Genomic DNA, 50,800 nt, shown 5'->3' on the forward strand with positions numbered 1-50,800 from the left:
GAGCAGCACCCAGATGCCGACAAGCTGCGCGTATGCCAGGTCAGTAACGGCGCGGAGACCTTCCAGGTGGTTTGCGGTGCACCTAACGTGCGTCCAGGCTTGAAGATCCCATTCGCGATGATTGGCGCCGAGCTGCCGGGCGACTTCAAGATCAAGAAAGCCAAGCTGCGTGGCGTTGAGTCCAACGGCATGCTGTGTTCCCAAGCCGAACTGCAGATTGGTGAAGGCAGTGATGGTCTGATGGAGCTGCCGGCCGATGCTCCGGTGGGGGAGGACGTTCGCGTCTATCTGAACCTGGACGATGCCAGTATTGAGGTCGATCTGACTCCAAACCGTGGTGACTGCCTGTCGCTTGCCGGTCTGGCCCGTGAGGTCGGTGCGCTCTATGCCGCTAAAGTGCAGCGCCCTGAAGTAAAAGTGGTTGCCGCAGTGCACGACGAAGTACGCCCTGTGGAAGTGCTTGCTCCGACGGCCTGCCCGCGCTATCTGGGTCGGGTTATTCGCAATGTCGATTTGTCCAAGCCGACCCCTCTGTGGATGGTTGAACGCTTGCGTCGCGCCGACGTGCGCAGTATCGATGCGGCGGTGGACATCACCAACTATGTGATGCTCGAACTGGGCCAGCCGCTGCATGCTTTCGATCTCGCCGAAATCAACGGCGGTATTCGAGTGCGCATGGCCGAAGAGGGCGAGAAACTGGTACTGCTCGACGGCCAGGAAGTTACCCTGCGTAGCGATACCCTAGTGATTGCTGACCACACCCGTGCTCTGGCAATCGCTGGCGTTATGGGCGGTGAGCACAGTGGCGTTACCGCAAACACCCGCGATGTGTTTTTGGAAAGCGCTTTCTTCGACCAGATTTCGGTTGCTGGCAAAGCCCGTTCCTATGGCCTGCATACCGATGCTTCTCATCGCTATGAGCGTGGTGTGGACTGGCAGTTGGCTCGCGAGGCCATGGAGCGTGCAACTGGCTTGTTGCTGGAGATCACTGGCGGCGAAGCTGGTCCGATCATCGAAGCTGTCAGCGAGCAGCACTTGCCATCTGTTGCACCTGTGACGCTACGCGCTGAGCGCATCACCCAGATGCTGGGCATGGAAATCGACGGTCCTGAGGTCGAGCGTCTGCTCACCGCGTTGGGCTTGACAGTCACTGCCGATGGCGCAGGCCAATGGCGCGTTGAAGTGCCAAGCCACCGTTTCGATATCAGCCTTGAAGTCGACTTGATCGAAGAGTTGGCGCGTCTCTACGGCTACAACCGTTTGCCGGTTCGTTATCCGCAAGCTCGCCTGGCTCCTCAGGCTAAGGCGGAAGCGCAAGGTGATCTGCCTGCCCTGCGGCGTCTGCTGGTAGCCCGTGGTTATCAGGAAGCAATCACTTACAGCTTCATCGATCCGAAATTGTTTGAGCAGTTCAATCCAGGTGTTGAACCGCTGCTATTGGCCAACCCGATTTCGGCTGACATGGCGGCCATGCGCTCTTCTTTGTGGCCTGGCCTGGTCAAGGCACTTCAGCACAACCTGAACCGTCAGCAAGATCGCGTCCGCATGTTTGAAAGCGGCTTGCGCTTTATCGGTCAACTGGAAGGCTTGAAGCAGCAGCCAATGTTGGCCGGCGTCGTTTGCGGCAGTCGCTTGCCTGAAGGTTGGGCGCAAGGTCGCGACGGTGTCGACTTCTTTGACGTCAAGGCAGATGTCGAGGCAGTGCTGGGCCTTGCTGGCGCACTGGATGAATTCACTTTTGCTCCGGGCAAGCATCCTGCGCTGCATCCTGGCCAGACTGCACGTATCGAGCGTGATGGTCGTGAGGTCGGTTATCTGGGGGCTATTCACCCGGAACTGGCAAAAAACCTCGGCCTGGATCGTCCGGTTTACGTGTTTGAGCTGGTTCTGGGCGAGGTGGCTCAAGGTCGTCTTCCTAAGTTCCACGAGCTTTCGCGTTTCCCAGAAGTACGCCGTGACCTGGCATTGCTGGCGGATCGTGACGTGGCGGCGAGCGCAGTACTGGACGTAATTCGTGAAAATGCAGGCGAATGGCTGACAGACCTCAGGCTCTTTGACGTCTATCAGGGTAAAGGCATTGATCCGCATAGAAAAAGCCTTGCCGTCGGCTTGACCTGGCAGCATCCATCGCGCACTCTTAATGACGATGAGGTGAACTCCACGACACAAAACATCCTCACCTCGCTCGAACAAAGGTTGAACGCCACGTTAAGGAAGTGACGTATGGGGGCTCTGACGAAAGCTGAAATGGCCGAACGTCTCTACGAAGAGCTAGGCCTGAATAAACGCGAGGCCAAGGAATTGGTCGAGCTTTTCTTTGAAGAAATCAGGCACGCTCTCGAAGATAACGAACAGGTCAAATTGTCCGGTTTCGGTAACTTCGACCTTCGGGATAAACGCCAGCGTCCTGGCCGCAACCCGAAAACGGGTGAAGAAATCCCGATCACGGCTCGCCGTGTGGTCACCTTTCGTCCAGGGCAGAAGTTGAAGGCCCGAGTTGAGGCTTATGCTGGAACCAAGTCATAACGACGAGCTCCCGGTCATCCCGGGTAAGCGCTACTTCACCATCGGTGAAGTCAGCGAGCTCTGTGCGGTAAAACCGCATGTGCTGCGTTATTGGGAGCAAGAGTTTCCTCAACTCAACCCCGTCAAACGCCGCGGAAATCGCCGGTATTATCAGCGCCAGGACGTGTTGATGATCCGGCAGATCCGCGCGTTGCTTTATGATCAGGGGTTTACCATCGGTGGAGCGCGCTTGCGCCTTTCCGGTGATGAGGCCAAAGACGACACCACCCAATACAAGCAACTGATCCGTCAGATGATCTCTGAGCTTGAAGATGTGCTTGTGGTGCTCAAGAAGTAATTCATCGTATTAAATACTTCCACTTTTCAAAAGCTTGCGGTATATTCCTCAACGTTTCCTGAGAAGTGAAACAGGTTTCACGCCTAGTCGGGGCGTAGCGCAGTCCGGTAGCGCACTAGCATGGGGTGCTAGGGGTCGAGTGTTCGAATCACTCCGTCCCGACCATATTTTTTGATGAAAATCAGACACTTAAGCCGATCATCTAGATCGGCTTTTTTGTGTCTGCGCAAAACCCGCGCAAAACTTGCGCAAAACTAACCGGTAATTTCGCTGATATTTAGGTCTGGAATTGCTTCTGACCAGACAATTTCGGCGTGGTCTTTCTGGTAGTTTTTGGTCATGGTCTCGCTGGCGTGGCCGGCGATCTTCTGACCGTCCTTTCCGGCTTTCTGATACAGGTGCAGCGACAGCGCCCGCACTTCATGGAAGCCCGGCATTTCCCCCTCTTTCCATCCCTTGTAGCAACCCGCCGCTTCCCGGGCTTCTTTGAAGACTCGCGTCAAATATCGTTCTTCGACCTGCGTCCAGTGGTCCTTCGTCTGCGCCTGCTTCTGCTTCTTGCGGTCTGGCCGGCGATGGATCAGGTAAGGCGAGACGATGTCATCCCGGCACTGGCTGATCACGGCCTGTAGTTCTTCGGTCACCTTGAACCGGATCCATGCCGCATCACTGGCCTTGGCCGTCTTCTGCTGCACCACATACAGAAACCCTTCCCGAACCCCATCGAATCGCATGTTGAGGATGTCGGTGCGGCGCTGCGCCGTGATCAAGGCTAGGTCGATTGCGTTCTGCAGCCAGGCCGGCGACTTCTCCCGGATGGCTTTCAGGCCTTCAACGGTGTGCCGCTTGCGTTGTTTCTTCTCGATTCGGTTGATTGTGCTGGCTGCTGGGTTGTCCGGGCACAGGCCTTTAGCAGCTGCGTGGTTGAAGATGTCGATCAGCAGTGCGCGGCACTGGTTTGCAGTCCGAGGCGTGAGGGAGTCCAGCATCTCCGCGATCATTCGGATCGTGATCTCGTCGAGGGCCTGGCCTTCGAAGTGCTTTCGAAAGCGGCGAAAGTGGACGGCATAAAGGCCCAGGGTGCCCTTGGCTAGCTCGCGTGGCGGCAGGACATCGCGCTCATAGATATCGAGGAAGCCGGCGAAAGATTCAGATGCGTTGCCCATTACCGTGCCCACCAGATCGGCTCCGCGCATGAACTCCAGGTTCAACTGCTTCGCGGCGTCGATGGCTTTTAGGCGATCGGATCCGAACGGGAAGAACTTCCCGTCGGCCGGCCTCCGGTAGCGATATGTCCCGCGCCGCGCATCGAAGTACAGATTCTGCGGAAGGCTCTTGTTCGCAGTTTTGCGCGGCCTTGGTGCCATCATGCAGCTCCTTTCAATACCATCGCGACGAGATCGTTACCGGCTGACTTGGTGAATGCAGCCCAGTCAACGTACCAGAGCTTGCCTATCTGCTCGCCGGGCACCTTGCCGTTGCGGATGTAGTTTCGGATTGCCTGGGGGCATGGTGGAGTGCCGTTTTTACCCCAGTGTCTGCGCTGAAATTCGCTTATTTTTATCAACTCTCGGTTCATTGGTTACACCCGGTTGATAGGCGATTGGAGTACCGCACGGGAAAGGCTTCTCCCTCCCACCGGCCAGGCTTTCCGCGTATCGCGCCATATTGCTCGAAGCGTCGAGGATTCTTGCTAGCGAACAGCTTCTCGCATGCCTCAAGCAGGGCTGTCTCATCCTCTATCGCCATCAACTCCTGGCCAGCAATCGATCCAACTTGAATCCATCCCGACTTGGCGCGTCCGTAGTTCTCCGTCTTGAATAGGCGGTAGCGATTCCGGTGTCCGGTATTGGGGGATGAGGTTTCAGAGTTCAGGTAGAAGGCGACACCCTTACCTCGCACCCGCAGGAGTGTTCTAGCCATTCTGGTGCTCTCCCTGCTCCGCGGTAGCTTTCAGTTTGAGGCTGATACCGCATGCTGCAGCCAGGGAGGTGAGCTCACCGACGGTTGTTGATGCTTCCTGTAGCGCTTGGCCGAAGCGAATCAGGCGAGCGCCAAGACTGGCGAATTCATTTCCATGAGAGGGGGTTGTAGTAACGGGCATGCTTTTCTCCAGGCAAGCTGAGGGCCTGCCGCGTTGTTGGCTTCGCAAAACTGGATGGGGGTAAACCAGCTCGCGGCTGGCGTTTAGCTAAATTAGCATAAAGTAATGTTTATGCAATGCATTTTGCTAAATTTCAAATTGCTAATTTTTGAGTAAGGCAGGGCAGGGCTTGCTAATCGTAGCGGCGAAGTAATGGTGCTAGATTCTGTATCAGGGGAGTTCTGACTGGCGCTATGAATAGATTTTGGGTCTGAGGGAAGCCTGCGTCTTGATAGGTGGAGTTTTCGTGCTGATCCTCCAGCGCTTCGGAAGTGTTATTGAATGACAAAGAAACAGCCAGCGGATGCCAAGACTGTGACTGCCGCTGATATCGAGCGGTCTATCCAGGCCCTCAACAAAATGGCTGAACGGTTTTGGGGGGATGGTAGGGAGGTCGAAGCAAAAGCCCTCCTAGACGCGCTAGATGGATTAAACAGGGCCTTAGATAGAATCAGAATCGGTGAAAGTCGCAGGGGTAGGACGCTTCATTGAGAAACGTGGCTGTGCTTGGTTAAAGGTACGGCGGCTGATCCCCATCTCTGAACGGAATCATCCGCCTCTATTAGGATTTACAATCACTATCGCGCATCATCTAAAAAGGAATTGAGATGACTGACATTCACGCTGAATTCGAGCAGAGCAAGTACTTCCATCGCTCCAGGATAGATAGACGCTCAGCTGACGCTCTCGTTGGTTTAGCGGCAGGCCTAGCCGCTGACGGCGTTGTGTCTACTGCTGAGGGCCTATTCCTCAAGGACTGGCTTGAAACGAATCTCGCTCACATTGATGATCCAGTCATCAACCTGCTGTATTCGCGGCTCTCTAACATGCTCTTGGATGGGGTGCTAGACCCAGAGGAGTCTATTGAACTTATCGGCTTGCTGCAGAGCTTTTCGGGCCTGAGTGCCGAAAAGCCAAAGGCTAGCGATCAAACCTTCAGCACGCCCAACGACCTTCCCTTCAATCGTCCAGAACCAGATCTCACTTGGGACGGCAGATTGTTCGTTTTCACTGGAATCATGGCCTACGGACCTCGAAAAGACTGTCAGGCCTTAGTAGAAGAGCGTGGCGGCATCATCGGTGGAGCGGTGAGTAAAAAAATTCACTACCTAGTGGTTGGCAGCATTGGAAATGACCAGTGGCGCCACAGTTCCTACGGGACAAAAATAATGAAGGCGGTGGAGTTGAGAGAGGCTGGAACACCTATCGCCATCATCGGTGAGCAGCAATGGCAGCGCGCACTTTTTGGCTGAGTTGATGAGGTAGGGCTAATTCCTGATGGAGTTTCTAGAGTTCTTGGGAAATCTTTGCAGCTCACTCTGCAATTACCAACCCTATCAAAAACCTCGTCGCGTCTTCACGCGTGGGTTCGTCGCTTTCTGCGTGATGGTTGTGGTGATTGAGCTGATGACACTAAGCCATTTCTATGGACAGCCAGGTTGGTGCTTGGGGTTGTGCAGGGAAATACTGCAAGGACCCTCACCCTGAGCAAGTAGAACCATTAGCCTCACCACTACCTGAAAGACGGAGGCGCCGCTCAAGTGGTAAGGCGTCGACCTAGTGAAGTTCCTGATGCGGTTCTCTGAGGTCGGCCAGGAAGACGAGGCCAAAGAACTGCTTAATCGCGACAGGGCTCCAAACGGCGAAAACAAGTGGTCAGAAGGAGCGCTCCAGAAGAGATGAGAATGGACGACTTTGATTGGGAATGGCAGCGTCTGAGCGCTGAATCGGACTTCAAGGATCTAGAGGGCGATGCATTTGAAACGCGGTTTCAGTCGATCGCGAAGTCACTCTGGAAAGACGACTTCACGCCGACCATTCCAATGGGACGTCGCGGCGACCTAAAATGCGACGGGTTTCGGAGCTCTACAGGTACTGTCTACCAATGTTATGGCCCCCGATATGGCCAAGCCAGCGTCGATGAGGCATTGAAAAAGATCGATGAAGATTTCCGAGGGGCGAAAGCACATTGGGGGAGCCAGCTTGGCGAATGGAAGTTTGTGGTAAATCTGTATCGCGACAAGCTGCCCTCAGAATTGGTGCGGAAGATCGAGCAGCTTGCCGAAGAGCTTGAAGTTCCGGCCGGTGCGATTACTCGGTCGGACATTTTGGATTTGATCAAAAGCGTATCGGCCGAGGAGCGAATACGGTTATATGGCCGCGCACCGCGTGCCACCGACATGGTAAGAATCACCTATGCGAACCTTGGCCGCGCCCTGTCTCTGATTCGACGCGCAATCGCCACGGATCCGAACGAACCAGTACCACTCTCCGCTGATCTTGCGACCAAAGTGACGTTTAATGCATTGTCCAGCTCGACGCGCCATTTCCTTTCGATCGGACAGACCGGCGTTGCAAAGGTTGAAGAATACCTGCGTGAACAGCCCGACCCAGAGGAGCCGGAACGCATGGCCCAAGGCTTCAAAGCGCGTTACACTGAATGCGCTATAACCGGCCTTGAGCCCGACCATATATTCAGGGAAATGGTGATTTTCGCAGGAGGCGGCACGGGCGAGGCGGAGCGCGACACAGCGGCTTTGGCAATCGTGACCCGGTTTTTCGTTACGTGTCAGATATTTGAGATTCCAGTTGTGAGTGTTACGCGGTGATTCTTCCGACGAAAAATATTAGTCCAAATCGTGCGCTACTCACGCTGGCGGGTAAAGTTTTTGACCGCTTGGGCTCCCCGCGTACCGTCTCGGGTGCGTGGGATGAGTTTCGTAAGCAGCAAGAGGACAGCCCAGTTTCCTACGCTTTTTTCATTCTAGCGATTGATCTCCTATTCCTGATGAAGCTTGTGTCCCTCGACGACAATGGCCTGATTAGTCGTCGCGTGGGAGGCTAATGATGCTGCACAATCTGAAAGCAGACTATGCGAGCTTCAAAGCGCTAAACTTCAAACCAGGCCTCAACATCATTCTTGCGACACGCGCCGATGGCGATGAGCAGGATAGGAGAATTGGCAGCGAGCGAAGGAGTCGCAACGGCGCCGGCAAATCGAGCATCATTGATCTGATTCACTTCCTCCTCGGCGGTAAGCCCGAGGGCGCGCTTACCGCCCCCACTCTAGCCGAGTGGAACTTTACTCTTAACCTTGATGTTGGATCTGAGCGGTTGGAGGCGACACGCAGCGTCGCCAACGCCAAGCAGGTATTTCTCCGATCTGCGCAGTTCGGTGAATACCGTATTCAAAACACGCAGTGGTGCAAACAGCTCGGCGAGGAATGGTTCGCTCTTCAGGAGAAGCGCGGCAATGGCGATGTCACATACCGCCAACTCATTAGCTATTTCGCCCGACGCAGACGTGACGGTGGTCTCGATAGTCCTTCCAGAACCTTCCGAAATCAGCCCGTTGCATCATCCGAAACCTCACTCGCACACCTTTTTGGCCTTGATGCGGAGTTGGTGCGCTGCCTGCACCAGGCAAAGGCGGCACTCAAGCAAACTAAAGAGACACAAAAAGCGTTAGCCGCACTGGACAAAACTGCGGCGGAAGGGAGCAAGCGCGCTGACCTTGAGGCGCAAATCGAGGCACAAATCGCCTCGGTGAAGTTAGGCCGCGATCGTTTGGCCGAGCGCATCGAAGCCTTCAACGTCCTCCCTGCTTTTCGCGAGCTAGAGTTCGAGTTAGCAACTCTTAATCAGCATTTTCGTGAGCTGTCTGACGGTGATGTGATTGATTTGGAAGCGATCGATGTAAACTTTCGCACCTTGAAGGCGGAGGTATTTACAGAATCGCCAGATATTGCACGGCTTTTCGACGAGGCGAGAATAATCTTTCCTGATTTGGTGACTGGTCGGTATGAAGAGGTGCAACGCTTCCACGAACAGTTAGTCGAGAACCGGCAGTCCCACCTGCAAAGCGAAATCGCAGCGGCGCAGCAGCGAATTGCCAACCGCAAGCCTTTGCGCGAGCAGATAGAAGCACGGCGACGTGATATCACACGATCACTGCGTGCGAGCGGCCCTGCTGACGAATTACTTCGGCTCCGCGATGAGCTCTCCGGGCGCGAATCAGAACTCAAGCAGTTGGAGGGTCGTCTACAGGAAGCTCGCAAGCTCGAAGAGCGCGCCGAGCAGCTTGAGCGCGAGGTAGAGGAGGCTGTTCGCGCGTTACGCCAGGACCGCCGCGAGCGATCTGCAATAGTAGATATGGCAAGCCGGACATTCTCAGAAATCTCTGAGCGCCTGTACGAGACGCCGGGTCAGCTGGCCATTTCCGCTACCGAGAACGGTTTGCGTTTCCTACCACAGACCCCTGCCGACGGCAGCGCCGGCGTGATGAGCATGGAGATTTTCTGTTTCGATCTCACCTTAGCAACACTGGCCCAAAGTCGCGGTGAAGGCCCAGGCTTTATCATTCACGACAGTCATCTTTTCGAACCTGTCGACGGTCGACAGTTCGCGCGAGCCCTCCAGATAGCCGCCGACTTTTCCGCACGAACAGGCATCCAATACATAGCGCTCCTCAACTCAGATGAGATCGTTCGGGCAGAGCGCGAGGGGGGCGTCAGCTTTGCGGAATATGTTCTTGAAACTGAGCTTTCAGATACTCCAGATGGCGGCCTTTTCGGAACTCGCTTCGACTAGAATTATTAGGTGTGACGCCACTCAACCTCTCTGATTGCTTAGCTGCTGCAACCTGATTAGCCCGGCCCCATGCCGGGCTTCTTATATCTGTAAGGCTCCCTTCACGGTGTTACGATTACCGACCTTAATTGCCTAAACCTATTTCCAGTGCCCACCACCATCCGCGCCAACGAACTCGACCTATGCGTCTCCATGTCTGACTTTGTCACATGGTTAGAGGACGAGTGCATACCCAATCCTAATCTGGCAGCGGCCTTTAAGGCTATGGGGGTCACCCTCAATATCACCGAGCTCTACGACACCTATTTCGACGACACACCCGTTGGCGCTGGCGACGTGCACATTTATCCATCCGCTGAGAATAAAAGCTTCCTGGTCATCGATCTGTATCGAGAGCTAACCGATCAGCTTGATATCGTTACCGCCTCATTGAAAATTGAGGCAGAGCTACTCACATTAGTTCTGCCGCATCTGAGGCGTTTTTTTGATGCCGCCGAATGTCAGGTTGCATTTAGGCAATCCAGCCATTCACAACAGCTACGTTCACTGATCGATGAAGGCAGGTACCCGGTCCTGATAGATGAGAGTGGATATCGGCAGCAGCTAATTGCCCATATTTAAAGTCTCTTACCCCCTGGCCTGAATTCGATCCACCGCCACTGAGCGGGCTTTTTACTCTAGGTTGAGGGGAGAGCGGCAACCAGCTCCTCAAGGGAGATAATGTCTGTCTCCAGGTAGGAAGATCCGGCGTATGTCATAGCTAGCTGTTCGCCTCCAACCTCTACTATGTCGACAAGCCCGAACAGGGAGAGCAGCTCGAGTCCTTCGACCTTACCTATCTCTGGTTCTTCAGAGTCATCCTCATCAGTGAACTGAGCAGCGAGGTGCTGTGCCTCCTTATGGGCCTCGAGCAGTTCTATTGCTGTGGGCGCCCAGTGCTTGGAGTGATCACAATAGGTGATGGTGTTTGGATGTCCTGAGCTCATGAGGTAGTAGGCGTATTTCCCAACGAGTGCTTTGCGGTCTGGGTGTTCTGGGCCGCGGCGAATAATCCAGGCTCCATTTGGTCCTCTGGCGCTGATATGAGGGATCAAGATCAGCTGGCGGACCCACGGCGAATAGTCGAAGAAGTCGATGGGGAGGGCTGGGCGGCCTAGATGTACCTCAGAGCTACCGCATCTAAACTTCGAATGGTAGCTATCTGCAGAGGACCATGACCCGGCTGGCTCCTGTTCTCTCATCAGTTTGATAATCGCCGGGATCAGATCCTGAGACTTGCGCCCCATCATCGGAGCGCAGCGTTTGAAATACGCTTCATCCTCTGCAGCGGCGTCGCTTGGAAGTGGGGCAAGCATCTGCTTCCCGATCTCTACAAACTCCCACTCCCAAAGTCCGTTACGCTGCATATCGACCGCGTCGTGATACTCATCATAGTAGGTCCGTAGTTGTTCATCCCGCAGCGGGATAGCGTCCGTTTCGCGAGCAGTTCTGCCGGCATGGAGATCTGGCGTGATTGCATCGATCGCTGTTTTCCAATCGCATCCTGGGCCTGACCAGATCAGAACCTCTTCTGGGAAGGCTACGCCTGATGCGTTCTCGTCCGGATTGCCAGGGTAGTAGCGCACAAGCGAAGGGGAGCCAAAGAAGGCTCTAGCCCACACCCGGGTTGAGGGCAAGGCACCTTCGCTTCGCAACCCTATTACCAGATCCAAATCTCCGCACTTCATCGCGCCGCGGGCGTAGGACCCAACGGCCCAGATCGATTTGATTTCTGTCTCGCAAGTAAATTCGCTATAGATGTCTTTATGCGTGATGGTGCGGATGGAGTGCTCATCAAGCCTCTGGCAGATCCGGATCAGCTTTTTGGTGAACGACTCACGGGGATGACGCTTTTCGAGTGCGGCCATGCTCTCATCTCTGCAGGGCGGGGCGAGGAGAACGACCGTATCATTCCGGACGTTTGTAACACCATTAGCAATGGGTACGGGGAGATAGTTTTCAGGCCGCATAAAAAAGCCCGGTCCTATAGCCGGGCTTTCTCAAGCTTCTTCTGTCACCGATTTAGGCACATTCAGGTGCACGTTGAACCTGCTGAGCAATTTCAGCACCATGGTCAATTTCTGCTTTTCGCAGGTCATAGGCGGACTGAAGATTCGCCCAGAACTGTGGGCTCGTATCAAAACAAGCAGCTAAGCGTAGAGCTACGTCTGCACTGATATTGCGACGGCCACGTACAATGTCATTGACTGTAGGCGCAGATACATTCAACAGCTTCGCAAGAGCTGCTGGAGAAAGGTCCATGGGATGGAGATATTCTTCCCTGAGAATTTCGCCCGGATGTACAGGGCGCATACCATTAATAAACACGATTTCACCTCAGTGGTAGTCTACAATCGCAACGCTTTCTGGCCCATACGCACCCCAGATGAAGCAAATTCTGAACTGGTCATTAATTCGGATGCTGTGTTGACCCTGTCGGTTCCCTTGTAGCGCTTCCAGCCGATTGCCAGGCGGCGATTTCAGATCCTGAATGCTTGTTGCTGCATCGAGCATGGTCAGCTTTCTTTGTGCGACCGAAAGGATTCCCACCCATCTCCGGGAGGACCCTGTCTTGTAGAGACTTTCTGTCTCGCCGCAGCCAAAGCTAATGATCATTATTAACGCTTAACGTTATTCGTTAAGGGGAGTGTAGTGCCATCCAAAGCCGAATAGGGCTATTCCGATGAGTGGTTGACGTTGGCGTAGCCACCCAGCTCGCTAATTTCGGCCTTCTTCGATCCCTCGCCCTCCAGGCTACATTGGCGATGGTGAAGGGACGCCCTTATCCCCTTGCATCGAGGGTATGTAGAGCATCCATAGAATTTCCTACCGGCGTAGCGTCCCTTCCTAGCAGTCCTTTCAACGACGCTACTTCCACAAAGCGGGCAGAGTCCGAGTTGAACCCATTCTGATGCCGTTGGTTTGGTAGGAAGTGGAGCTTGCGCGGCCTCACGTTTTTTACGATCTCGAGTTTCAGACCCCCCCTTGAAGAAGGAATAAATAGCAACTCCGGCGCCGAAGATCAGTAAAAGTACAATTCCGCCGGCGCCTCGACCACCTCGGCCCCCACGTCCTCCGCGACCGCCACCTCCGCGACCACCCCTCGCAAGCGTTGGGGGCGTGATTGCCAATACAGCGAGAGTCAGCAGTGCCCTGCGGGTCATATCCTTTTTACTCATGATGGCGTCCTGCCTTCGCAGATCTTTTTCGCGACTCTATCAACCTAACGTGCCCAGCTCAACGCAGCATCCTGATTGTGTTTTTGGGGCGCGCAGCTTTTGACTATTACCTTTTGCTAACTGGCGATAGACTTAGTGCTATTGCTGGTTGGGTAGACAGCTCCAGCTCTGTGCGCATGGAAATGGACGGGCTTAGCAATCGCTCGTCAGTCTGATCCGTTTAGACGGATATGGGGGGTGGATGAGTGTAGTAAAGAATTATTTGGCTGGTAAGAAAGCAGGATATATCTCATTAAAGGATTTGATAGTTGGTGTTTCAGAGTCTAATGACTGTAGCTATAGTGAGGCTGCCCTAGCTATTGCCTCTGTCATTGCAGAACACCGGATTACCACATATAAAATGGAAGCGTTTTCTGCTAAGGATCTATTCCAGTTGGCCGATGCGGTATTGGTCGAGGCTAGCGGAAATAATAATTTTAATGTGCCTATAAAATCTGGGTTAACGGATAAGTTTGCAGATGATATTCCATTCTGATTACAATAATCTCTTTCTTAAAGAAGGGGATATTATTCCGAAACTAAAAAAACTGGGTTTTGCCCTGCCCGAGAGTTGGTGCGGAATAGGAGACGCTGTGCCTCGTTGGTACAAACCCTATATGGGTAGGCGAATGTTTTCTGCTGCAGAGGTGGTAAGAATTCTATGTGGGATAGACCCAGCATATAATGGTCCTCTTGATGAGTCAGATGACCTTGAATACGATCGGTACATGGCGTTATTCATTGATTCTGTAAAACATGGAGAGCTTGTTGGTAAGGTCGACGATACTCCCGAAAAAGCCTACCTATGGGAGGTCTCACATGATGATGTCAGGTCATGGTGTAAGATAAATTCACTAGACTGGCCTTTTCGTAAAGCGAAGGAAGTTGAGCAAGCCGATTTATTAAATGCTACTGAGGAGCTCGAGCGAGTAGTTGAGCTTCAAGGGTTTCTTAACAGTGATCTTAGGGAAGAAATACAGGCTCGTCTTGAGGCGGAAACGAGAGCTGAACAAGCTGAAGCTGAGCTTGATGAGTGTCGACGCGAGTTGGCTGTAGCACTGGCTACACAAGGCATGGTTGGTTCAACAGTAACAGAGAAGGGCGATGGCAAAGGCTTGACCTTCCCCTATGCCACTAAGCAGCTGGAAGCCATGCGTGATGCTGCTCTGGCTCATTGGGCGGATCATGATAGATCCAAGCCGGCCCCCTATGGCATTCAAAAGACGGTAGCAACATTCCTGGCTGCTCGTACTGGAGAGAACGCTAGAAAGCTTGCCGAGTTAGCCGCGGCCATCAAGCCAGATGATCTTCCTAAAACCTAACCAACAAGCTGACATAGTGTCATGTCAGTATGTCAGGTCTGTCTGACAGCAGCCCTTGAGCCTCATTCTGTTTCCAGTCCCAATCAATGGCAGGAAACAGATATGTCCGAATTGAAAGATCAAGTTCTATTAGAACCAGCCAACATCATCATTCGTATGCCTGAGGTCGAGAAGATTACAGGCCTAGCGCGTTCAACGATTTACAAGCGCTTGAAAGCCGATCCAACATTCCCACGGCCTGTTCCTCTAAGTAACGCCAATACTCGCGGCTCGCCTGTTGGATTTGTTTTGGCTGAGGTCCAAGAGTGGGTGGGGCAGCGTATGACAATGAGGGGGGCATCTAGTGCACACAGGGACTTTGAGAGTATCTGATAGGAATGGAGTTATTCCTTTGGATAGCGCTTCCGAGGCTTGGGGCCCTTTGGGCCAGCAGTAAATCCAACCATTTGATCAAGCTCTCCAAGTGCTTGGAATGCTCGCCTCAGTGCTTCGCCGATTTTCTCATTGGCTTGGCTCCCATCCTTCATTAGATGAGTCTCATGAGGCCCCATGAGTGCATCTTTGTTGATGCTGGTCGTCATCCGCATTGGAGGGGGGGAGGTGTCGTCATTAATCTCGCCGTCTTGGCTGATGCTCACCTCAACAGAAAGCCCTTTTTGCCGACCCATTTCAATCAATGTGTCAACGAGCTCACCCATACCCATTGGTTCGGTGTGGTGTGATGAGAAGCTTTCTTCCAGGCGGGAAATAATCTCAGAGTGCAACGAGCGAGAGCCTTGTCTGGCGCTCTCATCCAGTCGCTGACGGAGCTCGCTCGGCATGCGTATGGGATAGGGTGATATCGCGTGTCGATCGTTCATGACAGACCTGAATTTTGTATTAAGGGCAGTATGCGAAATGAATCAAAAAGACTCAATGAGTCAACTTGACTCTTTTTTGTTGTGAGTTAATATGAGTCCACAAACGGTAAGGAGCAAGAAATGAAAGATGTGCACAAGGTTGCCCCGTTCAGCTTGAGAATTGATGAACAGCTTAAGACAAAGGTAAGAGAGGTTGCGGTAGCTCATCGTCGAAGCCTGAACGCAGAGCTTGGACTTTTGATTGAGGAGGGTTTCAAGTGGCGGGAAATTCAAAGCAAGCAGGCAATAGCCTGAAACGAAGAAGTCCCGACGAGGTGAGAGTCGTCAGGACTTCAGGAAACGAGATCAACTTCGAGGAAGAAATCGTCATGGATAAGCATACCGAAGAAACCGAAAAACTCAATGCTGACGCTTGCAAGGCACCAGTGACCAGCGAGGCGTCATTCACTCGCTGCAATGTTGAACGCCAGGACTTGTTCGCTGTACGTCCAGGCATTCCAGTTGTGGATGCTCTGAATCAGGCGTCATGCATACTCTATAGCGTGAACGCAGTACTGAATGAGGCTGGCATGGAAACACTGGTGATTTCTCCTAGTCAGGCATGGTTACTCTATAGCGCAGTGGAGTCTGCTAAGGCTGCGATTGATTCTGTCCAAGCAGGCCTGGAGAAATCGCGATGAATACTACCTCCAGTCAATATGGTCAGATTGCCGTCGTTCCGCATTTTCAGATTCAACAAAGTGCACCACCCGCCGCCATGTCTTCTCGCGAGATCGCAGACCTAGTTGGCTCTCGTCACGATGACGTGAAACGCTCCATTGATCGCCTTGTTTCTCGAGGGGTGGTTGTCCAACCGCCAATGGCGGATGAACAGGCAGCAGACTCTATTGGGCGGCTGCGTGCTACTCAGGTCTACCAAATCTGTAAGCGTGATACCTACATCATCGTCGCCCAGCTCTGCCCTGAGTTCACGGCCCGCTTAGTCGACCGCTGGCAGGAGTTGGAGGAGCAGGTAGCCAAGCCAACCTTCGACTACGCCGCGGCACTCAGCGATCCTCGAACCCTCCTGGCGCTGCTCACTGAAAACGTGACGAAGGTTGTCGCGCTCGAGGCTGACAACACCGAGCTGACCAAAGAGAACCATCTGCTGGAAGTGAAGGTGGAGCAGGACGCGCCGAAGGTGGCCTTCCACGACATGGTTGTGGTGTCACACAAGACGTACAACGCTGCCCAGGCCGCGAAGATCATTGGCACTGGCCGCACTCGATTGCTGCAGTTCATGCGGCAGAAGGGCTGGGTGACCAGGACGAATGAGCCGTACCAAGCGAAGATCGAGGCCGGGTTGCTCGATGTGAAGCTGGGTACCTTCGATCATCCGACTCAGGGCACCGTCCCAACGTGTTCGACGCTGATCACCGGCAAGGGGCTGACCAAGCTGCAGGCCATGTGGCAGAGCAGGGAAGCGGACTTGCTGGAGTAACGTAGTAGGGAAGAGAGCATGGCCTAAGTGCCGGGCTCTTTGCTTTGTCCCAACGCTGTGTGGTTTAGGGCAGGGCTAAATGTTAGTTTTTGGAAAACGGATTTCGAGTTCCCAATGACCCCTGAAGAAATAGAGTCAGAAGAAGCGGCTTTTCAGTTCGCCATTGCGCACCGTCGTCCTCTCGCAAAGAAAATTGTCGATACCGATGTTTTTATCCCTGAGCGTGCTCCGCTCACTGTCTTTATGGCGGGCTCACCTGGAGCAGGGAAAACAGAGGTTTCCAAGGCAATGGTGGAGGCTCTGGAGAAGGGGCGCCAGGAGGTTGGGGGGCGTCGAGTACTCCGAATTGATCCTGACGATTTCCGGGAGCTTATTCCGGGGTACTCAGGCGGAAACTCTTATCTTTTCCAGCGAGCTGTGACAAAGATCCTCGAAAAGGTCTTGGACAGGGCTTTTGAAAAGCGTGTTTCGTTCATCCTTGATGGGACGATGTCGAACCTTGATGTCGCTAAGCGAAATATTGATAGGGTTCTGAAGGGGAATAGGGCTGCCCAGATCATGTACGTCTATCAGCGTCCAGAACTCGCCTGGGAGTTTGTGAAGGCACGAGAAATAACCGAGGGAAGAAATATTCCCATGGAAAAATTTGCTCAACAGTACTTGGCGGTGCGAAGGAATATTGTTGAACTGAGGCGGTCCTATGGGCAGGATCTGCATATAGATTTGCTTGTAAAAAACACGGATTGCTCCGAGGAGTTCTATGAGGAAGGGGTAACAGTGGAGCAGATTGACGCCCTAATACCCGAGACCTATGATTACCAGCAGCTCGTTGAGCTACTGACTGAGGCTGATCGTCATGCGTAAAACTGACTCCGAAGACTCCAGCCTGTTGGCGGATTTCTTCAGTAACGCCTCCTATGAAACCAAGCGTGAGGTTTTCAGGGAGGTGCTTCACAAGGCAAGCGCCTCTCAGCGTGAGGTGGTTGAGCATGCAGCAAAAATCAAATGCTCACTGCCCAGCGAAGGTTCTGGCAGGAACAAAAAGCCAGATGCCTAATTTTTGAGTAACCAGTAGAAGCCCAGCCCGCCCGCTGGGCTTTTTCGTTTCTCCTCATCCAGTAGAGCTGAAAAGCGAGGTGGGAAATGAAAAAGCGCGATCTGTTTGCTGAGCTGATGCAAGGCGTAAACGAGATGTGTGAGTACCGTAAGGGGAAAAGCACTCTTCGTCAGTACGAGATGGAGAGGGCAGCCAGTGTTCGCCAGGTAGATCAGGACCAGTCCGGACGCACTGAAGAATTGGGAGCAGTCGAATGCCCAGACAGCATTGCTGATTAAGCTGGTCCAGCGTTTCCCTGATATGGTCGAGCGCCTTAACACTGTTTGAAGCGTTGACTACCCCCATAAGCCCGGCTAAGCGCCGGGCTTTTTGCATCTGGCTTAAGGCTTTTCGGCGTTGGCCTTCTCGAGCAGGCCAGCGATTCCTTCAAGCAGTACTAGGTCGGACTCATTGAGCTTTCCCTTGGCCGCGGCTCTGGCCAGCTTTTCGATCACAGCTATCGCCCTGGGCGAGGCGGACTGCTGTAGGGCTTTGTAAGCAGGGGATGGCTGGTCTCGAACTTCGTGGCGTGTGAACTCGCCCTCGATGAAGTTCGAGCCATAGCCTCCTGGGTTGACGAGGACACCGGGGGCGAGGCCGATCTTCTGCTCGAGGTTGAGCGCAGCTTTCTCTCCGAGTCCCCGATGCCCATTGAGAATCTGGGACAGATAGGACGCGTCCAGATCGTGCTGATCGGCAAAGTCTTTCTGGCTGAGTGGGCCGATCACGCGCCGCAGCGCTTCGACCCGAAGAGTTTTCATATCCATAGACGAATAGTGTCCCTGCGTTAGCAAACAGTAAATTATAAATTGCTATTGCTATGAGAATTAGCAAAGAGTAATCTTTGAGTCCTTAGGAGGATGACCATGACGCTAATCGAATTTATGCGCTCCCTGGACGCCGTTTCGCTGGATGCCTTGGCTAAGCGTTGCGATACCAGCGTGGGCCAGCTCAAGCAGGTTGCTTACAACGTACGTCGAGCCAACCCAGCTCTCGCTATCAAGCTTGAACGCGAGTCGGGGAGGGCGGTGACCTGTGAGGAGCTTAGACCTGATGTTGACTGGGCATATTTGCGGAACTCCTTGGCTGAGGCCAAGCAGTCAGCTGCCTGAAGTGGTCGGCAATAGCTCTGAAACTCAATCTTTAAACTTGATTAAAAGTCTTCCTGCGGTTGTGAGCCCATTGTGCTCACCAAGCGAAAGCGCTGCCACGACAACCACGAAGAGGTTTCCCGAATGGAACAGGTACATCGCGCAATTCATGAGGCAGTGCTGGAAGCGGGGCCAAAGCAGTTGGCTCATTTGATGGGTATGAGCCACACCGCGTTGCTCAATCGCAGTAACCCGAACGATGACTCGCACCGGCTGAATCTGGAGCAGTTCCTACAGATTTTGGTGCACAGCAAGAACCCTGAGCCGCTGCAGCTTCTGGCAGGTGCTCTGGGCTATGTCCTTGTTCCTCAGCAGAGGCCTGAAGGGCTCAGCTTGATTCAGGCGCTGGTGCACTTGGCTGCTGAGTCAGGTGATGTCTCTCGTGCTGTCCACGACGCTCTGGCGGATGGTCGTGTAACGCAAATCGAGAAGGCTGGCATCCAGAAAGAAATCGGCCATGTGCGGCAGAGCTTGCTGGTACTGGAGGAGTCGGTGAAGGCGGCTTGAGCAAGCCGAGTGCAGTCTTAAACGGGGCTGATACTCAACTGATTCAGCCAATCAGCGAGCATGAAGTTCCTCACATGGAACAGGCTGTCAGGGCATGACTTGCATTTTTTCAAACGGGTGGATGATGAGATTTGCCCGGCTCAGAAAGCAACAAACCCGGCGGGAACCGGGCTCATTAAATCGTCCTGTGCAACCAGGACAACACATCTCACAGAGGCTCTTATCATGGCACACGTAATCCGCAGTGAACAAGTTAAGCAACTGCTGGTAGTGAATTTCCCATCAATTCGTTCTCGTGACGATCTCAGCTTTACATCGCGTGATGGACAGGGGCGCATGATCAATTGGCCCAGGAATAACCCTGGTGTTGCCGCTGATTGGAAGAAGGGAATGCGCTTCTTTGAGTCAGAGATAGCCGCACTAGCAGCATTTGATGAGGCGGAGGCCTTCGATGCAATTTGGTGCGCGATCCAGGGGATGAGTGGGCGCTGCACCTGCTTGGAAATTGGGTTCATCGAGTCTGTTGCAAGAGCAGCAGTCTTGGGGCTTCGGGCAATGCGTGCTGGAGAAGCTCGCTTTGAGCCTGCTGAGCAGGAGAAATACCAATGAATTCTTTGCCTGGAAAAGCTACCGAGGTAGCTGCCCCACAATCCCAACTACTGAAGAGTTCTCCGTTTTATTTGGTCGAGGTGTTTGATGGTCGTGGTGTCTACGGTTTCGGTTTTGGACTGACAGACCAGCAGGTAGCACGGGATCTTCTTGAAACCTTCGGTAGGGACCTGCTTGGCCGTGTCACGAAGATGTTTACTCTGGCTGAGCCTCCATCGGAGGTGCAGGGGGAAGAGGGCTTTTTAAGGTTTGCAGCACAGACCCAGCGAATCAAATTGCTGATGAAGCAATGTGCTGACCAACCCTCTCCAGGTCGAGCCTTTCTGGTCGCGTTTGTTCAGCAGCATCGATCGACTATGCCGCTCAGCCACATTGCGTCCATGTTGGAGCACGCCAAGTACGAGCCTGACTTTGATGAGTTCACTTTTATCCCTCTTCATCAGTCGGCGATCGGGAGGGCTTACGCATGAGTAGCGAGCTCGACTCAAAGGCGGTTTTGCCAGGTGCGACGGTTATCGACGAAGCCTACATGGGCCAGTTCACCAACGATCAGTTGGCCTACAAGGCCTGGATCGGCACGGACTTAGTGCAAGAGATTCTGTGGAGCGAGGAGGAGGGTGCAGAGGACTGCATACAAGACGCCAAGTTCGAAGCCTCCCACGCCTGCATGGCTCTCCGCGTTACCGGTATGGACGCTGACATCCTCCGCCAAGCTGTGCAGCAGCGGCAGTTGGAGATGTTGGTTCTGTGCCCCGTAGTTGATCGGTTTCCGGCAGGGGAGACCGTGCAATGAACACTCGTCTCCAAACGCAAACCGCAGAAAAAGGTCCGGTGTCGGTGATCGCTGGCCCCTGGCCTAGCTACGCGTCGTTCAGATCCCTCCCAGAGCGAGAGCGCTGGGTACTGTATGGCAGCGCCAAAGCGTACCGTGAGGCGTTGGAAGACCAAGGCCTGATCATGGCAGAGGGTTACGACGATTTCGTCCGTCGCGTGACCAGGGAGCTTGAGCTATGAGCATGGAGTTAATGGTCAAGGCCATGAAGACCAAAGTGGGCAATCCACTGCGGAAGCTGGTTCTGATCAAGCTGGCTGATAACGCAAGCGATCAGGGCGAGTGCTGGCCGTCGTACCAGCACATTGCCGACCAGTGTGAGATCGGTCGGTCAACCGTGAAGCTGCACATTCGCGAGCTGGAAAAAGCAGGTCTTCTCCGCCGAGAGTATCGTCGGAAAGGCGAGTTGAACCAGTCGAACGTCTTCCACTTGTCGCTTGATGGTGGGGCAGCATCTGCCCTATGGGGCGGGGCAGGAGATAACCCACCTGGGGCAGGAGATAACCCAGGGGGTGGGGCAGGAGCTGCCCCCAGAACCAGTCACTCTTATGAACCAGTCAAGGAACCTAAAATCTTGCGTGCATCGGAAGCAGAATTGGCTGAAGCCTTCGAAGTGTTCTGGAAGCTGTACCCGAAGAAGAAAGGCCGCCAGGAAGCCGCCAGAGCCTGGGCAAAGTTGAAGCCGAGCGAAGAGCTACGTCAGACCCTGATCACCGCTCTTGGTCAACAGCGTGTTTCCGAGGATTGGATCAAGGACCGAGGTCGCTACATTCCGAACGCTTCGACCTGGCTGAACGGTGAGCGCTGGACTGATGAGCTGTTGCCGGCCTCTGGCGGCAATCCATCCGCGTTCAACAACCTGCCCAACCACACCCCTGACATGTATCCGGAGGTGCCGAATGGCCAAGCTAATTTCTAATTTTTGTCGGCAGCCTCGAGTTCGTTTCTTTGATATCGAATGCCCGATCCATGGCTCGGTGAATAGTTCTGAGACGGAGCAGTTCGATGGTTCTGTGCTTGCTCGGGGGTGCAAGCACTGTCACTGGGAGGCCCTGCATACAGCGCCAAAATCGAGTGCGGCGTATACCCAGGCGAGCAGTAGGAAGAAGGCTGAAGACCTCAATAGGTTACTCGTAGGGGCTGGTATTGCACCACGGTTCCAAGGGTGCACATTCGACAGTTACAGGACCGCTGCAGGGGACGCTGGTATGGCCAAGGCCCTCAATGCATGCAAGGACTACGTTGCTCGGTTTTCCGATAACTACGCCGCCGGTCGATCGCTCGTCCTTTCCGGAAACGTTGGCAACGGAAAAACCCATCTTGCTTGTGCGTTGGTTCAGGCCGTTATTCGTGAGCATGGCGCCCAGGCTGTGATTACCACGGCAGCTGAGATCATTCGTGTTTTCAAAGGGGCGATGGATCGAGGTGCCGAGTATTCAGATCGCGATGTTCTCAGCGAGCTATCGGGTTTCGACTTGCTCGTGATTGATGAGCTTGGAGCCCAAAGCGGTAGTGCTTACGAACTGGGCGTTTTGCATGAGGTTATCGATCGCCGTTATCAGTATGTTTTGCCAACGGTGGTGGTGTCGAATCTGGCTACTGCAGATCTTGCTCGTTACATCGGAGATCGGGCGCTGGATCGCCTTCGCCAAGCTGGCGGCCAGGCAGTCGGGTTTACCTGGGCATCAGCGCGAGGTGCTGTATGACACGAGAACTGTTTAGCGATGAGGCAGAGCACGCTCTGTTGGGCGCCATGTTGTTGGACTCCGACTTATTCGACTCCATCACCGCCCAAGTGCAGGTGTCGGACTTCCATGACCCTGAGAATGCTGCGCTGTTTCAGACCATGATCGGCTGTCACGCGGCAGGCTGTCCCGTTGACCCTGTAACGCTGCATGACTTCTCCGAGTACTTACCAAGCGGCACCCGCACCATGGCCTATGCGGGCGAGCTGGCGCGTAACACACCAAGCACTGCTAACTGGAAGGCCTACGCCAAGGTCGTGACAGAACGCGCCGTTCTGCGCCGCCTGGTTGAGGCTGCTGACGCAGTGCGCGAGCTAGCAACCGAGAACCGACCGGTCGCCGAGATCATCGCCAACGCCCAGCAGGCAATGGCGGATCTGCGAGACCTGCAAACCGGTGAACCGGACTACAAACGCATGGATGAGGTAGTGACGCGCAACATCGACATAATCGACTCCAAGTTCAACGGCGCGCTGCAATCTGGTTTGTCGACCGGGCTGGTGGATCTGGACAAGCTGATCCGCGGCCTACGGAAAAAGACAGTCACCATCGTGGCCGGGCTTCCGGGGAGTGGTAAAACCACGCTCGGCCTGCAAATTGCCCAGCACATCGCGTGCAGTGGCTCCGGCGTCGGTATGGTTTTCTCGTTGGAAATGCCGGAGGAAGAACTGGGCAACCGTGCGCTCGCTTCAATTGGCGGCATCGACCTGAGAAAACTTGATGACGGTCAGTTGCAGGATGATGACTGGCCACGACTGACTTCGGCCGTGAGCAAAATCCTCGATAAGCCTCTGTTCGTTTGCGACAAATCTGGACTGACCGTGGCGCGCATCCGCAGTATCGCCCGCCAGGTGCAGCGCGCCCAAGGTCTCGACGTGGTCGTGATCGATTACATCGGCCTGATCGGCTCCGAGGGCAAGTCGTTCAATCGGAGCTCGGAGCTCGGCAAGATATCCACCGGAATCGTGAACATCGCCAAGGAGCTGGAGGTGCCTGTGATCCTGCTGGCGCAACTCAACCGCGACTCAACGAAGCGCCCAGGTAAGAAGCCCATCGCTTCCGACCTTCGCGACTCAGGTCAAATCGAGGCGGACGCCCACTGCATCATCCTCGTCCATCGCGACAACGACTCGGAGGAGGGTCAGAACGGTGTTACCGAACTGATCATGCCTAAGTGCAGACATGCGCCGGTAGGATCTTGCCTAGTTCAGCAGCAGGGTCAGTTCGCCCGTTTCGTCAACTTCACCGGTAACCGCGGACCATCGAACGAGGAGGTTGAGATGGGTCGTGGATTTGTCAGTAAGTACAAGTCCTCAAACCAGTCTCGGAGTGCTGAACGATGAGCAATGTAACGGCGGCACTACCGCGTAAGAGCCTGAGCTCAGTCGAGTGTAAGTTCCTGAAGGTCGGTAATCGGATGCTGCTGGAACAAAATAATGGCCGGATCGCTTCAGCGGCATTGATGGATATCGTGGTCGATTGGCACGGAACCCGGGCGAACATCGGTTTTGAGGCGTTCGCCAAGAACTGGATCACCGAGGGCAACGCCAAGAACAATCAAGCCAACAAGCTACTGCGAGAGCTGTTCGGCTTTGATCAAGGTCCGACTCCGCGGAGGGCTGCATGAAGAAGCGAACGTATATCGACAAGCCCCTGGGGGACACTGAGTACATGCTCGAACAATGGGGCTGGTGGCGAATGGATGGAATGGGTGTGCCGCGCTACACGTCGTCGTTGTATGCCCTGATGAGGGACAATGTGCCGTCGGAGGGGGGCGTGAAACAGTACGTGATCACCGACGACTTGGCTCTGGCCGTAGATGGTGCTGTTGGCAAGCTGAGCAAGCGTGACGAGCAGATGGGAGGATTTATCTGGCTGTACTACGGCGCAAAGTGGCCCGCACTCCGGGTCGGTCGTGAGAACGGGATGAGTGAGGCGAAGGCGAGGGAGGTTATCAAGGCCGGCGTAGCCTGGATTGATTGCGCGTTGGAGCAATTCCGAGATGCTGCGTAAAAAGTTCTTTCCTCGCGGATAAACACCTGCTTTCATGGCAGCGTGTTTAGCTTTTCAAGCGCGACACCACAGAGAAAGCCCGGCCTAATCCGCTGGGCTTTTCGCGTTCAGGGCTGCTGGTCTCTTTGAGCTTGCATGTGATGCTGCTATCGTGCGCGCCTTACTGAAGCAGCGTCTTAGAGGGATCTTATGCAGTCGTTTTTGTTGAAGACATTTGGCGGCCTTACCCCCAGCTACTACATCCGCCAGCTTATTTTTGGCTCGTTGTTTGCGATTCTGATTTTGTCGGTCGCCGCCAATAGCCCGACGGGCCTGATGGGCAAGCCTGGGCTGATTGTCATGGCGATTGTCTGCACGTTGCTTTACCCATACTCACGTTTCGTCTATGAGAGCGTCGTGGGCTTCGTGATGGGCGAAAACGTGTTCTTCGTTAATGCCGTCCTGATGCTGATGGTGAAAGGATTTACGATGGCGATGTGCTGGTCGTTTGCGATTTTCATTGCGCCAGTTGGTCTTGCCTACCTTTACTGGCATAACAGCAGGCAGGCTTCCTGAGTTTCGAAGCCTGGCCACTGTGCTGGGCTTTTTTATGGGGTGTTAATCGATGGAATCGGTTGAAGTTGCGACTGCTGTTCTCGGCTGGGGAGACATCTTAAAGATTGTCTTGGCAAGCGGTGTGGTCGCTACAGTAATTGGCTGGTTCAAGGACTGGTTATTCAAAAGTCGGGAGCGGGCTCGTGACGCGAAGTTTGCAGCGATAGGGGTTATCGCCAAGCTTGACCTTTACGTTATTCAGTCGCGACAAAGCGTAAGGGACTATAACGAGGTTACTGCGGGGTTGGACCCGCAAACCCACTATCAAGACTGGCCGCGCTGTGTGTATCCAGATCTTGATATCGCTGAGGATGAGTTGAAGCAGTTAGGTGCGGAATACAGTAGCGATTTGGCATGGTTGGCGACCGAAAAGGCTTTGGCGAGCGAACATCTTTACTCGATTTACGACGCTTCTTGGGACCCTACGGAAGTGCATGCACATAAAGCAGAAGTCGTCGGATACTTTGGGTATGAGGTTTACCTCTTGGCTTCTAAGCTGAGGGCGGCTTTCGGTCTTCCACCTTTTGGGCTCCGATGGGGCATTGAAGACGATTTCCAAGACTTGCTTCGGTCTTGGGAGGAGACTAAGAAAGAGGTTGCCAAGCGTTCTTGGCCACGACCTACGAAGGAAAAGTAAATTCGTATAGTCGTAGCTGCTTCTAAATTTAAACCTCGGCGTTTGCCGGGGTTTTTTGTTTTTCGGCTTCTCCACACCCAAGGCTTTGAACTGGGAATTTAGTGAGCGCCGACCTTTATAGTCATGCCCAGGGAGTCGAGCGCATGGAGTTTCTGTACCGCCTGCTCGACAGGCTGGATACCTGGTTTACCGCGGGACTGGTTGGTGCGTTCGCCGCGAGCTGGTGGCACCGCGACGACCTGGTGGACCGAAAGGCCTGGGCCGTCTTCATCTTCTCGGGTGCTGTCTGCGCCCATTACCTGACCGGACTGGTGAGCGCTTACCTGGGAGTGGTCGAGCCTCGTAGCGTTGCCGGTATCGGTTTCTTGCTCGGCACCTTCGGCGGCTCGTTGATCGCTGCCATCACCCGGGCAATTAAAGCTGCTGACCTTTGGGCGTTCATTCGTTCGAAGTTCGGGGGAGGTGGCACATGATCCTGGAACACGTTGCAACGTGGTCGGCTGGACTGATTGCGCTATGGGCAACCTGGTGCTGCTTGAGCGGGAAGGTTCGCGACGGGGTACTGGGGAAGTTGATCTACGCGACTATCGCGCTGAGCGGCTACGCGCTCCTAATGCGCAACGACAGGCTGATCATGTCCCAGTCGGTGGCGGAGGCGACCTTGTACGCCTCCCTGGCCCTGGCGGGCGTTCGGCACGTCTTCATGGTCACGTACTGGCAGCGGGTGAAGGTCTGGCTGTGCCGGGCGCTGAACTGCGAGCACTGTCTGCGCTGCGACAAGGCGCCTGATGGGGTTGAGCGGCGTCGTTCACGTTAGCTGATGACGCCCTCAAATGGACCTTCCCATGGTCAGCCTCGGGTGCGTACCCACTCATCCGCTACGTCGCCCATCGTCACTGGCTCGCCGCTTTTGATCCATGCCATGAAGGCACGATTGAATTTGAATGCGTCACCGCACTCTCCAGCCAGGAACTGTCGCACCTTTTGCGTATTCCGATAGTTCTTGTCCAGCGGTGTGCTACGGGTAATCGGCCCTGCGTGCCAGTCGAAGATCATTTCCTTTTCCTTGGATGGCGGCATAAGTCGCGAGCTTACCAGCGCCCGCACCACAAATCACGGATGCGCCATTTTGTGGCGCGGACATCACGAGAGGTAACTTCCATGGACAACCAGCACAAGAAGATCACCGGCTACCGCGATCTCACCCAGAGCGAGATTGATGGGATGAACTCGATCAAGGCCCTGGAGGCCGATGCCGGCGAGCTGTTCAAGCAGATCGGTCAGATTGAAGGCGTGGACCCGCGACTGCTGGCCCTGGCCAAGACCAGCCTGCAGCAAGGCTTCATGTGGTTCGTTCGCTCGATCGCCAAGCCCGCCGATCCATTCAGCTGATGAGTAATGTTACTCGGCTGCGCCACGCGCTGCCGCTGAGCCAGGACATCAACAAGGCGCTGACCGATCTGGATAGCGCGATCGCCAAGGCCATCGACGCGGCCAAGGCTGCCGGCCTGCCGCAGGGTCTGATCGTCGCAGAGCTGCACGGGCACGCTCACGCACAAACTCACCAGATGGTGTGCCAATGACAGTCAAAGTTCTGGAGTTCAAGCGCGAGGATTGGCGTGACGCGGCAAAGACGCTCCGAAAGATTGCTGATGACCTAGATGCTGGTGAACATCCTGAGTGCGTCGTGGGCGCCTTGACACTGATCGGAGCCAAGGGAAAGGTCACCGTGTTCGGCCTTGGGCCTAAATGCGACGACCTGCAGTGCTTGGGTGCTATGCGTCTTGGTGAGCAGAAGCTGATAGAGGTTTTGATAGATCAGGAATGACTGGTTACGGATTTAGGCGCTCCAGCTCTTCTGCTCTGGCAATTGCCTCGGGCTCAGTCTCAAAGTCGTCTCCGGTGTAATCCCCGGTTCTGCTGTCGACGATGTGATAGTTAATACCTACGAACGCAGGCACGAAGTCGGTATCTTCGACAACAAAGCCAGAGACCAGCTTTTTCTCTTGCGGTGGAACTACCTGAAACCTTTTGGCATTTAGTTTTGAGCAGATCGCATCGGCTTCTTCTTTGCTCTCATGTATGCCGTACTTATTTGAGTTGCCTTGATCTTTGCTGTCGAAGATCCGGTATCGAGTACCGCCGGCTTCAAGGCTGATACCGCTTAGGACTTTGAATCTCGGTTCCATGGTGATTGCCTTTTGAGAGTCGGTCCTCACAGATACAGGCAACGAGCCACTATTTCAAGCTCAGGGTGATCCATGGATAGGCCATACCCGCCATCTTCAATACTTGAGCTGTCTGATCTTTCCGACTTCGGTGTTCGTCTGGCTCCAGCCCCTGAAGTGTGGGAGTGGATCCAAACCGAGATCCTCGCCGACACCGGCAGCATCCACAACGAAGACCATACCCACCTACTGGATGCAGACATCCGGGTCATGTGGGCATCGTCGAGCTTCGAGAAGCAGGGGAGGACAGTCCTTGGCCAGGCTGAACAGGTCGCGTTCCGCGCCGGAGGTTGGCAGAAGGCCCGGATGGAGCAACAGATGCGTGATTGGTTCGGCGATGTCCCGGCCTTCATCATCACTCTGGCTGCTGACTACTGCGCTGAGTGTTCCGACGCGGACTTCTGCGCCCTGATCGAACACGAGCTCTACCACATTGCTCAGGCGAACGATAAGTACGGTCAGCCAGCATTCACCCAGGAAGGCGCGCCCAAACTGAAGCTACGCGGCCATGACGTCGAGGAGTTCGTCGGTGTGGTCCGCCGCTACGGTGCGAGCCCTGATGTTCAGGCCCTGGTAGACGCTGCAAACAATCCTGCCGAGGTGGGGAAATTGAACATATCGAGGGCCTGCGGAACCTGTCTGCTCAAGTCGGCCTGATTCTTGACAGGCTCTAGACGGATGAAAATTTATGGCAGCCCTGAAAAATGAGGTGAAGAGCTTCATCGTTCAGGCGTTGGCGTGCTTTGACACCCCGTCCCAGGTGGTGGAAGCCGTCAAGAATGAATACGGGCTTGTGGTGACCCGCCAGCAGGTGGAAACGCACGATCCAACCAAGGCCGCGGGGAAGGGGCTTGCCGTGAAGTGGGTGACCCTATTTCACGACACCCGCAAGCGATTCCGCGAAGAGACAGCGGATATCCCAATCGCCAACCGCGCGTTTCGCCTCCGCGGCCTGGCCCGGATGGCCGAGAAGGCCGAGAACATGCGCAACCTGGCATTGACCGCCCAGCTTTACGAGCAGGCCGCCAAGGAGTGCGGCGATATGTACGTCAACCGGGCCCGCAAGGAAGAGCCGGACGACGAGCCGCAGATCCCGACCCGCATCCAGGTCGATGTGGTGGATGCGAGGAAACCGAATGCCGAGCCTTAACATTCCCCAGGCTCAGTTCCTCACGCTGCCCCACAAGTTCCGCGCCTTCGTTGCCGGCTTCGGGTCGGGTAAGACCTGGGTAGGCTGCTCCGCGCTGAGCAAGCACTTCATGGAATGGCCCGGCGTCAACGCTGGCTACTTCGCGCCAACCTATCCGCAGATCCGGGACATCTTCTATCCGACCATGGATGAGGTTGCCTACGACTGGGGGCTGAAGACCAAGATCAACCAGGCGAACCATGAGGTTCACATCTACAGCGGCCGGCAATGCCGCGGCACAGTGATCTGCCGGTCGATGGAGAAGCCGCAGACCATCGTCGGCTTCAAGATTGGCCACGCCCTGGTGGATGAGTTGGACGTGCTGACGTCGATCAAGGCGCAGCAGGCCTGGCGCAAGATCATTGCCCGGATGCGCTACAACCTGCCGGGCCTGAAGAATGGGGTAGACGTCACCACGACGCCTGAGGGCTTCAAGTTCGTCTTCCAGCAGTTCGTGAAGCAACTGCGTGACAAGCCGGCGCTCAAGGAGATGTATGGCCTGGTCCAGGCCAGCACCTTCGACAACGAGCTGAACCTGCCCGACGACTACATCCCGTCGCTGATGGAGTCATACCCCGAGCAACTGATCAGGGCCTACCTGAACGGCCAGTTCGTCAACCTGACGTCCGGATCGATCTACCACGCCTACGACCGGAAGCTGAACCAGTGCTTCGACACGGTCCAAGCAGGCGAGCCTCTGTTTATCGGGATGGACTTCAACGTCGGCAAGATGGCAGCGATTACCCACGTCAAGCGCGACCAGGGGCTGCCCAGGGCAGTCGATGAGCTAATCGATGGCTACGACACGCCAGACATGATCCGCCGCATCAAGGAGCGCTACTGGCAGCACGACGGCAACGACTTCAAGAAGACGTGCGAGATCAGGATCTATCCGGACGCTTCGGGTGACTCGCGCAAGTCGGTCAACGCCAGCATGACGGACATCGCCATGCTCAAGCAGGCCGGCTTCTCGGTCATCGCGCCTGCGGCCAACCCGCCAGTAAAGGACCGGATCAACGCCATGAACGCCATGTTCTGCAATGCCCAGGGCGAGAGGCGTTACCTGGTGAACCCGTTTACCTGCCCAACCTACGCCGACGGCCTGGAGCAGCAGGTATGGGCGCCCAATGGCGAGCCCGACAAGTCACAAGGAAACGACCACGCCAACGATGGCGGCGGTTACTTCATCCACCGCGAGTACCCGATCATCAAACCGGTCACCGCTATCAAAATGGGATACGCCCGATGAGCAACGACGTCTCCTTCAAGCGGGCGGACTACATCGAGGCCCTGGGCCGATGGGCAACAGTGCGTGATGTGTGTGCCGGCCAGCACAGGGTTGTCGACCGGCTGCCGTACATCAACGCACACGACAAGTCGCCGGAGAACCAAGACCGGAACCGTGCCTACCGCGAGCGTGCAGTGTTCAAGAACGCCACCGGGCACACCCGAAACGGGTTGCTGGGGCTGGCGTTTCATAAAGACCCGACACTGGTGGTATCGAAGAAGCTGGAGTACCTGCAGGACAACGCCAACGGCTCCGGCGTGAGCATCTACCAGCACTCCCAGGGTACGCTTGAGAAGGTGCTGGAGGCTGGTCGGCATGGTCTCTATGTCGACTATCACCAGGACGACGGCATCGGTGGCCACTCGGTGATCCTGTCCTACTGCGCTGAAGACATCATCAACTGGCGCACCGGGATGGTGAATGGCCACAGTGTGTTGACCCTGGTGGTGCTGCGAGAGGCGCCGGAGGAGGAAGACGGCTTCGGCTTCAAGGTGATTGAGCAGTATCGAGAGCTGGCATTGGAGTCTGATGGCTTCGTCTGTCGGGTCTGGCGTCGATCAGGCCCGAAAGGCGGCGGTCCGCTGGCCATCGTTGAAGAGTTCAGGCCTGAAGGCGGAGCCGGGCGCCTCAAAGAGATCCCGTTCACTTTCGTCGGCGCGCAGAACAACGACCCGAGCATTGATGAGTCGCCGCTCTACGACATCGCCATGATCAATCTGGGCCACTACCGAAACAGTGCCGACTATGAAGACAGCGTCTTCTGGTGCGGCCAGGCCCAGCCGTGGATCTCCGGCTTGGATGAGCAGTGGCGCGACTGGATGGAGAAGAACGGCGTCTATGTCGGCTCCAGGGCGCCGATGATGCTGCCTGCTGGTGGTTCCTTCGGGTACGCGCAGCCCCAGCCCAACACGCTGGTCAAGGAGGCCATGGCCGACAAGAACCAGATGATGATCGAGCTGGGCGCTCGCATGGTCGTTGCGTCTCTATCGTCCAAGACGGCAACCGAGGCCCGCGGCGATCAGTCTGCGTCGACTTCGGTCCTTGCCGGGTGTGTGGCCAACGTCAGCGAGGCCTACACCAGGGCGCTCATGTGGTGCTGCGCGTACATGGGCATCACTGACAAGAAGGTCGCCTACCAGGTCAATCAAGAGTTCGTGGAGCTGACAGCAGATCCGCAGATGATCACCGCGCTCGTCGGGCTCTGGCAGAACGGCGGATTCGCGAAGGCTGACCTGCGGGCCTACTTGCGCAAGCTGGGGCTGATCGCTCCTGAACGCACGGACCAGCAGATCGATGGCGAGCTGCAGGAACAGGGCGACGGCTTGGGCCTGGACGACGAGGACGAACTAAATGGCGGCAAACCAAGCAATCCTTGATGCCACGATTCGACACGCGGTCTTTCTCGAGAAGCTGAAGGCGGGAGAGGTGAGCAAGTTTGCTCCCTTCCTCAAGGAGATTGATCGCTCGATCCGGGATCGGCTCACCCGGTCGGACCTGACCGAGTACAACGTCAAGCGCCTGGAAGCGCTGCTGAAGGAGGTCGATAGCCTGCTGCTGGGCATCTTCGACCGCTACAGCACTCAACTGAACCTCGACCTGGTGGACATCGCCAACTATGAGGCTGAGTTCGAAGCCGCCAGCCTTGCCCGGTCGGCGCCGGTTGGCGTATCGCTGGATGTGGCGGCGCCCACGGTTGCCGCTGTTCGCACGGCAGTCCTGACAAACCCGCTCAGCGTGCGCGGCACCGGTGGCGGGAAGCTGCTTAAGTCCTTCATCAAGGGCTGGACCACTGCCGAGCGCGAGCGCGTCACAGGCACGATCCGGCAGGGCTTCTTCGAGGGGCAGACGAACTTTCAGATCATCCGCAACATCCGCGGTACCAAGGCGGCCGGCTACAAGGACGGCATCCTGGCCACAACCAGCCGCAATGCCAGCACTGTAGTTCACACCGCAATTCAGCATGTGTCGTCCCAGGCGCGCATGGAGGTGGCCAAGGCCAACACGGACATCGTGGCCGAGGTTGAGATGGTCGCCACGCTGGACAGCAAGACTAGCCAGACCTGCCGATCGATGGATAAGCGACGGTTTCCGGTCGACTCCGGGCCCCGGCCACCGTTCCACCCGAACTGCCGGACGACCTTTGTGCTCATCACCAAGCTCAGTGCGGTTTTCGCCAAGGATGCTACCCGGGCCTCTGTCGGTGATGGCGGGCCCCAGCAGGTCAGTGCAAGCCTGGACTACTACCAGTGGCTTCAGCAGCAGCCTGCGGCGTTTCAGGACGTGGCAATCGGTCCTGTTCGGGGCAAGTTGTTCCGGGAGGGCGGATTGACCGTGGAGCGGTTCGCAGAGCTGCAGCTGGATCGCAACTTTGCGCCATTGACATTGGCTCAGATGAAGGCACTTGAACCACTTGCGTTCGAACTAGCGGGGATCTGAGCTAGGATGCTCGCACTTATCAAGGAGCGATCATGGACCCAGCTATTCAGGTGAAAATCGAAGAAGCGTTGAAGGGGTTGTTCTCAGCGGTGTCGCAGCTCCAAGAGGCTTACCCGGGCAAGCCTTTCACTCCTGATGGCCGACTTGTTGGCGACATTGGTGAGGTTGTTGCCAGTCTGGCCTACGCCTTGACGCTGAATGAAGGTCTGACCAAACATCACGATGCAATTACTGATGATGGTCGGAATGTTCAGATCAAAACCACCTTCGGCACCAGTCTTACATTTCCTGTGCATCACGTACCTGACTACTACCTCGGCATTCGCATGAATCGAGATGGCACTTTCGAGGAGATCTACAACGGACCAGGCCATCTGATTCAGGCACAGCTGTCAGGACGAAAGCCCACGAAAACCGGGCTGCACTGTGGCCTGATGGGGATGCTCAAGCGCATCAACCAGTTAGTTCCAGACTCTGAGCGAATACCCAAACGTTAAACGCTGAACAAAGCCCGGCCATGAGCCGGGTTTTTTTATGCCTGCAAAGCGGGCAACACATACCCAAGGGGTGCATCAACGTGGCAGAAGAAAACGAAATCGACCTGGAAAACCCGGCAGTCAAGGCCGCTATCGCGACTGCTGTTGAGGCATCCGTTTCCGGGTTGAAAACCAAGAACTCCGAGCTGCTGGGCAAGCTGAAGGAAACCACCGGCAAGCTGACCCAGTTCGAAACTCAGTTCGAAGGCATCGACATCGACGCCGTCAAAGGACTGCTGAGTCGTGCCGGCCAGGATGAAGAAACCAAGTTGCTGACTGAAGGCAAGGTGGACGAAGTATTCAACCGCCGCACCGAGCGCCTGCGTGGCGACTACGACAGGCAACTGAAGACTGTCACCGCGCGCGCCGAGAAGGCCGAGGCCTTCGCTGCCAAATTCCAGGGCAAGGTCCTGGGTGATTCGGTACGCGGCGCAGCGCTGAAGGCCGGCGCACTCCCTGAAGCAACCGACGACATCATTCTGCGCGCCAAAGGCGTGTTCACCCTGAACGAAGAGGGCGAAGCCGTTGCCGTTGATGAATCTGGCGAGATCATCCTCGGTAAGGACGGCAAGACCCCTCTGACACCGCTCGAATGGGCGGAGTCTCTGCGCGAAAGCGCACCTCATCTGTGGCCAAGGGCCTCAGGCACACAAGCCCCGGGCGGGGGTAGCGGCCAGGCTGCATTCAAGCGCTCCGAAATGACCGCCGAGCAGAAGCGCGACTACCAGCGCAAGCACGGCCAAACCGCGTACCTCGCATTGCCCAAGTAAGGGGATTCATCCATGCCAACCACTGTTAACAGCGACCTGATCATCTACAACGATGAGGCGCAGACCGCATACCTGGAGCGTGTCCAGGACAACCTGGACGTGTTCAACGCATCCTCCAATGGTGCGATCGTCCTCGACAACGAGCTGATCGAGGGCGACTTCCGTAAGCGTGCCTTCTACAAGATCGGCGGCTCGCTGGAACACCGCGACGTCAACTCCACCGGCAAGGTGACCGCCAAGAAGATCGGTGCCGGCGAGGCTGTTGGCGTCAAGGCTCCGTGGAAGTACGGCCCGTACCAGACCACCGAAGAGGCGTTCAAGCGTCGCGGCCGTCCGGTGGACGAGTTCTCCCAGATCATCGGCGCCGATGTGGCGGATGCGACCTTGGAAGGCTTCATCCAGTACGCCACCGCTGCGCTGCGGGCCTCGATTGGCTCCAACGCCGGCATGGTGGTCACCGCCAACATCGAAACCGACGGCAAAAAGACCCTGACCCGCGGCATGCGCAAGTTCGGCGACAAGTTCGGCCGCATTGCCTTGTGGGTCATGCACTCCAGCGCCTACTTCGACATCGTCGACGAGGCCATCACCAACAAGATCTACGAAGAAGCCGGTGTTGTGATCTACGGCGGCCTGCCAGGCACCCTCGGCAAGCCGGTACTGGTAACTGACACCGCGCCTGCGGACGTGATCTTCGGCCTGCTGCCGAATGCTGTGGTCATCACCGAGTCTCAGGCCCCGGGTTTTCGCTCGTACCCTGTAAACGATGAAGAGAACCTGGGCATCGGCTACCGCGCCGAGGGAACCGTGAACATCGATGTTCTGGGCTACAGCTGGAAGGAGTCCGCTGGTGGCGCCAACCCAACCCTGGCCGCTGTAGGCTCGGCAGCCAACTGGGTCAAGCACGCGGACAGTAACAAGGTCACCGCCGGCGTGATGATCACGCTGACCCCTACGCCACCGGCTGGTGGTTGATACCTGCCCCTGGAAGCGGTCAGCAATGGCCGCTACGGAGATTTCTATGGAACTGATTTACACGAACCAGCTTGAAGGCTTCGATCCGGACAAGCGGTACCGCACTGCAAGCCTGTTTCGCGGCATCGAGCGCGATGCGACGGCGGTGGTGGTCGTTGGCGACTACCCGGACATTGTCGCTGCCTATGAGGCCGCAGGTGTTGACGTGTCGGTCGAAGAGGCCCCAGCCGCACCTCTCCCGAGTGCTAAGGTGCCTGCATCTGATGAGCTGGCAGACGAAGTTGCAAAGCTGCGAGCTGAAAATGGCGCGGTCATTCTCCTGCTTGATGGTCTGGATGCTGGCGAAATCCAGCAACCCGGGTTTGGCGAGCTGGCGACCCGCCTGTTTGAGGCGCTGGGCATCATCCATGCCTCAGTCGGTGAGCTGACAACTGAGCGTGATGGCTTGCTCCTGACTGTCGACGCACTGCGCGGCGAGGTCGAAGCTCTGAAGAGGGCTGTACCTGAGCCGCCGGCTAACGAGGCTGGCGAAATCGCGGCGCTCAAGGTCAAGCTTGACGCAGCGAACGTGCAGTACCGGGCCAACGCCTCGAAGGAATCGCTTGAAAAGCTCATCGCCGAGCTGCCCAAGGCCTGATACTGCTGGCTGCCGGTGACCTGGCAGCCAATCCTCCACCCATTCCAGCGAGTTGACGCATGACACTCATCATCGAGGACGGCACCGGGAAGCCTGACGCCGAAAGCTACGCATCTGCCGAGGATCTGGCCATGTACGCCGTGAAGTTCGGTGTGACCATCCCCGCTGAGATGCCTGCCCAGGAAGCCTTGCTTCGCCGCGCGGCTCTGGCAATGGATGGCATGACCTGGAAGGGGCGCAAGACCAGCAGTGAACAGGCCCTGGCCTGGCCGCGTCGGGAGGTGCTGCTGGATCAGGAGATCAAGCCTAGCAACTACCTGCCGGCGCGGATCCAATACGGCCAGATGGCCCTGGCTGCGGAGATCCATCAGGACGACATTGACCCGATCGAGAAGCGTAAAGGCGCGGTAACCCTGGAGCGTGTTGAGGGTGCGGTAACCCGCGAGTACGCCACCATCCCGAACACCAGCGGCCGACTGCTGCCGGCGGCGCCGGATCGGCCGAGCGCCACGCAGTTTGCTGACTATTTGCTCAAACGTGGCCTATTCGCAGTTCGAGCGTAATGTTAGGTTTGCCACTTCAACACAGAGGACGCTAGGCATGACAGGGATTGAAGAGCAGCAGCATAACGATGATGAATGGTTTAAGGAGGAGCGGCTGGCATGGGACCAATATGCGGCTGCCTTTGTCGCAGGTACAGCGAGTGACTGGAGCGGTGAAAGGCAGGCAGAGTTCGTTGCGCGGTTTTCTGCGGACTTTGCAGACAAGATGATTGAAGAACGACGGAAACGCTTCGAATAATAAAAGGCCCAGCCATCGCGCTGGGCTTTTCACATCTGGAGCCACCATGGCCTTCTACGACGAAATGGCCGTGATGGCTCTGGAGATGATCACAGAGTTCGGCCAGCCCGTAACTATCCGCGACATCAAGCCCGGCGAGTACGATCCTGATACTGACTCGGCCGGCCCTGACACCATCATCGAGCAAACCGCTCAGGGCATCCTTCTCGACTTCACAGGCTTGGAGTTCCAGAGCAACAGTCTCATCAAGCAGGGCGACAAGAAGCTCAAGATCGCGGCCCAAGGGCTGGAGTGGGCGCCTGATCTGCTGAACAAGGTGATCATTCAGGGCCGCACTTGGTCCATCGTTCCGCCGCTGAAAGAGATCAACCCCGCCGGTACGCCGATTATGTACGAGCTGCAGGTGCGCTCATGAACCGCTACGCCGGCAGGAACGGCAGCTTCGCCGAGAACATCCGCCAGTTCGCCGAGCAGGCCCAGGCCGGCATTGACGCCACCTTTCGCGAGATCGTGATCGAGATCGGCAGCAGCGTGATTCGCATGTCTCCGGTGGGTAATCCGGAGATCTGGGCGGCCAACTTGGCGCACCGCGCAACCAATACACGCGCAGCCGACGACTACGACTTCAAGGTCTCGGTGCGCAATACGCTGATCAACCTGGACGAAAGCAACTTCACCAAGGCCGGCAAGCTGCGCCGCGGCGTGAAGTACGCAAAGCCCCTGACCAAGACCGAACGCGACCAGAACTTCAGCGTGAACGGCCTGGTGGCCGGCAAGGACTATGTCGGCGGTCGCTTCCGGGGGAACTGGCAGTTCTCAATCGATACACCCGCCGACGGCACGCTGGATCAGGTCGATCCTTCTGGAGGTGTGACCCTGGCCAAGCTGCGGCTGCAGGTCGGGCAGCTGACAGCAGGCCAGACAGCCTACATCGTGAACAACCTGCCTTATGCGGTGCCGCTTGAATACGGGCATTCAAAGCAGGCCCCCGGCGGTATGGTTCGAATCACGCTCGCCAGGTTCCAGCAGATCGTCGATGAAGCCATCAGGAACAACCAGGTATGAGCCATAACGTGATCGCCACTATCTACCAGGCCCGGGTTATCGCTTGGGCGAAAGCCAGGGTTCCACCGCTGAAAGTGGTCGTCGAGAACGAGACCTACACGCCAAAGGACGGAGAAACATACCTCCGTGCCTACACGTTGCCGGCGGACACTGCGAGCAACACCCTAGGTGGCGACCACCGCCTGTATACCGGCGTCTTCCAGGCCAGCGTAGTGGTGCCATCGGGCAAGTACCGCGGTCCGGCCGGCGGCCTGGCTGACGAGATCAGCGCGCTGTTTCCGCTGTATGAACGGAACGAGAAGGCCGGCCTGACGGTGATCACCATGACGCCACCAGACCAGGGCCCAGGCATTCAGGGAGATACCACCTACACCGTGCCCGTGTCCTTCCAGTACCGCGCTGACACCAACTAATTCAGCCCATCGGGCAACCCCACAGACCCGCCATCGAGCGGGTTTTGTCATTTCTGAAAAGAGGAAAAACCCATGGCCGGCATTCAAATGCCCAACGGTGCAACCTTTGAAATTGCTTCCGCCTATGGCGCAGCAATCCCATTTACCTCACTGAGCAATGCGAACCCGGCAGTGGCTACCGCTGCAGCGCATGGTCTGGCCGAAGACGACATCATTGCCGTTAACTCAGGCTGGACCCGCCTCGACGGTCGAGCCGTACGTGTTGCCGAGATCGCCAGCGGCACCTTCACACTGGGCGGTGTGAACACTGTTAACGTTCAGCAATATCCAGCGGGCTCGGGTGTCGGTTCGGCACGTGAAGTGACCTCGTTCACCGAGATCTCCCAGATCACGGAACTGAACTCCACGGGGGGCGATCAGCAGTTCCTGACTTACGGCTTCCTGGCTGACGATGATGATCGGCAGATGCCAACCACCAAGAACCCGATCACGCTTTCCATCACGGTCGCCGACGATCCTTCAAAGCCCTATGTCGACGTTTGCGAGGCTGCAGACGATGATAAACAGCCGCGTGTACTACGCCTGAACCTGCCGGGCGGTAGCAGCATCATCTACAACGGTTATGTCTCCATCACTTCGACCCCGACCATGTCGCGCAACAACCTGATGACGCGCGTTATCAGCGTGGCGTTGACCGGTCGGCCAACTCGCTACGCCGCGACGGTGTAATCCATGGCTAAGTTCAAAATTGCGCAAAACCCCACCTTCACAGCCGAAGTTGATATTCCGCGCGTCGGCGGCACCACGATCAAGGTGCCGTTCGAGTTCAAGTACCGCGACCGCAAGGAGCTAGCAAGACTGTTCGCGGGCTGGCAGGAAAGTGCGAAGCAAGACCAGGAGTACTTCAAGGCCAAGGGTGATGAACTCACTTTGATCGAAATCACCGACTCGCACGTCGAGCGGCAGATCGAGCAGGTGACCCAGTTAGTCACTGGTTGGGGCTTCGAGGACAAATTGAGCCCTGAGTCGATCCGCGCCCTGGTAGAAACCTCGGCCGGTGCCGGTGATGCAATTGTCGATGCATACCAGAAGGCTTTCTCGGCAGCCAGATTGGGAAACTGAGGAAGGTCGCCCGCCTGATGTACGAGCCGAGGCCGTCTGATACGGACCTGGCGGCGTTCGGCTTGTCCATCTCCGACATTCCCGAGGAAGAGTGTGAAGTGCTGGCTGAGAACTGGCCGGCCTTCGTGCTCTTCAATGCCATGTCCACCCAGTGGCGCACGGGCATAGGCGGGGCCACCGGCCTTGATTACACCGCTCTTCGAGATGTCTCCGACTTAGTCGGCACAACCAGAAAACAACTCAGAGAGATATTCCCAGACCTTCAGGCAATGGAGGTCGAGGCCCTGCTCGTCATGAGCGAATCGAAGTAATGGAGCGCTCATGTCAGGCACAATCGCGCAACTTGGTATTGCGGTAAATTCGGGCGAAGCCGTTCAGGCTGCCACGGATCTGGAGCGCTTGGCGCAGGCCGGCGCAAAGGCTGAAAAAGCAGCGGATGGAGTGTCTGCCGGCTTCGACAAGGCGGCAGCTTCCACCACTGGCCTGGCATCCGCCGAGGGCAAGCTTTCTGAGTCGACTGAAGATGCGATGAAGCGTCTGACGGCTATGGCGAAAGCCTCACTCGAGTCGAGCGATTATTACCAGCGGCTTACAACCAGTGTTGGCACCAGCTCGACGGCAATGGACGCATCAGTATCTTCGGCGAGCAGCCTTGCGGCACTGGCGCGGCGGTTGAGGGCCGAGTCCGATGCACTGGTCGGGTCGACCGATAAGCAGGCTGAGGCTGCGAAGAAGGCTGCTGCTGCTACTGGCGTTCAAGCCGAAGGGTTGCAAGCGCTGCTCGGCAAGATCAATCCCGCCATTGCTGCGCTCGACAAGCTGGATCAGCAGCAGGCCCAGTTGCAGAAGTACAAGGCGGCCGGTCTGATCGACGCCGATACCTTCCGGGAATACTCGGCCCGCATTGACGCATCCCGGCAGAAGCTGGGCGACTTTGATGAAGGCCTGAAGAAGACCGGAGCCAGCTCGAAGCAGACCGAAGCGGCGCTGCGACAGCTTCCGGCGCAGTTCACTGACATTTTCACCAGCCTGGCCGGCGGCCAGAACCCTTTGCTCGTTCTGTTGCAGCAGGGTGGCCAGATCAAGGATTCATTCGGAGGTGTGGGTGCCACCCTCGACGTCCTCAAAGACAAATTCCGCTCACTGTTTGCTGGTGGATCTGATGCTTCAGTTTTGGGGGAGTCGCTCGTTGGTCTCGCCATAGGCGCGAAGGACGTGGCCGAGAATGCGGGGGAAGCAGGGGAGAGCCTGTCGGACTTTGCCGAAAACTCGAACACAGTGGCAGAAGCTGCTGAGAATGCGCAGCGCGCGGCAGGCGCTCTTCAACCTGCAATGAGCGGCGTATCGCTCGGGGCTGCGGGCGTATCGCTTGCTATTGTTGCCGCTGCAGCTGCAGTCGGGACCCTGATCTACGGCTACAGCCAGGGCAGCAAAGAAACAGATGAATACAACAAGGCACTGATTCTGACCGGCAATGCTGCTGGCACGACCGCCGGGCAGTTGTCCGACCTTGCCCAGCAGGTGAGTGCCACCAACGGCACCACCGGCGAGGCTGCTGATTCGCTGGCGCTGCTGGCTTCGTCTGGTGTGATCGCCGGCGGAAGCTTCAAGGATATCGCTGATGCGGCGGCAGCGATGGAAGATGCCACCGGCAAATCGGTCGGGGCGACCATTGCCGAGTTCGTCAAAATCGCCAAGGACCCGGTTGCCGCTGCGAAAGAACTGAATGACCAGTATCACTTTCTGACGGCATCGGTGTATTCGCAGATCGTCGCACTGAAGGAGCAGGGCGATACTATTGGTGCCGCCAAGCTATTGACTGACACCTACGCCGAAACTATCAAGGGTCGATCAACCGAGATTACTGAAAATCTCGGGACCATCGAGAAGGCCTGGAAGGGCGTCACCGATGAGGCAAAGAAATCTCTCGATGCGATCAAAAACATCGGGCGAGACGCGGGCCCAGCGACGCGCATTGCAGAGCTCACTCAGCGCGTGGCCTACGCGCAAAGTGCGGTTAATGCTGATCCATACGATACCGATGCTGCGAAGAAACTCGTGGACTCAAGGCAAGAGCTGTATCAGCTTCAGTTGATGGTTTTTGCTGGAGAGCAGAGAACCAAGACCGAAGAAGATCAGGCGCGTATTCAGAAACAGGCGATCGATGACGGCATTAAGCTGAAGGCCATCAACGACTCCAACCTCACAAACGCGGAGAAGCGCAATAAGCTAATCCGAGAGTACAAGCAGTATGTCGCCAGCGTGCGCGCCGCGAACCCCGATGACCCAATGGTTCAGCCTGAAGCAGTTGCGAAGGCAATCCAGAACATCAAGGACAAAAACAGGGATCAGAAGGGCCCGTCTGCCGGCACCGTGGACCTCACCGGTTACAACGCGGCGCAAAACGCTCTCAAGGAAATCCAGGCCGAATACGCTAACGCACAGAAACAACTTGATGCTACGCAGAAGGCCGGTTTGATCTCACAGCAGGAGTACCTGCTGAAGCGGGAAGCCTTGATCGGTAACGAGCGGGATGAGGTTACCGCTGCATATGAGGTGGAAATCGCAGCGTTGGAGGCGGCGAAAGGCAAGGCGTCTACCAGTGCCGAGCAAAGGATTCAGCTCGACCAGAAGATTGCTGACGCCCGATCCGACGTGGTCAAGGCTCAGAAGGCGGCAGACAGCGAACTGGATGTGCTGGCGAAAAATGAGCAGGGGCGGTTGAGGAGGCAGGAACTGGCAGTTAAGACCTACACCAGCGCCCTGCAGCAGCAAGTCGATACTCTGCGCGAGCAGGGCATGCGCGCTGCCGCCGGCCTTGGCCAGGGTGACCGCCAGCGGGACCTGACCAATCAGCAGAACGCGATCGACGACCGCATCAACCAGCAGAAGCTGGACCTGGCCAACCAGTACGGCGATGGCTCCCGGGGCATGAGCCTCGACGAGTACACGCAGAAACTGCAGGCGCTGGAAGCCACCCAGCAGAAGCTGCACGACGCCGTGGTCAGCAACTACGACGATATGTCCGCTGCCCAGGGCGACTGGACCAACGGAGCATCCTCTGCCTGGCAGAACTACCTGGAGTCGGCGCGGGATGTGGCCGGCCAGACCAAGAGCCTGTTCACCAACGCCTTCGGCTCCATGGAAGATGCGATTGTGCAATTCGCGATGACCGGAAAGCTGTCGTTTGCTGACTTCACGAAGTCGATCCTCGCAGATATGGCCAGGATCGCTGTTCGCCAGGCCAGCTCCTCGGCGCTCAGCTCGTTGTTCGGCATGGCTGCCTCTGCTGCCGCATCGTATTTCGGCGGCGGGGCGGCCTCGGCCGGCTCAACGCAGGCCGGGTATACCGGTGTCGACTTCTCCAGCTACCAGGCCAATGGCGGTGCCTGGGGAGCTGGCGTGCAGATGTTCGCCAATGGTGGCGCCTTCACGAACAGCGTGGTCAGCAAGCCAACGGCTTTCGGAATGGCTGGCGGCCAGACTGGAGTGATGGGCGAGGCGGGCCCCGAGGCGATTGTGCCGCTGGCCAGGACCTCCGGCGGCCAGCTGGGTATTCGTGCCGTGGGCGGTGACGGTGGCGGGAGTGGGTCAATGATCCAGCTGAACGCCCCGGTCAGCGTAACGGTTCAAGACAGGAGCTCAGAAGGCATGCAGCTTGATCAGCAGGCGCTGCAGCAGAATATGCAGAAGCAGATGCTTGCAGCTGCGCAGAAGGCCGTTGATGACTCCTGGCGGCCCGGTGGAACCAGTTACATGAAAGCCCGCGGACGCGGGTAACCATTGTCCAGAAACCATACCCGCTTCGGCGGGTTTTTCATGCCTGGAGTACTCATGGCAACTGAAACCTTCACTTGGAAGCCGAATAACGATCCCGCGGCCACCATTGCGTTTCGAACCAAGTCGGCCAAGTTCGGCGATGGTTACGAGCAGCGCGCCAAGGACGGAATCAACAACCGCTCGCAGTCCTGGCCCCTGACGTTCACGGGCCAGAAGGCGCGCATCAAGGAGATCATGGAGTTTCTCGACCGACATGCCGGCGCAACGCCGTTTTTTTGGTCTGACCCGCTGGGCGATCAAATGCTCTACCGCTGTTCCGAGTATCAACCCAAGGCCATGGGGGGCGATGCCTACACCCTGACCGCAACCTTCGAACAGGCGTTCCACCCATGAGTATCGATCCCATCAACATCGGCGGGGCGCCCAACGATGGCAATGGCCAGAATCTGCGCTCGGGCGGCCAGATCATCAACGACAACTTCGCGGAGCTGGATACCCGCACTGCGGCAGCGCAGGTGAGGGCCGATCAGGGCGTTTCGGATGCTGCGGCGGCGCGGGATGCCGCTGCTGAAGCGAAAGCGATAGCCGACGCCGCAGTGCCTGCGACGGCCCTGGGTGACTCGGTTCCGCAGTTGATTAACGGGGTGGTGCCGGCCTCCCAGCTACCGAGCTTCGTCGATGATGTGCTCGAATTTCCAACTCTGGAAGATTTTCCGGAAGCAGGCGAAACAGGGAAGATATACATCGCGGTCAACGATGGCGACAGCCCGATCAATCCGACGCGGCAGTACCGGTGGAGTGGCTCCGCGTTTGTGCTGATACCGTCCTCGCCTGGCTCAACTGACCAGGTGCCCGAAGGGCCGACAAACCAGTACTTCACGCAGTCCCGCGTGCGCTCAACGACTCTTTCTGGCCTGGGCGCCCTGGTCAATGCTGCGATCCTGGCAACCGACACGGTGCTGCAGGCTTTTGCAAAGCTTCAGGGCCAGCTCAACGCCAAGCTTGGCAAAAGCGATGTAGCTGCAGACTCCGACAAGCTCGGCGGTCAGCCTGCGTCGTACTACACGGCAACGATGGTGGGAGCCACTGCTTCCGCCGCTGGCGTCAAAGGACTTGTTCCCGCCCCGGCTATTGCAGACAAGGACCGGTTCCTCAAGGGTGACGGCAGCTACGGTGATGTTGGCGGCCTTCCTGTTGGCTCCCTGGTTCCGTGGCATGTGTCGGAGGCCTCGCTGCCGAGCGGATACATCCCGGCAAATGGCCAGCTTATTGATCGAGCTATGTTTCCTCAGTTGTGGGCGCTTGTTGCCCCTGTTGCCTCTACTGACGCCCAATGGCTTGGCGACGTACAGCGGCAGGCAGGTTGGTCGGACGGCGATGGCACTACCACATTCCGCATGCCCGACCTTAACGGCAAGGGGGCAAACAGCCAAACCGAGGCTTTGTTCCTGCGCGGTTACGGGCGCAATTCCTCTGGCTTGGCATCGAAGTATCAAGCTGACCAATTCCAGGGGCACACCATCAGCGCGACAAACGGTTGGGGGCTCTCAGAGTTCAGCACGTATGCAAGCGCGGGATCGTCGAATGCCAATATTCGAGGAGTCTTCTATACGACTACCGCTGCACCAGCAGTCGGTAACGTAATTGCTACGCCGCGCACCGACGGCACTAACGGGACGCCGCGTACCGGATCGGAAACGCGCCCCGCAAACGTCGCAGTTATCTGGTGCTTTATCGGTGGGACTGTAGCCACTAACCAGGGCACCGTAGATATCACTGCCACTGCAGCCCAGGTGACAGCCCAAGCTTCGCAGATCCAGAACCTTCAATCTGCAATGGTCAAGAGATGGAGCAGCGGGCCTATTTCATGGTCTGTTGCCGGAGTAATCAATCTGACGCACAACCTCGGATTTGAACCTGCCAATGTTGTTGTGAAGGGACGCTACAAAGCGGCGGTGAACGGTATGGCGATAGGGGAGAGTGAGTTCTCGGTCGGCATTCTCTATCAGTCTGCATTTCTTGGTGTCATTGCGAGAAAGCCGACAGCTACCACCCTGCAGATACAAGTGGCTCGTGACGGTTTGAGGCTTTCAAACGCTGCCGGTGAGCTTGTAGCGGTCACACCGGCTCAAGTCGATTTAGTGGTGGAGCTTTGGGCATGACTGAGGTTGATGAGAAGCGCATCGTGCTGATGCTATGCGTGTTTCCCGACGGTCGCATGGACGGTTGGTACGAAGTGCCGCCCGAGGGCAGCATTCCGGTCGATACGGCAAACGAGTTTTACGATCAGATCTGGCTCTTCCCTGGATGGAGCCCGAGCCCCTCCAATCTCCGGCGCGTCGAGGACGATTGGCGCGAGTCCGAGTTGACGGTTATCGCCGGCCAACTTGATGCGCTGGAAGAAGCCGAAGTTGGAGATGCTCCAGCGGATTTGCTGACCGGGACTCGCGCTCAGTGGCTGAAGTATCGGGGCCTGGTCCGTAACTGGGCCGAAGGGAAGGGCGACTATCCAGAAGTCACCAAACGTCCAAAGCGGCCCTCCTGAATCACTGCTACCCGCCAGCGAGCGGGATTTTTTTGCCTGAGGAAACACGATGCCAATTACGGCCGACATCCAGACCCTGGAGCCTGGTGCGTGGGTAGAGCTTTTCGAGCTCGACGCTACCGCGCTGGGCGCCGAGTTGTACCGTTTTCACGGCTACCGGCAACAGTCGTCGATCTTCTGGCAGGGTGAGGAGTACTCGCCCTGGCCAATCCAGGCCGAGGGCTTCGAAATGACCGGGCAGGGCGCCCAGCCGATGCCGACCCTGTCTGTTGGCAACGTCGGCGGGTTCATCACAGCATTGGTGCTGTACTTCGAGGACCTGGTGGGGGCGAAGCTGATCCGGCACCGGACCTTGGGCAAGTACCTGGACGGCCAGCCCGAGGCAGACCCTGACGAAGAGCTACCGCCGGACATCTGGTATGTCGAGCGCAAGACTGCCGAGAACAACGAAACGGTGCAGTTCGAGCTGGCCTCAGCCTTGGACTTCGCCGGGGTTCAGCTGCCGCGCCGGCAGATCGTGGCCAACGTTTGCTGGTGGCTCAGTTGCGGTGGCTATCGCGGGCCGTACTGCGGCTACAACGGCGGGCCTGTGGCTGATGAGAACGACATCATCGTCACCGACGCTTCCAAGGACAAATGCGGCGGGCGCTTGAGTAGCTGCAAATTGCGCTTTGGCGAGAACAATCCCCTGCCTTACGGCTCATTCCCGGCCGCCGGCCTGCTTCGGAGCTGACCATGAACAAGTCCACCCGCGCCGCAATCGAGCGACATGCGCTGGCTGAGTACCCGCGTGAGTGCTGCGGCCTGGTGATTCGCGAGGGGCGAAAGGAGGTCTATGTGCCTTGCCGCAATACGGCCTCGACGCCCAGTGAGCATTTCCGCCTGGCGCCCGAGGACTTCGCCGCCGCCGAGGACCGCGGCCAGGTGCTGGCTGTCGTGCACAGTCACCCAGACCACCCGGCAGCACCCAGCGAGGCGGATCGCGTCTCATGCGAGGCCTCCGGGCTTCCCTGGCACATCCTTGAGGTCCGCAAGGGCGATGATGAGCAGGTGCGCCCAGGCGAGCTTGTGAGCTTCACGCCTGAGGGCTACCAGGCCCCGCTGATCGGCCGCAAGTTCGCCCACGGCGTGCACGACTGCCTGAGCGTCATCCTCGACTTTTACTGCCGCGAAATGGGCATCGACCTGGGCCAGTACGAACGGGAGGACGGATGGTGGGAGAAGGGCGGAAACCTCTACCTGGAGAACCTGCCGGCCGCCGGCTTCGTGCAAGTCAGCGCACCGCAGCATGGCGACATCGTGCTGATGCAGATCCGGTCGCAGGTGCCGAACCACGCCGGGGTCTATCTGGCCGACGGGGTGCTGAAGACCGAGCCCGAGCACTTCCCGGCGCCCGGGTCGATCCTGCATCACCTCTACAACCGGGACAGCAAACGGGACCCCTACGGCGGCTATTGGCGCGAAGTAACCGTCAGCTACTGGCGACACCGAGACGCCAGGCCCTGATCAAAATGCTATCGTCTGCCGATCTCACAAGGAACGGAAGGCATGCGGATTTTGATAGCAGCGGTATTACTATTTGGAGTACTGACAAGTAATGTGGTGTTTGCTGAAAGTGGCGCTGGAACGAGGTTTCTAAGCGGGTGCAAACTCGCCTTACGCTTCTGGGAAACGAAGCAAATGGCCGCGAACGACAATCAAGTTAGTATGGGTTACTGCGTGGGAGTGGTTGCTGGGGTTCGTGAGACTCTTCAGTACCTTACCGGAGGAGCAGAAAACAAATTCCCAGGTATTTGCTTGCCAGAAAATTACATTGATCAAATGGGCATGCAGGCGATCGTCAAGCACTCTGAACACCACTCTGATCTCTCGACGAAAAGCCCTACGTTGATAGCATTGCTCGTACTCAAAGCTGAGTACCCCTGTAAATAGTATTCCATCCACACTGGATGCCTAGCCAGGAGTGCATAAGATCGTTGCCTATCTTAGACTTCGCGATTTTGCGCAAGCTCTCAAAGGAATGATCTATGACTTCTGGTTCGACTGTAACTTGTCCTCACTGCATGAATTCAGTGCCATGGGGCGCAAGTGTATGTAGGGGATGCCATGCGGAGATAAGCTACGGCACGCCCCAGGGAGTCGTCGTTTTCTTCATTTTCGCTTGCGTTATCGCAGGCTGGTGGGCTGCCAAAGGTGTGCACACCTTGATTACCACCAACTCGACAGTGCTCTGGATAGTATTCGGGGCCGCCTTTCTTGCTAGCGGGTATGTGGCTCAGAAAGTTTGCACGCGCTTTTATCGTGGCAAAACGCGTTTCCACCGCATCTATAAGACCTGATCGTTTTTTCTTGGATCAGTCACTGCCTTTCATCCACGCTGGATGGGTGGATAGCAACGCAGTAGATTCAGACAGAAAGGACGGTTCTTATTCATGGAGTGGATTTTTTGCGCAAGTTGATTGCTGTGCTTCTGCTGGGTTTATCGTGCAGTTTTCCTGTGGTGGCCGGTGACGGCGGTGTCAAGATTTCAATTTTTGGGGCAATCTTTTCATCGACTCTTGCTGTGACTTTTTTCCCATTCACCCTTACGGAAGACAGTCAAGAAAGTAGCCGGAATAGCTCTCAGAGCGGTGACCAAAAAATACTGGCCGCTCGCGACGATGCTGCGGCTTTCGTCGCGAGTGATGGAGATATTCGAGGCGCTAGTTTGGAGGCTGCATTTGAGGTGCTACGTGCTCAGAACAAAATGGGTGCTGTTAGCGACATAAGATTGGCTCAAGCGGTTTTGGTCTACGAGTATCGTTAACCCAAGCGTTTCAATCACTAGTAACGAGCCCAGCCCCGCGCTGGGCTTTTTGCATGGTGGTTTTCGCTCAGTCTGCTAAAGCCATTGACATGACCACATCGACGTTCACGCACTCCTCCGCGCGCCGAAGCAGAGGGTGTAGTTCCGTTAAGCCTTGAAGGTGGAGCATTTTTTGACTACGACCAATCCCGAATGCTGGTCGGATCTCGATAAAGCCAGGCCTGATGAGTACTACGGGGTTGAAGTTGCTAACCGAGGTAAAGTTACACTCTTCGTCGCGTAGCCTTGCTGCGATTTGTCCACCAGGAGGTTTCACCGCAGTGTATGGAGTCCATCGACAGAGGATTGGGCGAACCTCGTGTATGAGGCACTGGCTAGCCTTCGGGTCATGGAAATAGCATGATTTTTTTCTAGCGGCCCGATTCTTTGCATAAGAATGCGTCTCGGGGTGTGCTTTGAGATATTCCGCTATGGCTAAAGCTTCTTCTGGGAAAATCAAGTTGATGAACGCATCGTCACAACATTTTCCAGAGTGGGGGCAGGCCCTACAGTTTTTCCACGAAGGCTCGATGCCCTCTAGCTCGGCTATAGCTTGGTTGAGTATCGGAATCGCTTCTCGAGCATCCATGTCATCAGGCTCATTCTGGTTTTTGAGCACGGCGCCTAGCCGGGCTTGGGGTTGCATAGAGAACTACCCAAAGCCAGATCCTGTCAACGCAGGTTTTTGGCCCCTTCTGCTGGTGGTGGTAGATTGCCCTCAAACCATTTAGAGGGATCGACATGCGAGTTCTGGTAGGGGCGGTTTCGATGGCGATGTTGGCGGGGTGCTCAAGCGTTGCCGAAATAAGGGCAACACCCGTGGTACTGAGTCTTTCCAGTCAAAAGCCGGCCAGGGCCGTTGCCGAGTGCATTCGAGATGGATGGCAGGCCACTTCCATCGTGGGCGGGAGTGTTGGCGGCATCCTCCAGCAGTCTGGGGAGCGCTTCTCTGTCATCGCGCCCAATAGCGAGTCGCCATGGCATGTCGCTGATGTTGTGCCCGTCGGGGGCGGATCAGTTGTTCGATATCACTTCTTCAGAACCTGGCAGTCACCATCTGCCCAAGTCACAAAAGTGGTGAGTGATTGCACCAACAAGTAGCTCATGTCTGACACCGGCCGCCTTAGGGCGGCTTTTTTATATGAGGAGAAAACATGTCAAACCCTGTTGAGAAAATGCAAACCGTCTTGCTGTCTGGGTCCCTGGCTCGTCAATTCGGTCGTCGACACCGAATGATTACCAGTGGCGGCCTCCGTGATGTGATTGGCTACTTCAAACAATTTCCTGGTTTCGAGCGATGCATGGTCGAAAGCGAAGGCAAAGGGCTGCGGTATGCAATCTTCAACGGCAAGGAAAATATCAGCGGGGATGATCTTGGGAAACCGACGGGAAAGGACGTTATCCGTTTCGTTCCCGTGATTGCTGGATCAAAGCGAGCGGGGATGCTGCAGACAGTCATTGGCGTGGTGATTCTCGCCCTTGCCTGGTGGAACCCGCTGGGATGGTCTGCGGCCGCCGTTTCGTTTGCAGGCGCAACAGGGGCATCCATGGCTCTGGGTGGCGTGGTCATGATGTTGAGCCCCCAGGCGAAGGGGTTAGGGTCTCAGGACAGCCCTAACAACCGCCCCAGCTACAGCTTCAACGGAGCCGTAAACACCAGCGTTCAGGGCAACCCAGTCCCGTTGCTCTATGGCCGCATGATCGTCGGCAGCGCGGTGATCAGCGCCGGGATCTACTCCGAAGATCAGATGTAAGTCGAACCTGCTACCGGGCCCGCCGAGTGCGGGTATTTTTTTGCCTGAAGGAAAGTCATGAACAAGCAGATCATCACAGGCGCCAAGGGCGGCGAGTCGAAGCCGCGGCCGTCCGTTGAGGCCCCGGACAGCCTGCAGAGCACCGCCTATGCGCGGATCCTCGACCTGGTGAGCGAGGGCGAGATCCAGGGCTTGGTCTCGGGCGAGCGTTCGGTCTATCTCGACGAAACCCCGCTGACCAATGCCGACGGCACACGGAACTTCAGTGGTGTCACCCTTGATGCCCGCACCGGCAGCCAGGATCAGTTGCACATTCCGGGCTTCCCCGCAGTTGAAAGCGAGATCGCCGTAGGTGTTGAGCTGAAGTATGGCCAACCCTGGGTTCGCGCAGTGCAGAACCTGCAGCTGTCGGCCGTGCGCGTGCGCTTGTCCACCCCGCGCCTGGCCCAGACCAACACCAGCAACGGCGACACTAATGGCTACACCGTGCAGTACAAGATCGAGGTTTCCACCGACGGCGGGCCCTATGTGCAGGTGCTGGCCTCGGCGTTCAGCGGCAAGACCTCGACGAAGTACGAGCGCTCGCACCGTGTCGACCTGCCGCCGGCGAGCAGCAACTGGCAGATTCGCGTCACTCGCCTGACGCCGAACAGCACCAGCGGCGTGATCGCCGACACCACGAACATCGACGCCATTACCGAAATCATCGACGCCAAG

73 protein-coding genes, 1 tRNA gene and 1 pseudogene (2 of these 75 running past the window's edge) are annotated in these 50,800 nt (G+C 56.5%); 64 read left to right on the forward strand and 11 right to left on the reverse strand.

Annotated features, from left to right (window positions below):
• The 4 genes from pheT to PQT43_RS26955 all read left to right on the forward strand — a co-directional run.
• Positions 1-2,220: the 3' portion of a phenylalanine--tRNA ligase subunit beta gene (gene pheT, locus PQT43_RS26940; protein WP_253084557.1), read on the forward strand. It extends 159 nt beyond the left edge of the window; the window shows 2,220 of its 2,379 coding nt (coding positions 160-2,379); its start codon lies off the left edge, out of view; its stop codon occupies positions 2,218-2,220.
• A gap of 3 nt (positions 2,221-2,223) precedes the next feature.
• Positions 2,224-2,526: an integration host factor subunit alpha gene (gene ihfA, locus PQT43_RS26945; RefSeq protein WP_002553164.1), complete on the forward strand. Its 303-nt coding sequence runs from the start codon at positions 2,224-2,226 to the stop codon at positions 2,524-2,526.
• Positions 2,507-2,863 carry a MerR family transcriptional regulator gene (locus PQT43_RS26950; protein WP_007920509.1) on the forward strand — a complete coding sequence of 119 codons (357 nt, stop codon included), beginning with the start codon at positions 2,507-2,509 and terminating at the stop codon, positions 2,861-2,863. Before ihfA ends, PQT43_RS26950 begins: the two co-directional genes overlap by 20 nt.
• Positions 2,864-2,951: 88 nt before the next feature.
• Positions 2,952-3,028, forward strand: a tRNA-Pro gene (locus PQT43_RS26955).
• 89 nt (positions 3,029-3,117) lie between these two features.
• On the opposite strand, the gene PQT43_RS26960 is transcribed toward PQT43_RS26955, so the two are convergent.
• A complete protein-coding gene (locus PQT43_RS26960) occupies positions 3,118-4,230 on the reverse strand; it encodes a tyrosine-type recombinase/integrase (protein ID WP_272755159.1) in 1,113 nt (370 codons plus the stop codon).
• The gene (locus tag PQT43_RS26965) at positions 4,230-4,442 is read right to left on the reverse strand and encodes a hypothetical protein (RefSeq protein WP_083457009.1); all 213 of its coding nucleotides are present in this window, start codon (positions 4,440-4,442) and stop codon (positions 4,230-4,232) included. The genes PQT43_RS26960 and PQT43_RS26965 overlap by 1 nt, the downstream gene beginning before the upstream one ends.
• An 846-nt stretch (positions 4,443-5,288) precedes the next feature.
• On the opposite strand from PQT43_RS26965, the gene PQT43_RS26970 reads away from it, so the two are divergent.
• From PQT43_RS26970 to PQT43_RS26990, 6 genes are all read left to right on the forward strand, one after another.
• Positions 5,289-5,498 carry a hypothetical protein gene (locus PQT43_RS26970; protein ID WP_272755076.1) on the forward strand — a complete coding sequence of 70 codons (210 nt, stop codon included), beginning with the start codon at positions 5,289-5,291 and terminating at the stop codon, positions 5,496-5,498.
• Between the two features lie 116 nt (positions 5,499-5,614).
• Positions 5,615-6,259 carry an NAD-dependent DNA ligase gene (locus PQT43_RS26975; protein WP_272755077.1) on the forward strand — a complete coding sequence of 215 codons (645 nt, stop codon included), beginning with the start codon at positions 5,615-5,617 and terminating at the stop codon, positions 6,257-6,259.
• 432 nt (positions 6,260-6,691) lie between these two features.
• On the forward strand, positions 6,692-7,615 hold the full coding sequence (locus tag PQT43_RS26980; RefSeq protein WP_272755078.1) for an ABC-three component system protein: 924 nt from the start codon (positions 6,692-6,694) through the stop codon (positions 7,613-7,615).
• A complete protein-coding gene (locus PQT43_RS31555) occupies positions 7,612-7,851 on the forward strand; it encodes an ABC-three component system middle component 6 (protein WP_442962477.1) in 240 nt (79 codons plus the stop codon). The genes PQT43_RS26980 and PQT43_RS31555 overlap by 4 nt, the downstream gene beginning before the upstream one ends.
• The gene (locus PQT43_RS26985) at positions 7,851-9,596 is read left to right on the forward strand and encodes a DUF2326 domain-containing protein (RefSeq protein WP_272755079.1); all 1,746 of its coding nucleotides are present in this window, start codon (positions 7,851-7,853) and stop codon (positions 9,594-9,596) included. The genes PQT43_RS31555 and PQT43_RS26985 overlap by 1 nt, the downstream gene beginning before the upstream one ends.
• A gap of 192 nt (positions 9,597-9,788) precedes the next feature.
• On the forward strand, positions 9,789-10,217 hold the full coding sequence (locus tag PQT43_RS26990; RefSeq protein ID WP_272755081.1) for a hypothetical protein: 429 nt from the start codon (positions 9,789-9,791) through the stop codon (positions 10,215-10,217).
• A 56-nt stretch (positions 10,218-10,273) separates the two neighbouring features.
• On the opposite strand, the gene PQT43_RS26995 is transcribed toward PQT43_RS26990, so the two are convergent.
• The 4 genes from PQT43_RS26995 to PQT43_RS31560 all read right to left on the reverse strand — a co-directional run bounded on the left by PQT43_RS26995 (position 10,274) and on the right by PQT43_RS31560 (position 12,814).
• The gene (locus PQT43_RS26995; protein WP_272755082.1) at positions 10,274-11,503 is read right to left on the reverse strand and encodes a hypothetical protein; all 1,230 of its coding nucleotides are present in this window, start codon (positions 11,501-11,503) and stop codon (positions 10,274-10,276) included.
• A gap of 154 nt (positions 11,504-11,657) precedes the next feature.
• Positions 11,658-11,948 (reverse strand): HigA family addiction module antitoxin, encoded by a 291-nt coding sequence (locus tag PQT43_RS27000; RefSeq protein WP_413787145.1) that lies wholly within the window; start codon positions 11,946-11,948, stop codon positions 11,658-11,660.
• Between the two features lie 24 nt (positions 11,949-11,972).
• Positions 11,973-12,251 carry a type II toxin-antitoxin system RelE/ParE family toxin gene (locus PQT43_RS27005; RefSeq protein ID WP_272755083.1) on the reverse strand — a complete coding sequence of 93 codons (279 nt, stop codon included), beginning with the start codon at positions 12,249-12,251 and terminating at the stop codon, positions 11,973-11,975.
• Between the two features lie 59 nt (positions 12,252-12,310).
• Positions 12,311-12,814, reverse strand: coding sequence for a topoisomerase DNA-binding C4 zinc finger domain-containing protein (locus PQT43_RS31560; RefSeq protein ID WP_442962478.1), 504 nt, complete (start codon positions 12,812-12,814; stop codon positions 12,311-12,313).
• A gap of 241 nt (positions 12,815-13,055) precedes the next feature.
• Between PQT43_RS31560 and PQT43_RS27010 the strand changes: the two genes are divergently transcribed.
• From PQT43_RS27010 to PQT43_RS27020, 3 genes are all read left to right on the forward strand, one after another.
• Positions 13,056-13,349 (forward strand): hypothetical protein, encoded by a 294-nt coding sequence (locus tag PQT43_RS27010; protein WP_272755084.1) that lies wholly within the window; start codon positions 13,056-13,058, stop codon positions 13,347-13,349.
• Positions 13,333-14,175 carry a hypothetical protein gene (locus PQT43_RS27015; RefSeq protein WP_272755086.1) on the forward strand — a complete coding sequence of 281 codons (843 nt, stop codon included), beginning with the start codon at positions 13,333-13,335 and terminating at the stop codon, positions 14,173-14,175. Before PQT43_RS27010 ends, PQT43_RS27015 begins: the two co-directional genes overlap by 17 nt.
• 102 nt (positions 14,176-14,277) lie before the next feature.
• Positions 14,278-14,547, forward strand: coding sequence for a helix-turn-helix transcriptional regulator (locus PQT43_RS27020; RefSeq protein WP_272755087.1), 270 nt, complete (start codon positions 14,278-14,280; stop codon positions 14,545-14,547).
• A gap of 11 nt (positions 14,548-14,558) precedes the next feature.
• Here the strand turns inward: PQT43_RS27020 and PQT43_RS27025 are convergent, their stop codons facing one another.
• Positions 14,559-15,035 (reverse strand): Arc family DNA-binding protein, encoded by a 477-nt coding sequence (locus PQT43_RS27025; protein ID WP_336314632.1) that lies wholly within the window; start codon positions 15,033-15,035, stop codon positions 14,559-14,561.
• Positions 15,036-15,155: 120 nt separating this feature from the next.
• Here PQT43_RS27025 and PQT43_RS27030 point away from each other — a divergent pair, with 120 nt between their 5' ends.
• The 6 genes and pseudogenes from PQT43_RS27030 to PQT43_RS27055 all read left to right on the forward strand — a co-directional run bounded on the left by PQT43_RS27030 (position 15,156) and on the right by PQT43_RS27055 (position 17,899).
• Entirely contained in the window at positions 15,156-15,329 is a 174-nt protein-coding gene (locus tag PQT43_RS27030) for an Arc family DNA-binding protein (RefSeq protein WP_272755088.1), read from the forward strand.
• A gap of 74 nt (positions 15,330-15,403) precedes the next feature.
• Positions 15,404-15,715 carry a DUF3077 domain-containing protein gene (locus PQT43_RS27035; RefSeq protein WP_272755089.1) on the forward strand — a complete coding sequence of 104 codons (312 nt, stop codon included), beginning with the start codon at positions 15,404-15,406 and terminating at the stop codon, positions 15,713-15,715.
• Positions 15,712-16,515 carry a phage antirepressor KilAC domain-containing protein gene (locus tag PQT43_RS27040; RefSeq protein WP_272755090.1) on the forward strand — a complete coding sequence of 268 codons (804 nt, stop codon included), beginning with the start codon at positions 15,712-15,714 and terminating at the stop codon, positions 16,513-16,515. The genes PQT43_RS27035 and PQT43_RS27040 overlap by 4 nt, the downstream gene beginning before the upstream one ends.
• A gap of 114 nt (positions 16,516-16,629) precedes the next feature.
• Positions 16,630-17,379 carry a zeta toxin family protein gene (locus tag PQT43_RS27045; protein ID WP_272755091.1) on the forward strand — a complete coding sequence of 250 codons (750 nt, stop codon included), beginning with the start codon at positions 16,630-16,632 and terminating at the stop codon, positions 17,377-17,379.
• Positions 17,372-17,572 (forward strand): hypothetical protein, encoded by a 201-nt coding sequence (locus PQT43_RS27050; RefSeq protein WP_272755092.1) that lies wholly within the window; start codon positions 17,372-17,374, stop codon positions 17,570-17,572. Before PQT43_RS27045 ends, PQT43_RS27050 begins: the two co-directional genes overlap by 8 nt.
• Before the next feature lie 86 nt (positions 17,573-17,658).
• Positions 17,659-17,899 (forward strand): annotated as a pseudogene (locus PQT43_RS27055) (transcriptional regulator).
• A 53-nt stretch (positions 17,900-17,952) separates the two neighbouring features.
• Here PQT43_RS27055 and PQT43_RS27060 read toward each other — a convergent pair.
• Entirely contained in the window at positions 17,953-18,378 is a 426-nt protein-coding gene (locus tag PQT43_RS27060) for a hypothetical protein (protein WP_272755093.1), read from the reverse strand.
• A gap of 99 nt (positions 18,379-18,477) precedes the next feature.
• Here PQT43_RS27060 and PQT43_RS27065 point away from each other — a divergent pair, with 99 nt between their 5' ends.
• From PQT43_RS27065 to PQT43_RS27135, 15 genes are all read left to right on the forward strand, one after another.
• The gene (locus PQT43_RS27065; protein ID WP_016704879.1) at positions 18,478-18,723 is read left to right on the forward strand and encodes a transcriptional regulator; all 246 of its coding nucleotides are present in this window, start codon (positions 18,478-18,480) and stop codon (positions 18,721-18,723) included.
• A 123-nt stretch (positions 18,724-18,846) separates the two neighbouring features.
• On the forward strand, positions 18,847-19,269 hold the full coding sequence (locus tag PQT43_RS27070; RefSeq protein ID WP_272755094.1) for a phage regulatory CII family protein: 423 nt from the start codon (positions 18,847-18,849) through the stop codon (positions 19,267-19,269).
• Between the two features lie 60 nt (positions 19,270-19,329).
• Positions 19,330-19,878: a hypothetical protein gene (locus PQT43_RS27075; RefSeq protein ID WP_272755095.1), complete on the forward strand. Its 549-nt coding sequence runs from the start codon at positions 19,330-19,332 to the stop codon at positions 19,876-19,878.
• Positions 19,875-20,348 carry a hypothetical protein gene (locus tag PQT43_RS27080; protein WP_272755096.1) on the forward strand — a complete coding sequence of 158 codons (474 nt, stop codon included), beginning with the start codon at positions 19,875-19,877 and terminating at the stop codon, positions 20,346-20,348. The genes PQT43_RS27075 and PQT43_RS27080 overlap by 4 nt, the downstream gene beginning before the upstream one ends.
• Entirely contained in the window at positions 20,345-20,671 is a 327-nt protein-coding gene (locus PQT43_RS27085) for a hypothetical protein (RefSeq protein ID WP_272755097.1), read from the forward strand. The genes PQT43_RS27080 and PQT43_RS27085 overlap by 4 nt, the downstream gene beginning before the upstream one ends.
• Entirely contained in the window at positions 20,668-20,892 is a 225-nt protein-coding gene (locus PQT43_RS27090) for a hypothetical protein (protein WP_272755098.1), read from the forward strand. The genes PQT43_RS27085 and PQT43_RS27090 overlap by 4 nt, the downstream gene beginning before the upstream one ends.
• Positions 20,889-21,629, forward strand: coding sequence for a helix-turn-helix domain-containing protein (locus PQT43_RS27095; RefSeq protein ID WP_272755099.1), 741 nt, complete (start codon positions 20,889-20,891; stop codon positions 21,627-21,629). The genes PQT43_RS27090 and PQT43_RS27095 overlap by 4 nt, the downstream gene beginning before the upstream one ends.
• 289 nt (positions 21,630-21,918) lie before the next feature.
• Complete coding sequence (locus PQT43_RS31230; protein WP_320110047.1) at positions 21,919-22,416, forward strand: ATP-binding protein; 498 nt, start codon at positions 21,919-21,921, stop codon at positions 22,414-22,416.
• Positions 22,413-23,798, forward strand: a complete 1,386-nt coding sequence (locus tag PQT43_RS27105) for a replicative DNA helicase (protein ID WP_272755101.1) — start codon at positions 22,413-22,415, stop codon at positions 23,796-23,798. The genes PQT43_RS31230 and PQT43_RS27105 overlap by 4 nt, the downstream gene beginning before the upstream one ends.
• On the forward strand, positions 23,795-24,082 hold the full coding sequence (locus PQT43_RS27110) for a hypothetical protein (RefSeq protein WP_272755102.1): 288 nt from the start codon (positions 23,795-23,797) through the stop codon (positions 24,080-24,082). Before PQT43_RS27105 ends, PQT43_RS27110 begins: the two co-directional genes overlap by 4 nt.
• The gene (locus tag PQT43_RS27115) at positions 24,079-24,468 is read left to right on the forward strand and encodes an antiterminator Q family protein (protein WP_272755104.1); all 390 of its coding nucleotides are present in this window, start codon (positions 24,079-24,081) and stop codon (positions 24,466-24,468) included. The genes PQT43_RS27110 and PQT43_RS27115 overlap by 4 nt, the downstream gene beginning before the upstream one ends.
• A 189-nt stretch (positions 24,469-24,657) precedes the next feature.
• The gene (locus tag PQT43_RS27120; RefSeq protein WP_272755106.1) at positions 24,658-25,023 is read left to right on the forward strand and encodes a hypothetical protein; all 366 of its coding nucleotides are present in this window, start codon (positions 24,658-24,660) and stop codon (positions 25,021-25,023) included.
• A 49-nt stretch (positions 25,024-25,072) separates the two neighbouring features.
• Positions 25,073-25,699, forward strand: a complete 627-nt coding sequence (locus PQT43_RS27125; RefSeq protein WP_272755107.1) for a hypothetical protein — start codon at positions 25,073-25,075, stop codon at positions 25,697-25,699.
• Between the two features lie 143 nt (positions 25,700-25,842).
• Positions 25,843-26,172, forward strand: a complete 330-nt coding sequence (locus PQT43_RS27130) for a hypothetical protein (RefSeq protein WP_022639557.1) — start codon at positions 25,843-25,845, stop codon at positions 26,170-26,172.
• Positions 26,169-26,516 carry a hypothetical protein gene (locus PQT43_RS27135; protein ID WP_272755108.1) on the forward strand — a complete coding sequence of 116 codons (348 nt, stop codon included), beginning with the start codon at positions 26,169-26,171 and terminating at the stop codon, positions 26,514-26,516. Before PQT43_RS27130 ends, PQT43_RS27135 begins: the two co-directional genes overlap by 4 nt.
• A gap of 32 nt (positions 26,517-26,548) precedes the next feature.
• On the opposite strand, the gene PQT43_RS27140 is transcribed toward PQT43_RS27135, so the two are convergent.
• Complete coding sequence (locus tag PQT43_RS27140) at positions 26,549-26,755, reverse strand: DUF6434 domain-containing protein (protein ID WP_272755109.1); 207 nt, start codon at positions 26,753-26,755, stop codon at positions 26,549-26,551.
• 105 nt (positions 26,756-26,860) lie between these two features.
• On the opposite strand from PQT43_RS27140, the gene PQT43_RS27145 reads away from it, so the two are divergent.
• From PQT43_RS27145 to PQT43_RS27155, 3 genes are read left to right on the forward strand one after another with little or no spacing between them, the layout of a single operon-like run.
• Entirely contained in the window at positions 26,861-27,091 is a 231-nt protein-coding gene (locus PQT43_RS27145) for an Acb2/Tad1 domain-containing protein (protein WP_272755110.1), read from the forward strand.
• Positions 27,091-27,282, forward strand: a complete 192-nt coding sequence (locus PQT43_RS27150) for a hypothetical protein (protein WP_272755111.1) — start codon at positions 27,091-27,093, stop codon at positions 27,280-27,282. The genes PQT43_RS27145 and PQT43_RS27150 overlap by 1 nt, the downstream gene beginning before the upstream one ends.
• Positions 27,279-27,527 (forward strand): hypothetical protein, encoded by a 249-nt coding sequence (locus tag PQT43_RS27155; RefSeq protein WP_272755112.1) that lies wholly within the window; start codon positions 27,279-27,281, stop codon positions 27,525-27,527. Before PQT43_RS27150 ends, PQT43_RS27155 begins: the two co-directional genes overlap by 4 nt.
• A 4-nt stretch (positions 27,528-27,531) precedes the next feature.
• Here the strand turns inward: PQT43_RS27155 and PQT43_RS27160 are convergent, their stop codons facing one another.
• Complete coding sequence (locus PQT43_RS27160) at positions 27,532-27,888, reverse strand: hypothetical protein (protein WP_272755113.1); 357 nt, start codon at positions 27,886-27,888, stop codon at positions 27,532-27,534.
• A 72-nt stretch (positions 27,889-27,960) separates the two neighbouring features.
• Between PQT43_RS27160 and PQT43_RS27165 the strand changes: the two genes are divergently transcribed.
• The 25 genes from PQT43_RS27165 (at position 27,961) to PQT43_RS27285 (ending at position 48,290) form a co-directional block, all read left to right on the forward strand.
• Positions 27,961-28,584 (forward strand): putative metallopeptidase, encoded by a 624-nt coding sequence (locus PQT43_RS27165; protein WP_272755114.1) that lies wholly within the window; start codon positions 27,961-27,963, stop codon positions 28,582-28,584.
• Positions 28,585-28,615: 31 nt separating this feature from the next.
• Complete coding sequence (locus PQT43_RS27170) at positions 28,616-29,077, forward strand: DUF2280 domain-containing protein (protein ID WP_272755115.1); 462 nt, start codon at positions 28,616-28,618, stop codon at positions 29,075-29,077.
• Complete coding sequence (locus PQT43_RS27175; protein ID WP_159892771.1) at positions 29,064-30,365, forward strand: terminase large subunit domain-containing protein; 1,302 nt, start codon at positions 29,064-29,066, stop codon at positions 30,363-30,365. The genes PQT43_RS27170 and PQT43_RS27175 overlap by 14 nt, the downstream gene beginning before the upstream one ends.
• Positions 30,362-31,780 carry a DUF4055 domain-containing protein gene (locus PQT43_RS27180; RefSeq protein WP_267268530.1) on the forward strand — a complete coding sequence of 473 codons (1,419 nt, stop codon included), beginning with the start codon at positions 30,362-30,364 and terminating at the stop codon, positions 31,778-31,780. Before PQT43_RS27175 ends, PQT43_RS27180 begins: the two co-directional genes overlap by 4 nt.
• The gene (locus PQT43_RS27185) at positions 31,755-32,840 is read left to right on the forward strand and encodes a minor capsid protein (RefSeq protein ID WP_267268529.1); all 1,086 of its coding nucleotides are present in this window, start codon (positions 31,755-31,757) and stop codon (positions 32,838-32,840) included. Before PQT43_RS27180 ends, PQT43_RS27185 begins: the two co-directional genes overlap by 26 nt.
• A 32-nt stretch (positions 32,841-32,872) precedes the next feature.
• Entirely contained in the window at positions 32,873-33,337 is a 465-nt protein-coding gene (locus PQT43_RS27190; protein ID WP_267268528.1) for a DUF6998 domain-containing protein, read from the forward strand.
• Between the two features lie 80 nt (positions 33,338-33,417).
• Entirely contained in the window at positions 33,418-34,146 is a 729-nt protein-coding gene (locus PQT43_RS27195) for a hypothetical protein (protein ID WP_267268527.1), read from the forward strand.
• A gap of 12 nt (positions 34,147-34,158) precedes the next feature.
• A complete protein-coding gene (locus PQT43_RS27200) occupies positions 34,159-35,121 on the forward strand; it encodes a major capsid protein (RefSeq protein WP_103407594.1) in 963 nt (320 codons plus the stop codon).
• 46 nt (positions 35,122-35,167) lie between these two features.
• Entirely contained in the window at positions 35,168-35,758 is a 591-nt protein-coding gene (locus tag PQT43_RS27205) for a hypothetical protein (protein ID WP_272755117.1), read from the forward strand.
• A 59-nt stretch (positions 35,759-35,817) separates the two neighbouring features.
• Entirely contained in the window at positions 35,818-36,321 is a 504-nt protein-coding gene (locus PQT43_RS27210; protein WP_272755118.1) for a DnaT-like ssDNA-binding protein, read from the forward strand.
• Positions 36,322-36,358: 37 nt separating this feature from the next.
• A complete protein-coding gene (locus PQT43_RS27215) occupies positions 36,359-36,559 on the forward strand; it encodes a hypothetical protein (RefSeq protein ID WP_210457173.1) in 201 nt (66 codons plus the stop codon).
• A 46-nt stretch (positions 36,560-36,605) separates the two neighbouring features.
• Complete coding sequence (locus PQT43_RS27220) at positions 36,606-36,974, forward strand: hypothetical protein (RefSeq protein ID WP_272755119.1); 369 nt, start codon at positions 36,606-36,608, stop codon at positions 36,972-36,974.
• Positions 36,971-37,624: a hypothetical protein gene (locus tag PQT43_RS27225; protein WP_272755120.1), complete on the forward strand. Its 654-nt coding sequence runs from the start codon at positions 36,971-36,973 to the stop codon at positions 37,622-37,624. The genes PQT43_RS27220 and PQT43_RS27225 overlap by 4 nt, the downstream gene beginning before the upstream one ends.
• Positions 37,621-38,037 (forward strand): phage tail terminator-like protein, encoded by a 417-nt coding sequence (locus tag PQT43_RS27230; RefSeq protein ID WP_103407600.1) that lies wholly within the window; start codon positions 37,621-37,623, stop codon positions 38,035-38,037. Before PQT43_RS27225 ends, PQT43_RS27230 begins: the two co-directional genes overlap by 4 nt.
• A gap of 72 nt (positions 38,038-38,109) precedes the next feature.
• A complete protein-coding gene (locus tag PQT43_RS27235; protein WP_267268522.1) occupies positions 38,110-38,766 on the forward strand; it encodes a phage tail protein in 657 nt (218 codons plus the stop codon).
• Positions 38,767-38,769: 3 nt separating this feature from the next.
• Positions 38,770-39,159, forward strand: a complete 390-nt coding sequence (locus tag PQT43_RS27240) for a phage tail assembly chaperone (RefSeq protein ID WP_267268521.1) — start codon at positions 38,770-38,772, stop codon at positions 39,157-39,159.
• Between the two features lie 17 nt (positions 39,160-39,176).
• Positions 39,177-39,470 carry a DUF1799 domain-containing protein gene (locus PQT43_RS27245; RefSeq protein WP_267268520.1) on the forward strand — a complete coding sequence of 98 codons (294 nt, stop codon included), beginning with the start codon at positions 39,177-39,179 and terminating at the stop codon, positions 39,468-39,470.
• Positions 39,471-39,480: 10 nt separating this feature from the next.
• Positions 39,481-42,939, forward strand: coding sequence for a phage tail tape measure protein (locus PQT43_RS27250; protein ID WP_272755121.1), 3,459 nt, complete (start codon positions 39,481-39,483; stop codon positions 42,937-42,939).
• A gap of 54 nt (positions 42,940-42,993) precedes the next feature.
• Entirely contained in the window at positions 42,994-43,332 is a 339-nt protein-coding gene (locus tag PQT43_RS27255) for a phage tail protein (protein ID WP_267268518.1), read from the forward strand.
• Positions 43,329-45,101 carry a phage tail protein gene (locus PQT43_RS27260; RefSeq protein WP_272755123.1) on the forward strand — a complete coding sequence of 591 codons (1,773 nt, stop codon included), beginning with the start codon at positions 43,329-43,331 and terminating at the stop codon, positions 45,099-45,101. The genes PQT43_RS27255 and PQT43_RS27260 overlap by 4 nt, the downstream gene beginning before the upstream one ends.
• Positions 45,098-45,484, forward strand: coding sequence for a hypothetical protein (locus PQT43_RS27265; protein ID WP_267268516.1), 387 nt, complete (start codon positions 45,098-45,100; stop codon positions 45,482-45,484). Before PQT43_RS27260 ends, PQT43_RS27265 begins: the two co-directional genes overlap by 4 nt.
• 49 nt (positions 45,485-45,533) lie before the next feature.
• Positions 45,534-46,217 (forward strand): phage minor tail protein L, encoded by a 684-nt coding sequence (locus PQT43_RS27270; RefSeq protein ID WP_272755124.1) that lies wholly within the window; start codon positions 45,534-45,536, stop codon positions 46,215-46,217.
• A gap of 2 nt (positions 46,218-46,219) precedes the next feature.
• Complete coding sequence (locus PQT43_RS27275) at positions 46,220-46,990, forward strand: C40 family peptidase (RefSeq protein ID WP_272755125.1); 771 nt, start codon at positions 46,220-46,222, stop codon at positions 46,988-46,990.
• Positions 46,991-47,032: 42 nt separating this feature from the next.
• Positions 47,033-47,416, forward strand: coding sequence for a Rap1a/Tai family immunity protein (locus tag PQT43_RS27280; protein ID WP_272755127.1), 384 nt, complete (start codon positions 47,033-47,035; stop codon positions 47,414-47,416).
• 514 nt (positions 47,417-47,930) lie between these two features.
• Positions 47,931-48,290 (forward strand): DUF2388 domain-containing protein, encoded by a 360-nt coding sequence (locus tag PQT43_RS27285; protein ID WP_272755128.1) that lies wholly within the window; start codon positions 47,931-47,933, stop codon positions 48,288-48,290.
• 67 nt (positions 48,291-48,357) lie between these two features.
• Here PQT43_RS27285 and PQT43_RS31565 read toward each other — a convergent pair whose 3' ends face one another.
• Positions 48,358-48,975 (reverse strand): YkgJ family cysteine cluster protein, encoded by a 618-nt coding sequence (locus tag PQT43_RS31565; protein ID WP_442962479.1) that lies wholly within the window; start codon positions 48,973-48,975, stop codon positions 48,358-48,360.
• Positions 48,976-49,483: 508 nt separating this feature from the next.
• On the opposite strand from PQT43_RS31565, the gene PQT43_RS27290 reads away from it, so the two are divergent.
• Both PQT43_RS27290 and PQT43_RS27295 read left to right on the forward strand, forming a co-directional pair.
• The gene (locus PQT43_RS27290; RefSeq protein WP_272755129.1) at positions 49,484-50,083 is read left to right on the forward strand and encodes a tail assembly protein; all 600 of its coding nucleotides are present in this window, start codon (positions 49,484-49,486) and stop codon (positions 50,081-50,083) included.
• A 57-nt stretch (positions 50,084-50,140) separates the two neighbouring features.
• A protein-coding gene (locus PQT43_RS27295) for a host specificity protein J (RefSeq protein ID WP_272755130.1) crosses the window boundary here: on the forward strand, positions 50,141-50,800 show its start. Its footprint extends 2,433 nt past the window's final position; 660 of the gene's 3,093 nt are visible here — the first part of the coding sequence; it begins with the start codon at positions 50,141-50,143; its stop codon lies beyond the right edge, outside the window.

This window comes from Pseudomonas sp. BLCC-B112 (assembly GCF_028550695.1).
GTDB lineage: Bacteria > Pseudomonadota > Gammaproteobacteria > Pseudomonadales > Pseudomonadaceae > Aquipseudomonas > Aquipseudomonas danubii.

What these genes read in the sequence shown, in the direction of transcription:
- ihfA (WP_002553164.1), top strand. Translation starts at nt 2,224, where the DNA reads ATGGGGGCTCTGACGAAAGCTGAAATGGCCGAACGTCTCTACGAAGAG.
- PQT43_RS26950 (WP_007920509.1), top strand. Translation starts at nt 2,507, where the DNA reads ATGCTGGAACCAAGTCATAACGACGAGCTCCCGGTCATCCCGGGTAAG.
- PQT43_RS26960 (WP_272755159.1), bottom strand. Translation starts at nt 4,230, where the DNA reads ATGGCACCAAGGCCGCGCAAAACTGCGAACAAGAGCCTTCCGCAGAAT.
- PQT43_RS26965 (WP_083457009.1), bottom strand. Translation starts at nt 4,442, where the DNA reads ATGAACCGAGAGTTGATAAAAATAAGCGAATTTCAGCGCAGACACTGG.
- PQT43_RS26970 (WP_272755076.1), top strand. Translation starts at nt 5,289, where the DNA reads ATGACAAAGAAACAGCCAGCGGATGCCAAGACTGTGACTGCCGCTGAT.
- PQT43_RS26975 (WP_272755077.1), top strand. Translation starts at nt 5,615, where the DNA reads ATGACTGACATTCACGCTGAATTCGAGCAGAGCAAGTACTTCCATCGC.
- PQT43_RS26980 (WP_272755078.1), top strand. Translation starts at nt 6,692, where the DNA reads ATGGACGACTTTGATTGGGAATGGCAGCGTCTGAGCGCTGAATCGGAC.
- PQT43_RS26985 (WP_272755079.1), top strand. Translation starts at nt 7,851, where the DNA reads ATGATGCTGCACAATCTGAAAGCAGACTATGCGAGCTTCAAAGCGCTA.
- PQT43_RS26990 (WP_272755081.1), top strand. Translation starts at nt 9,789, where the DNA reads ATGTCTGACTTTGTCACATGGTTAGAGGACGAGTGCATACCCAATCCT.
- PQT43_RS26995 (WP_272755082.1), bottom strand. Translation starts at nt 11,503, where the DNA reads ATGGCCGCACTCGAAAAGCGTCATCCCCGTGAGTCGTTCACCAAAAAG.
- PQT43_RS27000 (WP_413787145.1), bottom strand. Translation starts at nt 11,948, where the DNA reads ATGCGCCCTGTACATCCGGGCGAAATTCTCAGGGAAGAATATCTCCAT.
- PQT43_RS27005 (WP_272755083.1), bottom strand. Translation starts at nt 12,251, where the DNA reads ATGATCATTAGCTTTGGCTGCGGCGAGACAGAAAGTCTCTACAAGACA.
- PQT43_RS31560 (WP_442962478.1), bottom strand. Translation starts at nt 12,814, where the DNA reads ATGAGTAAAAAGGATATGACCCGCAGGGCACTGCTGACTCTCGCTGTA.
- PQT43_RS27010 (WP_272755084.1), top strand. Translation starts at nt 13,056, where the DNA reads ATGAGTGTAGTAAAGAATTATTTGGCTGGTAAGAAAGCAGGATATATC.
- PQT43_RS27015 (WP_272755086.1), top strand. Translation starts at nt 13,333, where the DNA reads ATGATATTCCATTCTGATTACAATAATCTCTTTCTTAAAGAAGGGGAT.
- PQT43_RS27020 (WP_272755087.1), top strand. Translation starts at nt 14,278, where the DNA reads ATGTCCGAATTGAAAGATCAAGTTCTATTAGAACCAGCCAACATCATC.
- PQT43_RS27025 (WP_336314632.1), bottom strand. Translation starts at nt 15,035, where the DNA reads ATGAACGATCGACACGCGATATCACCCTATCCCATACGCATGCCGAGC.
- PQT43_RS27030 (WP_272755088.1), top strand. Translation starts at nt 15,156, where the DNA reads ATGAAAGATGTGCACAAGGTTGCCCCGTTCAGCTTGAGAATTGATGAA.
- PQT43_RS27035 (WP_272755089.1), top strand. Translation starts at nt 15,404, where the DNA reads ATGGATAAGCATACCGAAGAAACCGAAAAACTCAATGCTGACGCTTGC.
- PQT43_RS27040 (WP_272755090.1), top strand. Translation starts at nt 15,712, where the DNA reads ATGAATACTACCTCCAGTCAATATGGTCAGATTGCCGTCGTTCCGCAT.
- PQT43_RS27045 (WP_272755091.1), top strand. Translation starts at nt 16,630, where the DNA reads ATGACCCCTGAAGAAATAGAGTCAGAAGAAGCGGCTTTTCAGTTCGCC.
- PQT43_RS27050 (WP_272755092.1), top strand. Translation starts at nt 17,372, where the DNA reads ATGCGTAAAACTGACTCCGAAGACTCCAGCCTGTTGGCGGATTTCTTC.
- PQT43_RS27060 (WP_272755093.1), bottom strand. Translation starts at nt 18,378, where the DNA reads ATGGATATGAAAACTCTTCGGGTCGAAGCGCTGCGGCGCGTGATCGGC.
- PQT43_RS27065 (WP_016704879.1), top strand. Translation starts at nt 18,478, where the DNA reads ATGACGCTAATCGAATTTATGCGCTCCCTGGACGCCGTTTCGCTGGAT.
- PQT43_RS27070 (WP_272755094.1), top strand. Translation starts at nt 18,847, where the DNA reads ATGGAACAGGTACATCGCGCAATTCATGAGGCAGTGCTGGAAGCGGGG.
- PQT43_RS27075 (WP_272755095.1), top strand. Translation starts at nt 19,330, where the DNA reads ATGAAGTTCCTCACATGGAACAGGCTGTCAGGGCATGACTTGCATTTT.
- PQT43_RS27080 (WP_272755096.1), top strand. Translation starts at nt 19,875, where the DNA reads ATGAATTCTTTGCCTGGAAAAGCTACCGAGGTAGCTGCCCCACAATCC.
- PQT43_RS27085 (WP_272755097.1), top strand. Translation starts at nt 20,345, where the DNA reads ATGAGTAGCGAGCTCGACTCAAAGGCGGTTTTGCCAGGTGCGACGGTT.
- PQT43_RS27090 (WP_272755098.1), top strand. Translation starts at nt 20,668, where the DNA reads ATGAACACTCGTCTCCAAACGCAAACCGCAGAAAAAGGTCCGGTGTCG.
- PQT43_RS27095 (WP_272755099.1), top strand. Translation starts at nt 20,889, where the DNA reads ATGAGCATGGAGTTAATGGTCAAGGCCATGAAGACCAAAGTGGGCAAT.
- PQT43_RS31230 (WP_320110047.1), top strand. Translation starts at nt 21,919, where the DNA reads ATGGCCAAGGCCCTCAATGCATGCAAGGACTACGTTGCTCGGTTTTCC.
- PQT43_RS27105 (WP_272755101.1), top strand. Translation starts at nt 22,413, where the DNA reads ATGACACGAGAACTGTTTAGCGATGAGGCAGAGCACGCTCTGTTGGGC.
- PQT43_RS27110 (WP_272755102.1), top strand. Translation starts at nt 23,795, where the DNA reads ATGAGCAATGTAACGGCGGCACTACCGCGTAAGAGCCTGAGCTCAGTC.
- PQT43_RS27115 (WP_272755104.1), top strand. Translation starts at nt 24,079, where the DNA reads ATGAAGAAGCGAACGTATATCGACAAGCCCCTGGGGGACACTGAGTAC.
- PQT43_RS27120 (WP_272755106.1), top strand. Translation starts at nt 24,658, where the DNA reads ATGCAGTCGTTTTTGTTGAAGACATTTGGCGGCCTTACCCCCAGCTAC.
- PQT43_RS27125 (WP_272755107.1), top strand. Translation starts at nt 25,073, where the DNA reads ATGGAATCGGTTGAAGTTGCGACTGCTGTTCTCGGCTGGGGAGACATC.
- PQT43_RS27130 (WP_022639557.1), top strand. Translation starts at nt 25,843, where the DNA reads ATGGAGTTTCTGTACCGCCTGCTCGACAGGCTGGATACCTGGTTTACC.
- PQT43_RS27135 (WP_272755108.1), top strand. Translation starts at nt 26,169, where the DNA reads ATGATCCTGGAACACGTTGCAACGTGGTCGGCTGGACTGATTGCGCTA.
- PQT43_RS27140 (WP_272755109.1), bottom strand. Translation starts at nt 26,755, where the DNA reads ATGATCTTCGACTGGCACGCAGGGCCGATTACCCGTAGCACACCGCTG.
- PQT43_RS27145 (WP_272755110.1), top strand. Translation starts at nt 26,861, where the DNA reads ATGGACAACCAGCACAAGAAGATCACCGGCTACCGCGATCTCACCCAG.
- PQT43_RS27150 (WP_272755111.1), top strand. Translation starts at nt 27,091, where the DNA reads ATGAGTAATGTTACTCGGCTGCGCCACGCGCTGCCGCTGAGCCAGGAC.
- PQT43_RS27155 (WP_272755112.1), top strand. Translation starts at nt 27,279, where the DNA reads ATGACAGTCAAAGTTCTGGAGTTCAAGCGCGAGGATTGGCGTGACGCG.
- PQT43_RS27160 (WP_272755113.1), bottom strand. Translation starts at nt 27,888, where the DNA reads ATGGAACCGAGATTCAAAGTCCTAAGCGGTATCAGCCTTGAAGCCGGC.
- PQT43_RS27165 (WP_272755114.1), top strand. Translation starts at nt 27,961, where the DNA reads ATGGATAGGCCATACCCGCCATCTTCAATACTTGAGCTGTCTGATCTT.
- PQT43_RS27170 (WP_272755115.1), top strand. Translation starts at nt 28,616, where the DNA reads ATGGCAGCCCTGAAAAATGAGGTGAAGAGCTTCATCGTTCAGGCGTTG.
- PQT43_RS27175 (WP_159892771.1), top strand. Translation starts at nt 29,064, where the DNA reads ATGCCGAGCCTTAACATTCCCCAGGCTCAGTTCCTCACGCTGCCCCAC.
- PQT43_RS27180 (WP_267268530.1), top strand. Translation starts at nt 30,362, where the DNA reads ATGAGCAACGACGTCTCCTTCAAGCGGGCGGACTACATCGAGGCCCTG.
- PQT43_RS27185 (WP_267268529.1), top strand. Translation starts at nt 31,755, where the DNA reads ATGGCGGCAAACCAAGCAATCCTTGATGCCACGATTCGACACGCGGTC.
- PQT43_RS27190 (WP_267268528.1), top strand. Translation starts at nt 32,873, where the DNA reads ATGGACCCAGCTATTCAGGTGAAAATCGAAGAAGCGTTGAAGGGGTTG.
- PQT43_RS27200 (WP_103407594.1), top strand. Translation starts at nt 34,159, where the DNA reads ATGCCAACCACTGTTAACAGCGACCTGATCATCTACAACGATGAGGCG.
- PQT43_RS27205 (WP_272755117.1), top strand. Translation starts at nt 35,168, where the DNA reads ATGGAACTGATTTACACGAACCAGCTTGAAGGCTTCGATCCGGACAAG.
- PQT43_RS27210 (WP_272755118.1), top strand. Translation starts at nt 35,818, where the DNA reads ATGACACTCATCATCGAGGACGGCACCGGGAAGCCTGACGCCGAAAGC.
- PQT43_RS27215 (WP_210457173.1), top strand. Translation starts at nt 36,359, where the DNA reads ATGACAGGGATTGAAGAGCAGCAGCATAACGATGATGAATGGTTTAAG.
- PQT43_RS27220 (WP_272755119.1), top strand. Translation starts at nt 36,606, where the DNA reads ATGGCCTTCTACGACGAAATGGCCGTGATGGCTCTGGAGATGATCACA.
- PQT43_RS27225 (WP_272755120.1), top strand. Translation starts at nt 36,971, where the DNA reads ATGAACCGCTACGCCGGCAGGAACGGCAGCTTCGCCGAGAACATCCGC.
- PQT43_RS27230 (WP_103407600.1), top strand. Translation starts at nt 37,621, where the DNA reads ATGAGCCATAACGTGATCGCCACTATCTACCAGGCCCGGGTTATCGCT.
- PQT43_RS27235 (WP_267268522.1), top strand. Translation starts at nt 38,110, where the DNA reads ATGGCCGGCATTCAAATGCCCAACGGTGCAACCTTTGAAATTGCTTCC.
- PQT43_RS27240 (WP_267268521.1), top strand. Translation starts at nt 38,770, where the DNA reads ATGGCTAAGTTCAAAATTGCGCAAAACCCCACCTTCACAGCCGAAGTT.
- PQT43_RS27245 (WP_267268520.1), top strand. Translation starts at nt 39,177, where the DNA reads ATGTACGAGCCGAGGCCGTCTGATACGGACCTGGCGGCGTTCGGCTTG.
- PQT43_RS27250 (WP_272755121.1), top strand. Translation starts at nt 39,481, where the DNA reads ATGTCAGGCACAATCGCGCAACTTGGTATTGCGGTAAATTCGGGCGAA.
- PQT43_RS27255 (WP_267268518.1), top strand. Translation starts at nt 42,994, where the DNA reads ATGGCAACTGAAACCTTCACTTGGAAGCCGAATAACGATCCCGCGGCC.
- PQT43_RS27260 (WP_272755123.1), top strand. Translation starts at nt 43,329, where the DNA reads ATGAGTATCGATCCCATCAACATCGGCGGGGCGCCCAACGATGGCAAT.
- PQT43_RS27265 (WP_267268516.1), top strand. Translation starts at nt 45,098, where the DNA reads ATGACTGAGGTTGATGAGAAGCGCATCGTGCTGATGCTATGCGTGTTT.
- PQT43_RS27270 (WP_272755124.1), top strand. Translation starts at nt 45,534, where the DNA reads ATGCCAATTACGGCCGACATCCAGACCCTGGAGCCTGGTGCGTGGGTA.
- PQT43_RS27275 (WP_272755125.1), top strand. Translation starts at nt 46,220, where the DNA reads ATGAACAAGTCCACCCGCGCCGCAATCGAGCGACATGCGCTGGCTGAG.
- PQT43_RS27280 (WP_272755127.1), top strand. Translation starts at nt 47,033, where the DNA reads ATGCGGATTTTGATAGCAGCGGTATTACTATTTGGAGTACTGACAAGT.
- PQT43_RS31565 (WP_442962479.1), bottom strand. Translation starts at nt 48,975, where the DNA reads ATGCAACCCCAAGCCCGGCTAGGCGCCGTGCTCAAAAACCAGAATGAG.
- PQT43_RS27290 (WP_272755129.1), top strand. Translation starts at nt 49,484, where the DNA reads ATGTCAAACCCTGTTGAGAAAATGCAAACCGTCTTGCTGTCTGGGTCC.